The organism is Kitasatospora sp. NPDC056273 (assembly GCF_042268845.1).
GTDB lineage: Bacteria > Actinomycetota > Actinomycetes > Streptomycetales > Streptomycetaceae > Kitasatospora.
Genome location: NZ_JBHJSJ010000016.1, coordinates 92,668 through 143,556, shown reverse-complemented (window position 1 = coordinate 143,556; position 50,889 = coordinate 92,668). Strand labels below are relative to the sequence as shown.

The following is a 50,889-nucleotide window of genomic DNA, read 5'->3' as shown; positions in this document are numbered from 1 at the left end:
ACGGGGGGGGGGGGGGGGGGGGGGGGGGGGTGGGGGGGGGGGGGGGGGGCGGCCCCCCCCCCCCCCGCGGGGGGGGGGGGGGGGGGGGGGGGGGGGGGGGGCCCCCCCCTCCACGCCTCCCCCGGTCCCCAGCGCCCCCGGCTAGACCAGCGCCCCCGGCTAGACCAGCACCCTCGGCCGGACCAGCGCTCCCGGCTGGACCAGTGCCCCCGGCTAGACCAGCGCGCTCCAATACGGGCAGCGGACGTACGGCAGCGGCGGCGCACAGCGGTCGACGCTCCCGGACAGCACCGGGCCCCGCTCCGAGCGGGCCACTCCGGGCGAGCTCGCCGTCAGCCCGGCCTCGCCCGACTCGCCGAAGCGCAGCTCCAGCCGGTAGCCGTCCGGCGTGGCCGCGGCGACGCCGGGGCGGTCCCGGCCGGCGTTCAGCGAGGTGATGGTCCAGCCGCGCCGCCGCCAGTGCCGCTCCACCACGTCCGCCAGCGCCGCCCGTCGGGACAGCGAGACGACGGTGAGGAGGTCCCGGCCCCGGGTGACGTACCAGAGCAGCTCCGACTCGCGCCCCGGCAGCGGCAGCCGCGCCCCCGCCCGCGCGGGCGCCCCCTGCCAGACCGGCGCCGGACGGACGGCGTCCAGGGTGTCCTGGAGCAGCGTCTCGCAGCGTTCGGTGGCGTCGAGTTGGTCGATCGTCACCTCCGGCCCCGACTCCGCCCCCGGCTCGGACTCCGACCGCCGGACCGGCGCGACCCGCGCACCGCCGGGGCGGCCGGGGCCGCCGCCGCCCGGGCATCCGACGTTCAGTTCGGCACCACCTGACTGCACAGGGCCCTCCGTACTCCCCCGGTGTTCAACCCGGGCCGGCATTCCGTCACTGCTTGGACGGCGGGCGGGTACGGGCAGTTCCCCTCCCGGTTCCGTCCCTCACCGTTCCCACACCTTCAAAATGCACTGCACGGTGCAGTTGAATCAATAATCTGCACTGTGTAGTTTACTTCCTGGGCCGACCGGCCGGGCCGGACCGGCCCACCGGCCGCACCCGGCAGGCCTTCTGACCTGCCGTCCGACCCAGCCATCGAGAGGACCCGCCATGCCCGTCATCACCGTCGGCACCGCCCGCATCCCCTACCGCGTCGTCGGCGACGGCCCCGACACCCTCGTCCTGGTGCACGGCACCGGCCCCGGCTCCGCCATGTGGGACGGCCTGCTGGACTCCTTCACCGACCGCTGGACCGTGCTGCTGCCCGACCTCTCCGGCAGCGCGGCCGCCGAGGACGACGGCGGTCCGCTCGCCCTGGAGGCTCTGGCCGCCCAGGTCGCCGCCGTGATCGAGGACGCCGGCCGCGGCCCCGCCGACGTCCTCGGCTTCTCGCTCGGCGCCGTCGTCGCCACCGCGACCGCCGCCCTGCACCCCGGGCGGGTCCGCCGCCTGGTCGCCGCCGCCGGCTGGATCAGCGCGGAACAGGACGAGTACCTGCGGCTCTCCATGGCCACCTGGCTCTCCCTCGCCGACCACCCCGCCGCGTTCGGCGGCTACGCCACCCTCACCGCCTTCAGCCCCGGCTTCCTCGACCGGATCGGGCGCGCCGCCGTCCAGGCCAACACCGCCTACATGCGGCCGACCCCGGGCACCCTGCGGCACATCGCCCTCAACCTCGGCCTGAACCTCGGCCCGCTGCTCCCGCGCGTCCAGGCCCCCGCCCTGGTGATCGGCTGCCGCCAGGACGCCACCGTCCCGGTGGAGAACGCCCGCCGGCTGCACGCCGCCCTGCCCGGCAGCGCCTACGCCGAGTTCGACACCGGCCACATCGTGCTCGCCGAGCAGACCGGGGCGTTCACCAGCGCCGTCCGGGACTTCCTCGTCGCCGCGTGACCGCCCGCCGCACGACCGCCCGCCGCCCGCCGAGCGCCGACCACCGACCACCGACCGCCGGGAGGGAGCGAACGGCGGCGCGCGGGCGGCCCGTCCGGCGGGCGCGCACGGCCCGGGCGACCGGCGCGTGGAGCACACCGTTGCCCGCGAGGCAAGCCCTGCTCCAGAAAGGCCGATTACCGCGCATGGTGATCCTTATCGAATTGACTGAACGTCAACTTCAAAGGTGAGACTGCCTTGTCAGCAACATTCGCAAGGAGACCACCATGCGCATACTCTTCACCGGCCCCGCCGCGGCCGGTCACCTCTACCCGATGGTGCCCACCGCCCAGGCGCTGCGCGCCGTCGGGCACGAGGTCCTGTTCGCCACCGGGCAGCCCGTCGAGCTGATCCGCTCCGCGGGCTTCCCCGTCGCCCAGGTCGGCGACGGCCGGGGCCTGCGGGAGATCATCGAGGAGGGTCTCGGCGGCAAGGTCCAGTACGTCAACCGGGACAAGACCCAGGAAGAGATCCTCGACATGGCGGCCGCGATGTTCGCGCACGCCTCCCGCCCTGACGTGGACGGCCTGCTCGCGGTCGCCACCGACTGGGGCGCCGACCTGATCGTCCACGACTCCTTCGCCGCCGCCGGCCCGCTGGTCGCCGCCCAGCTCAAGATCCCGTCGGTGGTGCAGAACTTCGGTGCCAGCCCCGGCCGCCCGATGGCCGACCTGGTGGCCTCGCACGTCTCCGACCTGTACGAGGAGCGCGGCCTGACCGCTCCGGGCGTCACCGCGGTGCTCAACCTCGGCCCGCTCGGCGGCGACCCGGACGGCCTGCCGGTGCGCTACGTCCCGTACAACGGCGGCGGCATCGTCCCGGGCGAGTTCCTCCGTAAGCCCGAGCGCCCGCGGGCGGTCGTCACCCTGGGCACCGTGCTCGCCGAGATCGACGGCGTCCGCGCGGTGGTCCGCCTGGTCGAGGCGGCGGCCGAGGTCGACGCCGACTTCCTGCTCGCGGTCGGCAACGCCGACCTCGCCCCGCTCGGCACCCTGCCCGCCAACGTCCGCGGCCTGCCCTGGGTCCCGCTCAACGAGCTGCTCGGCCGCGCCGACGCGCTGATCCACCACGGCGGTTCGGGCACCATGCTGACCGCCCTCCAGGCCGGCCTGCCCCAGCTGCTGCTCCCCCAGGGCGCGGACCACTTCCTCAACGCCGACGCCATCACCGCCACCGGTGCCGCCCTGAGCTCCACCTCCGAGGCCGTCGACACCCCGCTGCTCACCCGTGTCCTCACCGACGCCGCGCTGCGCGACGCCGCCCACCGCCTCCGGGCCGACAACGCCGCCCTGCCCACCCCGGCCGCCCTGGTCCCCGCCCTGGAGGACCTCGCCGCCCGCCGCTGATCCCACCCCCGCCGCCGGTGGCCGTACCGCTCACGGCCGTACCCGCTCACAGCGGTGCGGCCACCGGCGGTACGGCCGCCGACGCGTCGGCCCGGGGCAGCAGGAGCGGCGTGGCGAGGATGAGCAGTCCCGCGACCGCGAGGGCGGTGCGCGGTCCGGTGGCGGCCGCGAGCAGCCCGCCGAGCGCGGTGCAGACGGCGATGGACGCCTGCTGGCCGATCGACCAGGCCGACAGCGTGCGGGCGACCAGGTGCTTGGGCGTGCGTTCGAGCCGGTAGGTGGCGAGCACCGGGTTGAACAGGCTCATGTTGACGATGATCGCCAGCTCGACGGCCATCACGGTGACCAGGCCGACCACGCCGGGGCGGACGAAGGCCAGGCCGATCAGCCAGACGGCGCGCAGGGTGCCGACGGTCCGGAACACCCGGTCCCGGCCGTGGCGTGCCACGACCCGCCGGGCCAGCCGGGAGCCGATCAGCCCGCCGAGGCAGGGGGCGGCGAAGGCCAGGCCGTACTGCCATGGGGCGAAGTGGAGTTGGCGGAGCAGGAGGACGGCGAGCACCGGCTCGGTGGCCATGATCAGACCGGCGACGAGCATGTTGTTGAGGTAGAGCGCCCGCAGACCGGGGTCGCCCAGGATGTGCCGCCAGCCGTCGAGCACCGCGCCCGCCCGCACCGGGTTCCCGCCGGTCCGCTGCGGCGCCTCCTCCCGGCCGCGGATCGCGGTGATGCTCAGCGCGGAGAGCAGGTAGCTGAGCGCGTCGGCCACCACGGTGGTGACCGGCCCGAACCGGCCGACCGCCGCCCCGCCCAGCGGCGGACCGATCGCGATGGAGCTCCAGTTCGTGGACTCGAACCGCGCGTTGGCCACCAGCAGGTCGTCCGGCCGGACGAGGGCCTTGAGGTAGGCGCCGCTGGCCGCGCCGAACGCGATCCTGGCCGCGGCGACCACGATCGAGACCACCAGCAGCTGGACGAAGCCCAGCCCTCCCAGGGCGTACGCGACCGGGATCGACGCCATGGCCGCGAACCGGACCAGGTCCATCGCGATCATCACCGGACGCTTGCGCCGGAACTCCACCCACGGCGCGAGCGGCACCGCGATCAGCGCGCCCACCGCCGGCCCCACGGCGGACAGCGCGGACACCTCGGCCGGTCCGGCGCGCAGCACCAGCACGGCGATCAGCGGCAACGCCCCGAACCCCAGCCCGGACCCGTACGCGCTCACCGCGTACGCCGCCCACAGCCAGCCGAACCGCCGGCCCAGCCGTTTCCCACCCGTCATGCGCGGTGCGCTCCCCTCGACGTCCCGACCCCGACCGGACAAACCGGAGTTGACCGGTGAGAGCCAACCGGGAGGCACCACGGCCGGTCAAACAACCGTTTCGCCCACCCCGCACAACCACAGGTTGTTCTCTACAGTGGATCGGCGTGGACCTCGAAGCAGTGCGCACCTTCGCCGCCATCGCGGAAGCCGGCCAGTTCCAGAAGGCCGCAGTCGACCTGTCGATCACCCAGCAGGCCGTCTCCAAACGCGTCGCCGCACTGGAGCGCGACCTCGGCGTGCGACTGTTCACCCGCACCCCGCGCGGCGCCGAACTCACCATCGACGGACAGGCGTTCCTGCCCCACGCCCGCGAACTGCTGCGTGCCGCCGAACGCGCGGTCGCGTCCGTACGGGCCGGCCGCCGCCCGCTGCGCGTCGACGTGCTCAACTCGCGCGGAGCCGTCTCGGGCCTGATGCGCGACTTCCACCGCGCCCACCCGGACATCGACCTCGACGTGCTGATGCTGCACGACATCGAGACCGCCGTGGCCGCCGTCCGCTCCGGCACGATCGACGCCACCTTCCGCGCCGTCGCCATGCCCGGCCGGCCGCTCCCCGAGGACATCGCATCCGTCCGGGTGCTCGACGAACCGCTCCATCTCCTCACCGGCCCCGCCCACGCCCTGGCGGGCGCCAGAACGCTGACCGTCGCCGACCTGGCCGGCCACCGGATCTGGATGCCCGGCATCGTCCCCGGCACCGAGTGGGGCGCCTACTACGCCGACCTCGTCGCCGAGTTCGGCCTCACCATCGAGGCCACCGGCCCCAACTTCGGCTCCGACGCCCTCCTCGACACCATCGCCGACACCCCGGCCCTCGCCACCTTCATGAGCGAGCGGACCCGCCTCGTCTGGCCCGCCGCCCACGGCCTGCGCCGCATCCCGGTGACCGACCCGACGCCCGTCTACCCCCACTCACTCCTCTGGCACCGCGACAACCCCCACCCGGCCCTCCCCGCCCTCCGGGCCCACCTCGCCACCGCCGCCCCCACCCCCGGCACCCCCGGCACCTGGACCCCCGCCTGGACCCACCCCCACTGACCGCCCCGACCGGCCCCGGACAACGCAAAAGCCCCAGGCCACTGGCCTGGGGCTTTACTGCTGGAGCGGGCGACGAGAATCGAACTCGCGCTCTAAGCTTGGGAAGCTCATGTTCTACCATTAAACTACGCCCGCCTGATGAGCCGTCAGAGACCGCTCGATCCAGTGTCACTGTACCCCATTCGCACCGGTGGTTGCACAGGGGGTCGGTGGACGTGGCGGAGCCGGGTGGGGCGGGTGTGGAGGCGTACTGTGTGGGCCGCGCGCGAGTGCTCCGGTGGGTGGGGGCCGAGGCGGCGAGCCATGGTGAGGAATGTCCGGAACATCCCCTAATGTGACGCTGTCCCGGGGCTCGGCCGTCGGGGCGAGTGCGTACGGGTGAGTACTGGGTTAGGGATGGGAAGGGGATCGATGGAGCAGCGCGCCGTCGTTCGTTGTGCCGAGGGGCACCTGTTCAGCACCACCACGTTCCCGATGCAGAACCTCGGTCCTGGCCGGCTCGGGCCCGGACGGTTGATCCGCTGCCCGCAGTGCGGACGGATGCGGAGTTCGGTGCTGGCCGACGTGCGGGAGCTGTCGGAGCCGCAACTGGCGCGGGCGATGCGGTTGGAGGCCGCGGAGTTCCTGGCCTGACGGTCGCGGAGGGACGGAACGGGCCCCGGGCGGATTCGTCCGGGGCCCTGTCGTGCACGTAACCTCGAAGCGTGCTGCTCTCTGACAAGGACATCCGGACCGAAATCGACCTGGGTCGGGTCGTCGTCGACCCGTTCGACCCGGCGATGATCCAGCCGTCGAGTATCGACGTGCGCCTCGACCGCTTCTTCCGCGTGTTCGAGAACCACAAGTACCCGCACATCGACCCCTCCGAGGAGCAGCCGGACCTGACCCGGCTGGTCGAGCCGGAGGGCGACGAGGCGTTCATCCTGCACCCCGGCGAGTTCGTGCTGGCCTCGACGTACGAGGTCATCACGCTGCCCGACGACGTCGCGTCCCGGCTGGAGGGCAAGTCGAGCCTGGGCCGGCTGGGCCTGCTCACCCACTCCACGGCCGGCTTCATCGACCCCGGTTTCAGCGGCCACGTGACCCTGGAGCTGTCGAACGTCGCGACGCTGCCGATCAAGCTCTACCCGGGCATGAAGATCGGGCAGCTGTGCCTGTTCCGGCTCTCCTCGCCCTCGGAGCACCCGTACGGCTCGGAGCGCTACGGCTCGCGCTACCAGGGCCAGCGCGGCCCGACGCCGTCCCGCTCGTACCTGAACTTCCACCGCAGCGACGTCTGAGCACAGGACCCGCAGGACCCGCGGGCCCCACGGAGCGCACGCACGACGGGCGGTCTGTCCCTCACGTGAGGGACAGACCGCCCGCGGCGTTTCTCAGGCCCGCTTCGGGCTGGTGACGGCGACCAGCTCGGTGCCGTCCTCGGACAGCCGCAGCTCGGTGCGCAGCTCGGCCAGCTCGCCGAGGTGGTGCAGGTGGGTGCCGCCGCAGAAGATCTGCGCGCCGCCCTCGGGCAGCTCGCAGTGCCACTGGCGGCGGGCGGTGAGCTCGGGGCCGGGCACCTCGATGCGGACCGGGGCGTCGGCGGCGACCCAGGCGGCCAGCCGGGCGTTGACGGCCTCGGTGAGGGCCGGCAGGGCGTCGGCGAGGGCCGGGAACTCCTCGGTGGCGTCCACCGTGAAGCCCTTCTTCTTCAGCGACTTGCCGAGCCGGTAGGTGTCGGTGCTGGCCGCGGTGTCCATCACCGAGCTCGCCATCGCGAGGCTGTCGAAGTCCGGGTGGCCGAAGGCGTCCGAGCGGCCCGGGTCCTTGCGCCAGCGCGGGGCGAGCGCGGCGTTCAGGGCGAGGGCGAGCAGGTGGCAGCCGCTGTGCGAGGCGCTGAGGGCGCCCCGGCGGTCGGCGTCGACGGCGAGCGCGGCGGTGCGGCCGACGAGGTCCCCCGGGTCGCCGTCGACGACGTGCAGGACCAGCCAGGACCACTCCTCGTCACCGCGCCGGACCGGGATGTCGGCGCCGACCAGCGGCTCCCCGCCCTCCGGGCCGACGGCGCCGGTCAGGCAGTCGACCACGGCCAGCTCGGTGCCGTCGACGGTCAGGGTGCCGAGGTCGGCCGGCTGGTCGGGCCAGGTGTGGTCGAGCGGGTGGAACGGGGTCGCCGCGGTGACGACGGCGTACCGGCCGTCGGCCAGCGGGTGCACCGCGAGCACCGGGGACTCGCCGGTCACCGCCCCGGCCGGGAAGCTGACGTGGGTGGTGGGGAGGGTCATTCCTGGCTCCGGTGAAGGTGGGACGACGAGGGTGGGGCGGGCCCGGCGCTCGGCCGCGACCCGCCCCCATTCTGCCCTTCGCCCGTCGGAGCCCTCGGCCCGGCGTCGCTCCGCCCGGTGCGGCTCAGCCCAGCGTCGGCAGCTTGATCAGCACCAGCAGCGCCACCAGCTGTATCGCCGAGGCGGCCGCGGCCTTGCCCCAGGGCAGGTCGTGCAGCCGCCGGACCATGCTGGTCAGCAGGTACGCGCAGAGCATCCAGGTGGCCCAGCCGACGACCTGGACGACGGCGCTGCCGGAGGGCAGCACCAGGTCGAGCAGCAGCCGGGGCGCGTCGGTGAGCCAGCCGATCAGCGCGGCCAGGCCGACGGTCGCCTTCCACGGGCCGTCGCCGCCCAGCTGGCGGGCCATCGCGTAGGTGACCCCGCCGAAGAGCGCGCCGGCCACGGTGAAGCCGACGGCGGCGGCGAGGATGCCGGTCAGCGCCACGGTGAAGGTCGAGTTGACGATGTCGTCGTGGGTCAGCCCGATGCCGAGCACCGCGAGCGCGCCGTACAGCAGCGAGACGGTGAGCGCGGGCAGCCAGACCTGGTGGTCGCGAGTGCGGTCGAAGACCGCGGTCGGGCTGCGGAACAGGCCGGTGAACAGTTCACGCCAGTGCGGCCGGGGCCCGGCGACGTGCGGGGCGGACTGGCCGCCGGCCCGGTAGACGGCGACGTTGTCCTGGCCGTACGGCTGCTGGTCGTAGCCCTGCTCGGCGCCGTAGCCCTGGTCGGGGCCGTAGGGCGGCTGCTGCCCGTGGCCGTCGTCGTAGTAGCCGTGCTCCTGGCCGGGGTGCCCCTGGTACGGCGGCTGTCCCTGGTACGGACCGCCGGCCGCGTACGGGTCGCCGACGGGGAAGGCCCGGGTGCTGCCGGGCCGGTCCGCCGCGTACGGGTCGTACCCGTCCCCCGCCGTCTGCCCGGGACCACCGGGCGTGCCGGGACCACCGGGCGCGCCGGGACCGCCGGGCGCGCCGCCGGGCCCGCCGGGCGTCGCCGCGTGCGGGGCCGTGAAGTACTCCGGCCCGTCCGTCCCCCCGTGCCCCCCGGGCGCGGACGGCGGCGGAGGGGCCGACCACCCGCCGCGCGGACGGTCCGCGCCCTGACCGTTGTCGTATCGATTACCAGCCACGGTCCGAAGGTACCCGTCCGGCCCGGCCCGCGGCGGCCCCGGACGAAGCCGGGGCCGGTTTGCAGCGAGGCTGAGACGAACGGGGCCGAAAACCCGCGGGGCGCGGGGTGGCTACCGCTGTGCGCCGACCGACGGCCCGTGCACCGCCGCGGCCGCGCTGGTGCCGGCCGGGCAGCCGCCCGGGCCGGCCGAGGTGCGGACGGCGCCGACCGGCAGCAGGGTGCCGCAGGCGATCCGGATGCCGTTCGGCAGCTCGTTGTCCGACTCCACGATCGCGCCGTCGCCGATCACCGCGCCGTCCAGCGCCGAGCGGTCGCCGACGGTGGCGAAGGCGCCCACGATCGAGTCCTTGACCAGGGTGTCCGGGCCGATCACCGCGCCGGGCAGGATCACGCTGCCCTCGACGATCGCGCCGGCCTCGACCACCGCGTCCTCGGCGACCACGGTGCCGCCGCTGAGCACCGCGCCCGGGTGGACGGTGGCGCCGGGCAGCAGCAGGGCGTCGCCGGTCGGGCCGGGGACGGCCGGGGAGTCGACCTTGCCGAGCACCAGGTCCGCCGAGCCGCGGACGAAGGCCGCCGGGGTACCCAGGTCCAGCCAGTACGAGGTGTCGACGACACCGCGCAGCAGCGCGCCGGTGGCCAGCAGTTCGGGGAAGGTCTCGCGCTCGACGGACACCTCGCGGCCGGTCGGGATGCGGTCGATCACGGACCGGGTGAAGACGTAGCAGCCGGCGTTGATCTGGTCGGTGACGATCTGCTCCGGGGTCTCCGGCTTCTCCAGGAACTCCAGCACCCGCCCGTCCTCGTCGGTCGGGACGAGGCCGAAGGCCCGCGGGTCCTCGACCCGGGTCAGGTGCAGGGTGACGTCGGCCCCGGCGGCCACGTGGCCGTCGCGCAGGGCGGCGATGTCGACGCCGGAGAGGATGTCGCCGTTGAAGACCAGGACCGGTTCGTCCGGGCCGCAGGTCAGGCCGGAGGCGGCGTTGCGGATCGCCCCGCCGGTGCCCAGCGGCTCGCGCTCGGTCAGGTAGACGAGCTCGATGCCGTACGGGGTGCCGTCCTGGAAGTGGTCCTCGAACACCTCGGCCAGGTACGAGGTGGCCAGCACGACGCGGGTGACGCCGGCGGCGGCCGCGCGGGCCAACTGGTGCGCGATGAACGGGACGCCTGCCACCGGCAGCATCGGCTTGGGGGTGTGGGTGGTCAGCGGACGCAGTCGCGTGCCCTTACCACCGACCAGCATGATCGCCTCGGTCATGGTCTGCGCTGTTCCCCTTGTGGTCTCTGCGGCCCGGCCCGGCGGGCCGACACCTCGTCGTCGGTCTGGACCCGGCCGTGCGGCCGGCGCGGGTCGCCACCCGCCCGGGGCTTCCGTCCGGAACGGGTCGACCGGCACGAAGCCGGTCCGGGCCTACTGTATTTGCTTCCGACCGAATGCCCGTCCGGCGCCTGTGCGATTGCCGTCACCCCCCGTACGCCCGCCGTACCGGGGCGGGCCGTCCGGAGCGACCGAAAGCCCGGCCCGGCGGGCGCGTTCGCGGCGTCCACCGGGCCGGGCAGTTGTTGCAGAACTGTCGAACAGCGGGCTCGTCGGCGCCGGTCAGGCGTCCACCGTCGCGGGCTGCTCCTCGTCCCCGGTCGGCGGGAGGGCCTTCACCGAGTCGAGCAGCAGCTGGGCCACGTCGACCACCTTCAGGTGCTCCTTGGCCGCGCCCTCGTTCTTCTTGCCGTTGACCGAGTCGGAGAGCATCACCAGGCAGAACGGGCAGGCGGTGGAGACGATGTCCGGGTCGAGCGACAGCGCCTCGTCCACGCGCTCGGTGTTGATCCGCTTGCCGATGCGCTCCTCCATCCACATCCGGGCACCGCCGGCGCCGCAGCAGAAGCCGCGCTCCTTGTGCCGGTGCATCTCCTGCTGGCGCAGACCGGGGACCTTGTCCATGATCTCGCGCGGCGGGCTGTAGACCTTGTTGTGGCGGCCCAGGTAGCAGGGGTCGTGGTAGGTGATCAGGCCCTCGACCGGGTTGACCGGGATCAGCTTGCCCTCGTCGATGAGGTGCTGCAGCAGCTGGGTGTGGTGGATGACCTCGAAGTGGCCGCCCAGCTGCGGGTACTCGTTGGCGATGGTGTTGAAGCAGTGCGGGCAGGTGGCCACGATCCGCTTGACCGGGGCGTCCTCCAGGGCCGCGTTCAGCGTCTCCACGTTCTGCGCGCCGAGCATCTGGAACAGGAACTCGTTGCCCAGGCGGCGGGCGGAGTCACCGGTGCAGGACTCCTCCTTGCCGAGGATCGCGAACTTCACGCCCGCGGTGTGCAGCAGCTCGGCGAAGGCCTTGGTGGTCTTCTTGGCGCGGTCCTCCAGGGCGCCGGCGCAGCCGACCCAGTAGAGGTACTCGACCTCGGCGGGGTCGATGTCCTCGCCGATCACCGGCACCTCGATGCCGGTCTCCTTCTTGAGCTCCTTGACCCAGTCCAGGCGGGCCTTGGTGGCCATGCCCCACGGGTTGCCCTTGTTCTCCAGGTTCTTGAGCATCGTCCCGGCCTCGGTCGGGAACGAGGACTCGATCATCACCTGGTAGCGGCGCATGTCGACGATGTGGTCGATGTGCTCGATGTCCACCGGGCACTGCTCGACGCAGGCGCCGCAGGTGGTGCAGGACCACAGCACGTCCGGGTCGATGACGCCGTTCTCCTCGGCGGTGCCGATCAGCGGGCGCTCGGCCTCGGCCAGGGCGGCCGCCGGGACATCCTTGAGCTGCTCGGAGGTGGCCCGCTCCTCGCCCTCCATGTCCTTGCCGCCACCGGCCAGCAGGTACGGCGCCTTGCCGTAGGCGTGCTCGCGCAGGCTCATGATCAGCAGCTTCGGCGAGAGCGGCTTGCCGGTGTTCCAGGCCGGGCACTGCGACTGGCAGCGGCCGCACTCGGTGCAGGTGGAGAAGTCGAGGATGCCCTTCCAGGAGAAGTGCTCGACCTGGGAGACGCCGAAGACGGCGTCCTCGGCCGGGTCCTCGAAGTCGATCGGCTGGCCGCCCGAGGTCATCGGACGGAGGGCGCCGAGCGCGGTGCCGCCGTCCTCCTCGCGCTTGAAGTAGATGTTGAAGAAGCCGAGGAAGCGGTGCCAGGCCACGCCCATCGAGGGGTTGAGGCCGATGGTGGTCGCCCACGCGAACGAGATGCAGATCTTCAGCATCGCGAACAGGTAGATCAGGTTCTCCAGCGTGCCGTGCGACAGGCCGCCCAGCGCGGAGACCAGCGGGTACGAGACCAGGTGCTCCGGCCCGTACGAGTCGACGCCGTTGAGGGCGCCCTCCAGGCCGCGCAGCATCAGGATGCACAGGCCGATGCCGAGGATCGTGTACTCGACGTAGAAGGCCTGCCAGGCGATCGAGCCGGCGAACCGGGACTTGCGGCCGGACCGGGACGGCAGGCTCATCAGCCGGATCACGATCAGGACGGCGATGCCCAGCGTGGTCAGGGTGCCGACCAGCTCGACGAAGAGCTGCCAGATCATCCAGTGGCCGATGATCGGCAGCGCGAAGTCGGCGTCGAAGAGCTGGCCGAAGGCGTTGACGATGGTCAGCACCAGGCTGAAGAAGCCGACCGCCACGAACCAGTGGGCGATGCCGACGATCCCCCAGCGGTTCATCCTGGTGTGGCCGACGAACTCGGTCGCGACGGTCTTCACCCGCTGGGCGGGCTGCCCGAAGCGGGTGGAGTCCGGCGCACCGGTGCGGACCACCTTGTAGATGTACAGCGCCGCACGGGCGGCGAGCGCGGTGCCGATCACGAATGTGACCAGCGAGATGACGATCGCTGCTAGCTGCATCGGCTCTCCGTCTCCTGCGGCTTTGCGGTTGAGCAGGCTCTGCGTTACACGGTCTTGGGAACTGAGTGTACTGGTCGGTAACTTGCCGGGCCGACGGCCCGGACATTACCGGTGACCGACCGTTGTCCAGAAGATTCCCAAGCTATGGCGGCAGTCACGTGGCCGCACCCCCGCCCCGGCGTGGCGCGCCCGCTCCGCCCCATCGCTCAGCAAAGTTGAGCGAGCGGCGCTCATAGCTGTTGACTCCGTCCATCGGGTCGTGCATCCTTGAGCCTGTAAAGCTCAACTCTTCCGTGGAGGTATCTACGATGGCACGCGCGGTCGGCATCGACCTCGGTACGACGAACTCGGTCGTCAGCGTTCTGGAGGGTGGCGAGCCCACCGTCATCACGAACGCCGAGGGCGCTCGGACCACGCCGTCCGTCGTCGCCTTCGCCAAGAACGGCGAGGTCCTCGTCGGCGAGGTGGCCAAGCGCCAGGCGGTCACCAACGTCGACCGCACCATCCGCTCGGTCAAGCGCCACATGGGCACCGGGTGGAAGATCAACATCGATGGCAAGGACTTCAACCCCCAGCAGATCTCGGCCTTCGTGCTGCAGAAGCTGAAGCGGGACGCCGAGGCGTACCTGGGCGAGACGGTCACCGACGCCGTCATCACCGTCCCGGCGTACTTCAACGACTCGGAGCGCCAGGCCACCAAGGAGGCCGGCGAGATCGCGGGCCTGAACGTCCTGCGCATCGTCAACGAGCCGACCGCGGCCGCCCTGGCGTACGGCCTGGACAAGGACGACCAGACCATCCTGGTCTTCGACCTCGGCGGCGGCACCTTCGACGTCTCCCTGCTGGAGATCGGCGACGGGGTCGTCGAGGTGAAGGCCACCAACGGTGACAACCACCTCGGTGGCGACGACTGGGACCAGCGCGTCGTCGACCACCTGGTCAAGGTCTTCCAGGGCGGCCACGGCGTCGACCTGTCCAAGGACAAGATGGCCCTCCAGCGTCTGCGCGAGGCCGCCGAGAAGGCCAAGATCGAGCTGTCCTCGTCCTCCGAGACCTCGATCAACCTGCCGTACATCACGGCCTCCGCCGAGGGCCCGCTGCACCTGGACGAGAAGCTCACCCGCGCCCAGTTCCAGCAGCTGACCGCGGACCTGCTGGAGCGCTGCAAGGTCCCGTTCCACAACGTCATCAAGGACGCCGGCATCTCGCTGTCCGAGATCGACCACGTCGTCCTCGTCGGCGGCTCGACCCGCATGCCGGCCGTCGCCGAGCTCGTCAAGGAGCTGACCGGCGGCCAGGACGCCAACAAGGGCGTCAACCCGGACGAGGTCGTCGCCATCGGCGCCGCGCTCCAGGCCGGTGTCCTGAAGGGCGAGGTCAAGGACGTCCTGCTGCTCGACGTCACCCCGCTGTCCCTCGGCATCGAGACCAAGGGCGGCATCATGACCAAGCTGATCGAGCGCAACACCACGATCCCGACCAAGCGCTCCGAGATCTTCACCACGGCCGAGGACAACCAGCCGTCCGTGCAGATCCAGGTCTACCAGGGCGAGCGCGAGATCGCGGCGTACAACAAGAAGCTCGGCATGTTCGAGCTGACCGGCCTGCCGCCGGCGCCGCGCGGCCTGCCGCAGATCGAGGTCACCTTCGACATCGACGCCAACGGCATCATGCACGTCGGCGCCAAGGACCTCGGCACCGGCAAGGAGCAGAAGATGACCGTCACCGGCGGCTCCTCGCTGCCGAAGGACGAGGTCGACCGCATGCGCCGCGAGGCCGAGCAGTACGCCGAGGACGACCACAAGCGCCGCGAGGCCGTCGAGACGCGCAACTCCGCCGAGCAGCTCGTCTACTCGACCGAGAAGTTCATCGCCGACAACGCCGACAAGCTGCCGGGCGACGTCAAGACCGAGGTCGAGACCGCCATCGGCGAGCTCAAGGAGGCCCTGAAGGGCGAGGACATCGCGAAGATCCGCGAGGCCTCGGAGAAGGTCTCCACCACCGCGCAGAAGCTCGGCCAGGCGCTGTACGCCAACGCCGACGCCACCGCCGGTGCCGCCCCCTCCGGTGACTCCGCCCAGGCCAAGGACGACGACGTCGTCGACGCCGAGATCGTGGACGACGAGAAGCCCAAGGGCGGTGCGGCATGACGGACAAGCCGCAGGGCGGCAAGCCCGGCGACGACTCCGCCGCCGAAGAGGCCGTGATCAAGGCTGCCGAGGAGGCCGCCGCGGCCGGCAGCGGGGAGTCCGGTTCGGAGGGTCTCGCCGCCGCCAAGCGCGAGCTCGCCGAGCGCACCGGTGACCTGCAGCGCCTCCAGGCCGAGTACCAGAACTACCGCAAGCGGGTCGAGCGCGACCGGCTGACCGTCCGCGAGATCGCCGTCTCCAACATCCTGGAGTCGCTGATCCCGGTCCTGGACGACATCGGCCGCGCCCGCGAGCACGGCGAGGTCACCGGCGGCTTCAAGTCCGTCGCCGAGTCGCTGGAGACGGTCGTCGCCAAGCTGGGCCTGCAGCAGTTCGGCAAGGAGGGCGAGCCCTTCGACCCGACCATGCACGAGGCGCTGATGCACAGCTACTCCTCGGACGTCACCGAGGACACCTGTGTCCAGGTCCTCCAGCCCGGCTACCGCATCGGCGAGCGGATCATCCGCCCGGCGATGGTGGCCGTCGCCGAGCCCCAGCCCGGCAGCCAGGCGTCCACGGACGCCGAGGCCAAGTCCGCCGACGCGGACAAGTCCGACGGTGGCTCGGACAGCTGACAACCTGTGACGGGTGACAACCAGTGCGCTGCGGAGTCGTACGCCGGCCAGTACGGCGGCCGGCTCCGCAGCGCGCTGTCAGCAGTCGTGCTCGCAGCCGCTGTTGACAGCTCAGTGACGATGGACATCGGGAGGTGGCGTACGCCATGAGTGGCAAGGACTTTGTCGAGAAGGACTACTACAAGGTCCTCGGCGTGCCCAAGGACGCCACCGCCACCGAGATCAAGAAGACCTACCGCAAGCTCGCGCGCGAGTTCCACCCCGACGCCAACAAGGGTGACGCCAAGGCCGAGGAGCGGTTCAAGGACATCTCCGAGGCGTACGACGTCCTCTCCGACGAGAAGCGCCGCAAGGAGTACGACGAGGCCCGCAGCCTCTTCGCCAACGGCGGCTTCCGGGCCGGCGGCGGCCCCGGCGGCACCGGCAGCTACAGCTTCGACTTCGGCGACCTCTTCAGCGGCAGCCAGGGCGGCGCCGGCAGCGGGGGCGGCATCGGCGACGTCTTCGGCGGCCTCTTCAATCGCGGCGGCACCCGACAGGCCCAGCCCCGGCGCGGCGCCGACGTCGAGACCGAGGTGACGCTCTCCTTCGAGGAGGCGGTGGACGGCGCGACCGTCCCGCTGCGGATGACCAGCCAGGCCCCCTGCCGCAGCTGCAACGGCACCGGCGCCAAGACCGGCACCACCCCGCGGGTCTGCCCGACCTGCGTCGGCGCGGGCACCGTCAGCCGCGGCCAGGGCGCCTTCGCGCTCTCCGAGCCGTGCAAGGACTGCCGCGGCCGGGGCATGATCGTCGACGACCCGTGCACCGACTGCCACGGCAGTGGCCGGGCCAGCTCGGCCCGCACCATGCAGGTCCGCATCCCGGCCGGCGTCCAGGCCGACCAGCGCATCCGGCTCAAGGGCAAGGGCGCACAGGGCGAGCGCGGCGGACAGCCCGGCGACCTCTACGTCACCGTGCACGTCGACCCCCACCCCGTCTTCGGCCGCAAGGGCGACAACCTCACCGTCACCGTGCCGGTCACCTTCCCCGAGGCCACGCTCGGCGCCACCATCGAGGTGCCCACGCTGAACGGCCCCGCCGTGAAGCTCAAGCTGCCCCCGGGCAGCGCCAACGGCCTCACCATGCGCGCCCGCGGCAAGGGCGCCACCCGCAAGGACGGCACCCGCGGCGACCTCCTCGTCACCGTCGAGGTCGTGGTGCCGCAGCACGTCACCGGCGACGCGCTGAACGCCCTCGAGCAGTACCGCGAGGCCACCGCCTCCGACGATCCGCGCGCCGCCCTCTTCCGGGCGGCGAAGGGAGCGTGACGACCAGATGTCCCCGATGAACCCGATCGACCCCGACACCCCGATCGGCCCCGGCCTCGGCGAAGGCCTGCCCGGCGCCGGCCCCCGCCGCACCCGCCGCGCCGCCGCGTCCCCGCCGCCGTACGTCCTCACCGAGGACACCCCGGTGTACGTCATCTCCGTGGCCGCCGAACTGTCCGGCCTGCACCCGCAGACCCTGCGCCAGTACGACCGCCTCGGCCTGGTCTGCCCCGACCGCACCGCCGGCCGCGGCCGCCGCTACTCCGCACGCGACATCCAGCAGCTGCGCGAGGTCCAGCGGCTCTCCCAGGACGAGGGCATCAACCTGGCGGGCATCAAGCGGATCATCGAGCTGGAGAACCAGGTCACCGCCCTCCAGTCCCGCGTCACGGAACTGGTCGACTCCCTGGAAGGCGCCGCCACCGCCCTCCAGCAGCGCGAGGCCGCCGTCCACGCCTCCTACCGCCGCGACCTCGTCCCGTACCAGCCCCCCACCCCGCAGTCCAGCGCCCTCGTCGTCTGGCGCCCCAAGCGCTGACCGGGCACCCACCGGCCGCCGGCCCCTCCTCTCGGGGGGTGCCGGCGGCTGCCGTGTGGTGAGAGAGTGCAGTCACATTTCGTCTTCATCGGACTCATCAGGTCTGGCATGCTGAAACGTGACTCAGCGGCGGCGCTGATGGGACACAGGCGTCACGGTAACGGCAAGGAGCCGCAGATGAGTGAACGAGAGCAGCCCGTTGCCGCTGGCTCACCCGTCCTGTCGGCCGAGGCCCGAGAGCTATATCTGGCCGTCATCCGAGGAGACGGTCATCTGCCGTCAGGATCCGATCCCGGGCGGGCCGATGCCGCTCGGGACGAGTTGGTCGGAATTGGCCTCCTCGTACCCGACACCGACGATCCGAGCGATTTCATAGCGGCCGATCCCACCCAGCTCTCGACAAGCCTCAGCCATTCGTGGCAACGCCAAGCACTGGATCTCCTCTCGCGGGCCGTTTCACTCCCGTCCGAACTCCAGGAACTCGCACAGGAATTCCACGCCCCGAAACAGCAGGGAGGGTCGATCGAATATGTGCGAGGGAAGGCCCTAATTCATCAGCGAGTACAGCAGTACAGGGTTTCCATGGAGGAAGCCCTGGCGCTCCAGCCTGGCGGCCCTCGGCCGCCGGACGTTCTCTCGGTCATGGTCGAGCAGGACCTGAACACCCTCCGCAGTGGCACGACGATGCGGACGATTTACCACGCCAGCACCCGGTACCATCAGCCGACCAGGGATTACGTGGCCACACTCGCACGTGCTGGTGGGCAGTACCGGACTCTCGACGAGCCCTACACGCGACTGATAGTGATGGATCGGCGCGTGGCCGTGATCCCGATCGCCGATGACATGAGCCTCGCGGCCTTCATCTACGACCCCGCAGTCGTCAGCTATCTCGTCGAAGAGGTATTCGAGCGCTGCTGGAGCCGCGCGCTGGAATTCGAGGGCGACCGCACAGTGCCACAACAGGTGGTGTCCCGCCTGCGCCAGACGATTATTGACCAGATGCTAGAGGGCACCAATCACCGGGTCATCGCACGACGCCTGGGAATCAGCGAGCGAACGCTGGCCAGACATATAGCCGAGATGCGGGACGACTACAAGGTCGACTCACTGTTCCAGCTCGGATACGTTCTCGGCCGCAAGGCACAGGGGCCGATCGACTGAATCACCGCCCACTACGGACAGACCGGAGAATGTTCCGGGATTCCGGCATGGCCGGGGCGAACAGGGCCGCACTCAGGTCCAGGCGATGTCGTCGGCAAGGGTCACAGCAGCTTCCGTAGCGCCTGTCCCATGAGAATCGACAGCGTCCGCGAGGCAGCCAACGCCAACCACAGCAGCCGCGACGGCCAACGAAAGCACAACCTTGCGGACAAATCGGCGCATGGTAGGCACGCCCCCACTCTCTCCCTCGGGAATCGCCACTGGAAGTTTCAAGCCAGGATAACGGCTCACATAGTGCCGCACGATAGAGAAGCTGTCACCTGGCCTGCCGCAGAGTGTGCGTCATCTCCCTGCCAGGCGTCCAGATGACACAGGCCAACCCTGGACGCGACGCCGCCCGGCGATGGACGATCAGTTCGCTCCCAATGGTCCGGCAAGACACCACATCTTGCCAATGTACCGTCAAATGCTAAGTCGTTCACCAGCGGCATCACCACACAGAGCAGCCCACAGCCAACGCGTCGCCGACTCTCACTCCCCCGGTCGGCCTTTCCCCGGAGTCGACATGACCGAGCCCTACCTGCGTCACCACGACAGCCAGGCCCCTGAGGGTCGGCGTGCACGTGTGTTCCTGGCCGCCCCGCTGATGCGACTGACCGGGCCGGCCGACAGCGTGGTGACCCTCGCCAGCCGGACGCGGCTGACGACGCTCCGCACCACCCTCCTCCGCAGCGGTGCCGCCGTGTACAGCGCGCACCACAGCGACGCCTGGACCATCTCCGGCCGCGCGCCGGAGCCCCGCGTCCCCTCCGACTTCCGCGCCCTCCAGTCCGCGGACCTCGTGTTCGCCTACGTCGGCGCCCCGCTCTCGGCCGGTGTGAGCCTGGAGCTCGGCTGGGCGTCCGCGCTGCGCAAGCCGATCGTCCTCCTGGTCGACGAGGCCATCACCCACAACCCGCTGATCGCCACCATCGAGCAGGTCGCCCCCGTCCTCCCGCTGGTCTTCGACGACACCTGGTCGCAGGAGGCCCTCAACCACACGGTCGAGACCGCGCTCGACTGGGCCGGCATGGCGCTCTCCCTGCGCGAGGGCTTCTGGACCGCCCCCGGCGAGCAGTTCAACGTCCCCCGACAGCAGCCCGCCGTCCCCGGCTACTGGCCGACCGGCGCCGCCACCGGCTGAGCAGCGGCTACCCACCGGGCTCCCCCGCCCGGGCTCCCCGCATCTGCCAGCCCAACTGGAACAGCGTCTCCGCGTCGTACAGCTCACGCAGCCGGGCGATGTGACCGGCGACGGTGCGTTCGCTCAGCCCCAACCGGCTGGCGATCGCCCGCTGCGTGAGGCCGCGGGCGAGCAGCCGCGCGACCTGCTCGTGGGCGGCCGGCGCCACCGAACCGGCGGCCAGTGCGGCCCAGTCCACGACATCGGCCTGCTGCCAACGCTGCTCGAAGACGTCGACCACGTACGCGACCACCGCGGGATCCTCCACCACGGCGGCGACCTTGTTGTCAGGGGTCGCCGGGATCACGGCGACGGTGCGGTCGAAGATGAGCGTCCGGCTGAAGGAGGCGTCGAGGACGCGGATCCGCGAGCCGATCCTCGTGGACTCCGCCGCGAACTCGACCTGGTCCCCGTCCAGTCGGGCCTGCGGTTGGTAGATCGTACGCACCGAGCCACCGCGCTCGATGTAGCGGAGCGTATGGGCCAGACCGTCCCCTCGCTGCGCGGGCGGCTGGAACCTGCCCGGCTGGGCGGTCAGGCATTCGTGCGGATAGTCCTTGATGAGCCGGGCGACCAGGTGCCGGATCTCCACCATGCCCGCCACCCTCCGCACCCCGCCCGCCGGTTCCGTCCGACGTGGTGCCGCGTCGTAGGCCTGGGTGAGGTCCTCCAGCAGATCCGGAATGAGAGCGGCCTTGGCGAGCAGGCGGGAACTCTCCTCCCGCAGTTCGGTACCCAGGCGTTCGCCCACGGCCCGGGGGTTGATCGAGGTGTAGAAGCCGTCCGTGGCATGGAGGAGCAGGAGTCCCAGGTCGGCGAGTTGTCTGACCGTCGGCTCGTCCTCGGGACGGATGTCGGCGACGTGGAGGCGGCCGCCGTCCCGGAGGATCTCCCGGTAGAGCTCCCGGGCAGCGGCGTCCGGCAGGTCGGCGTCAGGCATCGTGGGCTCCCCGCATCTGCCAGCCCAGCTGGAACAGCGTCTCGGCGTCGTACTGATCCCGCAGCCGGGCGATGTGGGCCGCGACCGTCCGCTCGCCCAGGCCCAGGCGGGTGGCGATCGCCCGCTGGGTGAGGCCGCGGGCGAGCAGCCGGCCGACCTGCTCGGGCACGGACGGCTCGCTGGAACCGGATGCCAGGGAGGCCCAGTTGACGCCCTCGGCGTCCTGCCAGTGCAGTTCGAAGGTCCGCACCAGGAAGTCGACCACGGCCGGGTCGTCGATGACGGCCGCGCTGGTTACCCCCGGTGCGGCGGCGACCACCGCCACGGTGCGGTCGAAGATCAGCATCTTGGGGAACGAGAACGCCGCGACCCTGATGTGGCAGCCGATCCCGGTCAGCCGGGCAGCCAGTCGGACGGTAGAGGCGTCGAGACGGGCCGCGGACTGGTAGAGGGTGCGGATCGAACCACCTGTCTCCAGGAAGCGGCGGGCGTGGTTCACGGTGTCGTCGGCGGCGTCCACCGGCCGGGCGCCGCCGGGGTGGGCGCAGAGTGCCTCGTGACGGAGCTCCTCGGAGAGTTGGGAGACCTGGTGCCGGATGTTCTCCATGCCCTCGACGACCCGGGTGCTCCCGGAGCGGTCGCGGCGGCGGGACGCCGCGTCATAGGCGACGGTGAGGTCGCCGAACACGTCCGGGAGTTCTTCGGCCCGTGTCAGCAGACGCGTGCCGGCCGCCCGCAGGTCGGCGCCGATCCGGGCCGTGACCGAGCGCGGGTCCACCGCGCTGAGCGAGCCGTCCAGGACGTACGGCTTCAGCAGCCCCAGGTCCATCAGGGTCTGGACGGTCTGCGCGTCCTCCTCCGCCACGTCCGCGATCCGGATCCGGCCGCCCTCGCGCAGGATGGCCAGGTAGAGGGCGCGGGCGGTGTCGTCGAGCAGGGCGAATCCGGTGTCGGTCACAGCCGCTCCCCCCGCATCTGCCAGCCCAGCTGGAACAGCGTCTCCGCGTCGTACTGCTCCCGCAGCCGGGCGATGTGGCCGGCCACGGTCCGCTCGCCCAGGCCCAGGCGGGTGGCGATCGCGCGCTGGGTGAGGCCCTGGGCGAGCAGTCGGGCGATCTGCTGATGGCTGGGCGAGTCGGCGGAACCGGCGGCCGGGATGACGGCCACGGTGCGGTCGAAGACCAGGAAGCGTGTGAACGGGACGGCGAGGATCCGGGTGGTGCAGCCGAGCAGGGCGACCTCGGCGGCGAAGCGGACGGTCGGCGGGTCCAGTCTGGCCGAGGCCTCGTAGAGCGAGCGCACGGTGCCACCGCGCTCGTGGACGCGGCGGGCGCGGTCGAGGGAGTCGGGTAGCAGTTCGGCGGGACGGGGGCCGCCGGGCTGGGCGGTCATCGTCTCGTCGGGGAACTCCTGGGCCAGCAGTTCCAGTTCGTGCCGGATGTCCTCCTTCGCCGTGAGGTAGCGGACCCCGGCCGTGCCGCTCCGCCGTTTCGGGGTCGCGTCGTAGGCGCGGGTCAGTTCGCCCATCAGCTCGGGCAGTTGCTCGGCCTCCACGAGCAGGCGGGCGCTCTGTCGGCGGATCTCGGTGCCGATCCGCTCCGTGGCCGCCCGCGGGTCGACCGCGCTGTACGCCGCGTCCTGCAACTGCGGCACCAGCAGCCCGAGTTCCACCAGCCGTCGGAGCGCAGGCCCGTCTTCCTCGCCGACCTCGGCCGACCGGACCCGGCCGCCTTCGCGCAGGACGGCGAGGTAGAGGGCGCGGGCGGCGGCGTCCGGGAGGGCGGCGGAGAGCGGGGTGGCGGGGGTGTCAGTCATGGTGTTCTCCGCGGAGCTGCCAGCCGAGGTGGAAGAGGCTGTGGGCGCCGTAGCGGTCGCGCAGCCGGGAGATGTGGGCGGCGACGGTGCGTTCGCTCACGCCGAGCCGGGTGGCGACGGCCCGTTGGGTGAGGCCGCGGGCGAGCAGTCGGCCGATCCGGACGGTGGTGACGGACGGCGGGTCGAGGTGGCGGTCGGCGGGGGTGGCGCGGGCCCAGTCGCGTTCGAACTGGGCGACCAGGTAGGCGACGGTGGTGGGGTCGGTGAGGAAGGCGGCCCGGTTGCGGTCCTCGTCGGCGGGGATGACGGCCACCGCGCGGTCGAAGACCAGTACCCGCTCGTACGGTTCGGCGAGGACGCGGACCTGGGCGCCGTGCCCGGTGCGCAGCGCGACCTGGCTCCGTGCGGCGGGGTCGGCGAGGGTGACCGGCTGGTAGACGGTGCGCAGCGAGCAGCCGCGGCGGAGCAGCGAGAGGTCCTGGGCGAGGGCCATCCGGAGGGCTTCGAGGGGACGCGGTCCGGGCTGGGCGGCGAGGACCTCCTCCCGGCATTCCGAGACGAGTTCGCCGACCCGCCGGCGGACTTCGGCGGCGTCGTCGACGGTGCCGGCCGCGGGATCGCCGGCACCGGGATCGCCGGCACCGGAGTGGACAGCCGGGAGGTCGACGCCCGGGTGGCGGGCGGCGTCGTAGGCGCGGGCCAGTGGCCCGAGGGTGCCCGGGAGCCGCTCGGCGTGCCGTAGCAGGCGGAGGGCGCGGGTGCGCAGTTCGAGGCCGATCCGGTCGCCGAGGGCGCGCGGGCTGGCGGCGGTCCAGCCGGTGGCGGTGGGGGTGAGCAGGCCGCGGGCGACGAGGGCGGCCAGGGTGGGGCGGTCGGCGGGGGCGAGGTCCTCGGGGCGCAGTCGGCCGCCGCCCCGGACGGCGGTGAGGTAGAGCGCCCGCTCGGCCGGGCCCGGCTCATCGGTCATCGCGGGAGCCTCGCATCAGCCAGCCGAGTTGGAAGAGGGTCTGGGCGCCGTAGCGGTCGCGCAGCCGGGAGATGTGGGCGGCGACGGTGCGTTCGCTCAGGCCCAGCCGGGTGGCGACGGCGCGCTGGGTGAGGCCGCGGGCGAGCAGCCGGCCGACCCGGTCGGGGATGGTGCGGGCGGGTGCCTGGCCGGGGGCGGCGGCGCCGGCGGTGTCGGCGCGGGCCCAGTCGCGTTCGAAGGTGCCGACCAGGTAGGTGATGGTGGCCGGGTCGGTGATGAAGGCGGCGGTGCTGTTGTCGTCGTTGGCGGAGATCACGGCGACGGTCCGGTCGAAGACGATCAGCCGCTGGAAGGGCTCGTCGAGCACCCGGATGAGCGAGCCGTGCCGGGTGACCTCCTCGGCGTAGGCGAGGGCGGGCGGGTCGGCGAGGGCGACCGGCTGGTAGATGGTGCGCAGCGAGCAGCCGCGCCGGAGCAGTTGGACGTCCTGGAGGAGGGCGACCTGGAGGGTGTCGGCGGGCCGGTGGCCGGGTTGCGCGGTGAGGACCTCGGAGCGGCAGTCGGAGACCAGTTGGGAGATCCGCTGGCGGATGTGGACGTGCCCCTCGACGTGGACGGCGCCGCCGGCCCGGTCGGTCGGCCGGGGCATCGCGTCGTAGGCCCGGGTGAGGCCGTCGAGGGCGCCCGGGAGGTTCTCCGCGCGGACCAGCAGCCGGGTGGCCTCGCTGCGCAGTTCGGCGCCGAGGCGGTCGCTGACCGAGCGCGGGCTGACGGCGGTGTAGCAGCGGTCCATCCGGTTGACCATCAACAGGCCGATGTCGATGAGCTGTTGGAGCGCGCCCCGGTCGGCGTCCGCGACCTCGCCGGTGGGGACGCGGCCGCCCTCGGCGATGATGGCCAGGTAGAGCTGCCGGGCGGCCTCGTCGGGCTCCTCGCCCACCGGTCCCTGCTGCGGTGTGACCGCCGGTTCCGCCGTCACGTCGCACTCTCCCTGCCGGACGCCTCTCCCCTGGTGCTGCCCCTGTTCCTCGCCGCGCGGGCCGCGGCACCGGTGGGCCGGGCGGGCTCACGGTGCCGGTGGGCGGTACGGCGTGATCATGGATCAGGCGGTCACGGTACCGGGTGGGACGGCGGACCCCCGGGCCCGGGTGCCGTCGCACGCCGGGTCGTCCGGGGGCCGCCATCGGTACGCCAATGCCAAGGCGCTCCCGTCGAGGCGGAGCAGCAACGCCTCGACGGGTCCGGCTGGGAGGCCATCACCACACATGGTCCCGGCCGGCGCCCTTCCCCCCCGTTCCACCGGTGCGGGTTGTCGCACCTGCGGTCAGTTTCGAAGAGCGAGTCGCCACCATCAGGCTGCGGTTGCCTGGACGACTTGGCGTGCCTCCACCCTCACAGCGTGACGGCCGGTGAACAAGTGCCGCCCGAGTGCATGTTCGCGCAATTGCAGCTATCTGCATCCGGGGGCGGCCGCGGGCGGTTCGGGCGGTGGGGCGGATTCCGGTGGGAACCCGGGCCTGGAAGGGGAGTCGGCGCCGACCGGCACTTCCGCCGGGCGGCTGTGCGCGGTCGTCCCGGCCGTGCACGTTCCTGCATCGGCGGCGTGCTCCTGAGCCGTACCGTCCGGCGCGGGGACGGGCCCCGCACCACGCGGACGGCCGCCCCGGGCGACGGGCCCCTCAGCGGGCCAGCAGCCGCCCCCGCGCGAGCCCGGCCGCGGTGCCGCCCGCGGCGAGCACCCAGGCGGACGCCAGCAGCAGGTAGAGGCCGACGGCCAGCGCGCTGAAGCCCGCGAAGCCGGTGTGCCGGGCGAGCGCGGAGGCGCCGGTGACGCAGGTGCCGACCGGGAAGGTGTACGCCCACCAGGTCATCGCGAACGGCATCCCGGCCCGCCGGGCCCGCAGGTTGGCGGCGAGCGCGACGACCAGCCAGAGCATCGCGACGCCGATCACCGCCACGCCATACAGCTCGGCGAGGTCGGTCATGGCGGGGGCCAGCGCGGGCAGTACCGGGCGGGCGGCGTCGGCGAGCTGGTGGACCGCGGTGACGGACTGGCCGAGCGGGCCGAGCACCAGGAACAGCGTGGGGGTGAGCGCCAGGGCGGGCAGCCTGCTGTGGAACAGCCCGGTGAACACCACCGGCAGCAGCACCAGGGTGGCCAGCAGGCCGACGCCGAACAGCGCCCAGCAGCCGTACAGCATGGCCTGCTGGGCCGTTCCGGCCGGCAGGTGCGGGACGAGCGCCGGGCCGCAGGCGGAGGCGACCAGCGGGGCGACCACCGGCAGCAGCCAGGTCGGGTTGGCCTCCAGGGCGGAGACCCGGTGCCGGGTGATCATCAGGTACGGGATGCCGCCGGCCACGGCCAGCGCGTACACGGTGCCGAGGCTCCACAGCACCGCGTCCAGGGCGACCGCCGGGCCGGTGCCGATGACCCGGGAGCCGAGCAGCATGGTGCCCAGTCCGACCGAGAGCAGCGCCATCGGCGGGCAGCCGTAGAAGACCGCGGTCGCCGGGTTGTCCAGCAGCTGGGCGCGGGCCGCCTCGCGGTGCCGGGTGAGGTGGACCAGCCGGGCCCCGGCCAGCACCAGCAGGGCGGCCAGCGCGAGCGCCCACAGCACCTCGCCGAAGCCGGTCAGCCCGGGCGGCCGCACCGGCAGGACGGCGGCGCCGTTCGCCAGGATCGCGGTGCCCATCACGGCGGCGTACCAGTTGGGGCCGAGCTGGGCGAGGTCGGGCCGGCGGCGGGCGGCGGGGCGGGCGAGGGGTCGGATACCGGCCAGAGTGGACATGCTCCCACCGTCGCCCGGAGGGCCCGGCGGCCGGTAGCGCCGGGGCTTCTATGGGGGCATAGCCTGGATCTATGCCCCTCTCCTCGCACGTCCCCGAACTCGGCGCCCTGGAACTGCTGCTCGCGGTGGCCCGGCTGGGCAGCGTCGGACGGGCGGCGGCCGAGCTGGGCGTCAGCCAGCCGACCGCCAGCGCCCGGATCAAGGGCATGGAGCGGCAGATCGGCGTCGCGCTGCTGGACCGCTCGCCCCGGGGCAGCCGGCCGACCGAGGCGGGCCGGCTGGTGGTCGAGTGGGCCCGGCAGGTGGTGGAGGCGGCGCAGGCGCTGGACGCCGGGATCGACGCGCTGCGCGAGCGGCGGGACGCCAAGCTGCGGGTGGTGGCCAGCCTGACCGTCGCCGAGTACCTGATGCCCGGCTGGCTGCTGGGCCTGTCCGAGGCCAGCCCGGGCACCGCGGTGACGCTGCGGACGGCGAACTCGGCGGAGGTCGCCGGGCACGTCCTGGCCGGGGACGCCGACCTCGGCTTCGTCGAGGGCCCGTCCACCCCGCCCGGGCTGGCCGGCGCGGTGGTGGCGGCGGACCGGCTGGTGGTCGTGGTGGCGCCCGGCCACCCGTGGGCGCGCCGCCGCGTCCCGCTGACCGGGGCCGAGCTGGCGGCCGTCCCGCTGGTGCTGCGCGAGCCCGGCTCGGGCACCCGGGAGGTACTGGAGGCGGCCCTGAAGCCGTACGGGGGCGCGGTGCGGCCCCGGATGGAGCTGGCCTCGTCGACCGCGCTGAAGGCGGCGGCGATGACCGGGGCGGGGCCGGTCTGCCTGAGCGAGCTGGCCGTGGTGGAGGAACTGGCCACCCGGCGGCTGGTCGAGGTGCCGCTGGTGGAGGAACTGGACCTGCGGCGGCCGCTGCGCGCGGTCTGGCCGGCCGGGCAGCGGCCGAGCGGGCCGGCCCGGGAGCTGCTGGGGCTGACCCGGCGGCCCGTCGGGCGTCCGGCGGCGCGCCGGCTTCCCCCGGCCTGAAGAAGCCCTGTCCGGGAAAGGTTGAGCGGAATAGACTCAACTTAGTGCATGCTGTACGTAGCAGTAGTGAAGGACGACCAGGGAGGACCCCCCAGCAGTGGACGCCAGCAAGTTCACCACCAAGACGCAGGACGCCCTGTCCGCCGCGATCCGGCAGGCGGGCACGGCCGGCAACCCGGACGTCAGGCCGGTGCACATCCTGATCGCCCTGCTGGAGCAGCCCGAGGGCATCGCCCGGCCCCTGCTGGAGGCGGTCGGCGCCGACGTCGCCCGGGTCGACGCCGAGGCCCGCCGCCAGGCGGCCGCGCTGCCCAGCGCGATGGGCTCGACGGTCTCCGCGCCGCAGCTCGCCCGGGACACCATCGCGGTGCTCACCGAGGCCGGCAAGCGCGCGAGCGACCTCGACGACCAGTACGTCTCCACCGAGCACCTGATGGTCGGCCTGGCCGCCGAGGGCGGGCAGGTGGCCGAGCTGCTGGTGCAGCAGGGCGCCACGCCGAAGGCGCTGCTCGCCGCGTTCAAGGACGTCCGGGGCAGCGGCCGGGTCACCTCGCCGGACCCGGAGGGCACCTACAAGGCGCTGGAGAAGTACGGCACCGACCTCACCCAGGCCGCCCGGGACGGCAAGCTCGACCCGGTGATCGGCCGCGACCACGAGATCCGCCGGGTGGTCCAGGTGCTCTCCCGCCGGACCAAGAACAACCCGGTGCTGATCGGCGAGCCCGGCGTCGGCAAGACCGCCGTGGTCGAGGGCCTGGCCCAGCGCATCGTGGCCGGCGACGTGCCGGAGTCGCTGCGCGGCAAGCGGCTGGTCTCGCTGGACCTCAGCGCGATGGTCGCGGGCGCCAAGTTCCGCGGCGAGTTCGAGGAGCGGCTGAAGGCCGTCCTGAACGACATCAAGGCCTCCGACGGCCAGGTCGTCACCTTCATCGACGAGCTGCACACCATGGTCGGCGCGGGCGCCGGCGGGGACTCCGCGATGGACGCGGGCAACATGCTCAAGCCGATGCTGGCCCGCGGCGAGCTGCGGATGGTCGGCGCCACCACACTGGACGAGTACCGCGAGCGGATCGAGAAGGACCCGGCCCTGGAGCGCCGCTTCCAGCAGGTGCTGGTCGGCGAGCCCAGCGTGGAGGACTCGATCGCCATCCTGCGCGGCCTCAAGGGCCGGTACGAGGCGCACCACAAGGTGCAGATCTCGGACGCCGCCCTGGTCGCCGCGGCCACCCTGTCCAACCGCTACATCACCTCCCGCTTCCTGCCCGACAAGGCGATCGACCTGGTCGACGAGGCGGCCTCCCGGCTGCGGATGGAGATCGACTCCTCCCCGGTCGAGATCGACGAACTCCAGCGCTCGGTCGACCGGTTGCGGATGGAGGAGCTGGCCCTGGAGAAGGAGTCGGACCCCGCCTCGGTCGACCGGCTGGCCCGGCTGCGGCGCGACCTCGCCGACCGGAACGAGCAGTTGAGCGTGCTCACGGCGCGCTGGGAGCAGGAGAAGAAGAGCCTCAACCGGGTCGGCGAGCTCAAGGGGCGGCTGGACGACCTGCACGGCGCGCTCGAACGCGCCCAGCGCGACGGGGACTTCGAGCGGGCGTCCAAGCTGATGTACGCCGAGATCCCGGCCGCCGAGAAGGAGCTCACCGACGCCCAGGAGCGGGCCGCCGACCAGGACGCCTCCGCCTCGATGGTCAAGGAGGAGGTCGGCCCGGACGACGTGGCCGACGTGGTCGCCTCCTGGACGGGCATCCCGGCCGGCCGACTGCTGGAGGGCGAGAGCGCCAAACTCCTGCGCATGGAGGAGGAGTTGGGCCGCCGCCTGATCGGCCAGAAGGAGGCCGTGCAGGCCGTCTCGGACGCGGTGCGGCGCACCCGCTCCGGCATCGCCGACCCGGACCGCCCGACCGGCTCCTTCCTCTTCCTCGGCCCGACCGGCGTCGGCAAGACCGAACTCGCCAAGGCCCTGGCCGACTTCCTGTTCGACGACGCCCGGGCCATGGTCCGGATCGACATGAGCGAGTACGGCGAGAAGCACTCGGTCTCCCGCCTGGTCGGCGCCCCGCCCGGGTACGTCGGCTACGAGGAGGGCGGCCAGCTCACCGAGGCGGTCCGCCGCCGCCCGTACAGCGTGGTGCTGCTGGACGAGGTGGAGAAGGCGCACCCGGAGGTCTTCGACGTCCTGCTCCAGGTGCTGGACGACGGGCGGCTCACCGACGGCCAGGGCCGCACGGTGGACTTCCGCAACGCCATCCTGATCCTCACCTCCAACCTGGGCTCGCAGTACCTCGTCGACCCGGCCACCCCGGAGGCCGAGAAGCGGGAGCTGGTGCTGGGCACGGTCCGGTCCGCGTTCAAGCCGGAGTTCCTCAACCGGCTGGACGACATCGTGGTCTTCGAGCCGCTGGGCACCGGCGAGCTGAGCCGGATCGTCGACCTCCAGGTGGCCCTCCTGGGCGAGCGGCTGCGGGAGCGGCGGCTCACCCTGGACGTCTCCGAGGCCGCCCGCGACTGGCTGGCGCTCACCGGCTACGACCCGGCGTACGGCGCCCGCCCGCTGCGCCGGCTGGTGCAGTCCGCGATCGGCGACCAGCTGGCCCGGGCGATCCTGTCCGGCGCGGTGCACGACGGGGACACCGTCGTGGTCGAGCGGGACGAGGAGGGCGACCGCCTCACCGTCCGCGGCCGGGGGCCGCTGGAGAAGTAGCACCGCCGGGCGTCCGGCGCACGGGCCGTTCCCTCCGCTCCGGCGGCGGGGGACGGCCCGTTCCGCGTCCCCGGGCCGTTCCGCATCCCCGGGCCGTTCCGCGTCCCCGGCCCGTTCCGCGTCCCCGGCCCGGTTCGCGCCCCGGGCCGGACGCCGTCACTCCGCCGCCTGCCGCAGCAGCCGCCGCGTCCGGTCCCGCCGGCTGCGCGCCAGCCGGTGCAGTTCGGCCACCTGGGCGTCCGGCAGCTTCCAGGTCTGGGTCAGCAGCCGCAGCGTGGACACCCGCGGGCAGGACACCTCCCGTTCCAGGTCCCGGATCGACCGCACGCTCAGCCCGGTCGCCTCGCCCAGCTGCTCCTGCGTCATCCCCCGGTCCAGCCGGATGCTCCGCAGCAGCGCCCCGAGCGATGCGCCGTCCCCCGTCGCCGCTCCACCCACTCCTGTTCCCCCCTCAATTCCGGACAGTCCGCCTCAGGACAGCTCAACTCACCCGGCTGGGCCGGGATTTGACCGAAGCGATTTCCGTCGCACGCTAACCGCATCCGGCCCGCACGGCAGCCGAACCGGCGCGCCGGGCGCGTGACGTGGCTCACGCGCGCCCTCCGGACGGCCTCCACCCCGCCCCGCGCACCCTCCGTGACGGCCGCCCGCTCCGCCCCCACCGGAACCGCCGGGGAACACCCGGAGGAAGCCCGGGAAGAACCCGGGAAGGACACCCGGAACGACACCGCGAAGAACGCCGTGAAGAACGCCGGACGAAGATCGACTCGCCCCTCGGCTGCCCCTGTGAGCGGAGCCCCGAATGAGGCAGGATGGGAGGTGGAAAGGGCGGCCTCTCATTGCCGGCCACCACGTGCACTGAGGAATGAGGACCCCCATGAGCATCGACCCGTCGTCCATCCCGTCCTTCGGCGTCCCCCAGGGCGGCCAGCCCGGCGGCCAGGGCGGGCGGCCGGCCGGCCCGCCGCCGATCATCGTCCCGGACCAGGGCCTGGTCACCCAGCTGCTGGACCAGATGCAGCTCAAGCACGTCGTGGACGAGGAGGGCGACCTCACCGCCCCCTGGGAGGGCTTCCGCGTCTACTACATGTTCCGCGGCGAGCAGAAGGAGCTCTTCGCGGTGCGCGCCTTCTACGACCGCGCGTACCCGCTGGAGAAGAAGGGCGAGATCCTCGACCTGATCGACGAGTGGAACCGCGAGACCCTCTGGCCCAAGGTCTACACCCACACCCACGAGGACGGCGTGGTCCGCCTGATCGGCGAGGCCCAGATGATCGTCGGCGCCGGCGTCAACCTGGACTACTTCGTCACCACCACCGCCAACTGGACCCAGGCCGCGGTCGGCTTCGAGCAGTGGATCGTCGAGCGCCTCGGCCTCCAGAACGAGATCGAGGGCGAGGACGGCGAGGGCGCCGAGGGCACCGACGAGGCCTGATCCCGCCCCGGCACCCCCCGCACCGCCCGTTCGGCCCGCCACCCGCCCCCGCGGCGGTGGCGGGCCGTTCTTGTCCCCGGCTCCCGGCTGACCCAGGATGGCCTGACAACGAGCCGTGAGGAGCCACCGATGGGTACCAGGCCACTGCTGAACCGCCGACTGGCCGGGATGGGCACGACGGTCTTCGCCGAGATGTCCGCCCTGGCCACGGCCACCGGTTCGATCAACCTCGGCCAGGGCTTCCCGGACACCGACGGGCCCGAGGAGGTCCGCGAGGCGGCCGTACGGGCCCTGCGCGAGGGCCGCGGCAACCAGTACCCGCCCGGCCCCGGCGTCCCCGAGCTGCGCACCGCGATCGCCGAGCACCAGCAGCGCTTCCACGGCCTCGCGTACGACCCGGACAGCGAGGTGCTGGTCACCGCCGGCGCCACCGAGGCCATCGCCGCCACCCTGCTGGCCCTCCTGGAGCCGGGCGACGAGGTGATCGCCTTCGAGCCGTTCTACGACTCGTACGCCGCCTGCATCGCGATGGCCGGCGCCACCCGGGTGCCGCTCACCCTGCGGGCCCCGTCCTTCCGCCCCGACCTGGACGAGCTGCGCTCGCTGATCACCCCGCGCACCCGGCTGCTGCTGATCAACACCCCGCACAATCCGACCGGCACCGTCCTCACCGCCGAGGAGCTCGCCGCCATCGCCGAACTCGCCGTCGAGCACGACCTGCTGGTCGCCACCGACGAGGTCTACGAGCACCTGGTGTTCGGCGCCGCCCACCACCCGATCGCCGCCCTGCCCGGCATGCGCGGACGCACCGTCAGCATCTCCTCGGCCGGCAAGACCTTCTCCTTCACCGGCTGGAAGGTCGGCTGGGTCACCGCGAGCCCGGACCTGGTGGCGGCCGTGCGCACCGCGAAGCAGTACCTCACCTACGTCAGCGCGGGCCCCTTCCAGTACGCCGTCGCCGAGGCCCTGCGGCTGCCGGACACGTACTTCGACACCCTCCGCGCCGACCTGCTGCGCAAGCGCGACCTGCTGGTCGACGGCCTCACCGCGGCCGGCTTCCGGGCCTTCACCCCCGAGGGCACGTACTTCGTCACCACCGACATCACCCCGCTCGGCGAGAAGGACGGCATCGAGTTCTGCCGTGCCCTGCCCGGCCGTTGCGGCGTCGTCGCCATCCCGAACGCGGTGTTCTACGACGACGTGGAGGCCGGCCGTAGCCTGGTCCGCTTCACTTTCTGCAAAAAGGACGAGGTCCTTCAGGAGGCCGTCGCCCGCCTGCGGCGCCTGTGAGGGGACGCACGCCCCCTTTCACGCCCTTCTCCGCACCCTTCGAACAGGACTGCCCGCAGCCCGACACCAGTTCTGATGGATCATCAACTTCCTTGATCGGCTTGCTTGTTTGCCGCCACTGAGGCACGCTGGCCGACCTTCCGGGTACTCTCCCGCCGCCCTCCACGCCCCGCGCCTGGAGGGCGGCGGTGCGTGATGCGCCCGAACAGCGCACACCCGGCGCGCACGGCGCGCAATCCGGTGATAGGGGCGCGCGCTGTGCAGACTCGTACACGGGCTCGATCAGAGCCGGGAAGCAGGTGTGCTCGAAACGGTGAATGCTTGACAAAGTTGGGTAAATCACCGGCGGGCCCGACGTATTCGTGCTTCTCTGCTGCTGAATCTCCAGCCGGAATCCTTCCTTCCACGGTCGGCCGCGCCCAGGGCCGCACAGCCACGAACAGCCTCGCCATCGCCTAGGCCTACTCGGTGCTGCTCGGCGGGCGCGCACGGAGCTGAAACGCGGAGCCGAGCATGCTCACCACACTGCAGACCTCCTACACGGACACCCGCGCCGGTGACCTCGCCTGGTGCCTCGGCGGCGACCCGCTGCCCGCTCTCGCCGTCCGCGACCTGAGACTCGACGGAGGCGGCCGCCCGGGCGCGTCCGGCACCCTCCAGCTGCGCCTGCTGGGCGCCTCCCACCAGGTGGTGATCGACGCGGGCCCCGGCCGATGTCTGGAGACCGTCGCCTGCCTGCCCGGCCGCCGCACCCCGCTGCCGGCCCGGGTGGCCAAGCAGATCGGCGGCTGGGAGTACGAGTTCGCCGCCCGCATCGAGGCGCTGCCGCCGCACGACTTCGCGGCCCGCGCCCAGGAGCTGCTGGCCCTGGTCGAGGGGCACCCCCGGGGCCTCGCCGGGGTCTTCCCGGGCGACCCGAGCGCCTTCACCGCGCTGGTCACCCAGGGCGGCCCGGACCGGCTCCTGTGGCGCACCTGGCACGCCTACCCGCAGGAGGGGCAGCTGGTGTGCACCCGCTCCTCGCTGGTGGTGTCCGGGGCATGACCGCCCCCAAGTCCGGAGCGGAACACCGGTCCGGCCGTAGGCCGCCCAAGCCGGGCCTACGAATCGTACGCAGGAACGATTCGTCAATTCGACGTCGCTCACTGTCCGTCGGATGGGCGCAGCCATCCGTCCCGCACGTCCCCTAGCGTTTGTTCGTGATCAACCATCCGGCCGGTCCGCCCGCACGCCCGCGAGTGGACCTCGACGACGGCACCCCACCCCGGCCCGGGCGAGCCCACGCCCCACTCCTGCCCGCCCGCCGTCGGCCCCGGCTGCGCTCCCGACCACGGTTCGCCCGCCTGACCGTCCTGCTGGCCGCGTTCGTCTGCGCGGCCTGCGGACTCGTCTACGAGCTCGAACTCGTGGCGCTCGGCGACTACCTGCTCGGGGACACGGTCACCCAAACCTCCGTCGTGCTCTCCGTCATGGTCTTCGCGATGGGCCTCGGCTCCCTCCTCGCCAAACGGCTCACCAGCCGGCCCGCCACCGCCTTCGCCCTGGTCGAGTGCGCGCTCGCGCTCACCGGCGGACTCTCCGTCCTCGCCCTCTACTCCTGCTGGGCCTGGATCGGCCGCTACCAGGCCGCCATGGTCGGCCTCACCTGCCTGATCGGCATCCTCATCGGCGCCGAGATCCCCCTGCTGATGACCCTCATCCAACGGATCCGGCGCGAGGACGCCGGACGGGCCGTCGCCGACCTGTTCGCCGCCGACTACGTGGGCGCCCTGATCGGCGGCCTCGCCTTCCCGTTCCTGATCCTGCCCGGCCTCGGGCCCGGCGACGGAGCACTGCTCACCGGCGCCGTCAACGCCGTCGCCGGGGCCGCCGTGGTGCTCTGGCTGTTCCGCGAGGAACCCGCCCCCCGGATACGACGGCTGCTCTGGGGCGGCTGCCTGCTGGTGCTCGCCGTGCTCGCGGCGGCCGCGGCCGGCTCCGACGCCGTCGAACGCGCCGCCCGGCACGCCCTCTACGGCGACCAGGTCCGCTACGCGACCCGCAGCCGGTACCAGGAGATCGTGCTCACCGGCCCCGCCGAAGGCCCGCTCCGGCTCTACCTCGACGGCCGGCTCGCCGTCTGCGGACCCGACGAGTACCGGGGCAGCGAGGGCCTCGTCCACCCCGCCATGGCGGCCGGCCCGGACGCCCGGGTCCTGCTGCTCGGCGGCGGCGACGGACTCGCCTTGCGGGAAGTGCTGCGGCACCGGGGCGTCCGCACCGTCCGGCTGGTCGACGCCGACCCCGCCCTCCCCCGGCTCGCCCGCACCGACCCCGGGCTCGCCGCCCTCGGCGGCCGCTCCCTGGACGACCCCCGGGTCCGCACCACCGCCGCCGACCCGATGGCCTGGCTGCGCGGCGCGGGCGCCCCCGGCGGGGACGGACCGTACGACGTGGTGCTCGCCGACCTCCCGGCACCGGCCGACGGCGGACCGGTCAAGTTCCACTCCCAGGAGTTCTACGGCCTCGCCACCCGGCTGCTCTCCCCCGGCGGCCGGATCGCCGTCCGCGCCGGGAGCGACCTGGACGGCCTCTGGCAGATCGAGTCCGGCCTGCGGACGACGGGCCTGCAGACCGCCCCGTACGCCGTCCCAGGCAGCGCCACCGCCGCCTGCCGCCCCGGCCCGCCGGACGGCGCCCAGAACTTCCTCCTCGCCGCCGCCACCCGCCCCCCGCTCACCCTCGCCCCCGACGCCCCGGCCCCCCGCGCCCTCACGCCCGACACCCTCCACGCCACCACCACCCGCCTCACCGCCCTCCGCCCCACCCACCCCCCGGCCGCCCTCACCCTCCTCGGCCCCCGCTGAGGTCGCCGCTGAGCCGCGGCCCGGCGGCCCTCCTGCGCCACCGTTGAGGCCGACAGCCGGAAACCCCGCACCCGCACCGCCGCTCCGACGGCCCCGCGGCCGCCACCGGCCGCACCCGACGCCCCGGGAAGAGCGGCCGGAGGAAGCGGCCCCCGCCGGACACGGCAGGGGCCGCCCGGCATCCGCGAAGCGGGCCGAGGCGGGCAGAAGCCCTCCGCTCCCCGGGGTCCGCCCGCAGTCGGAGCGGTGATCGACTCGCCGCCCCCATCGCCGCTGCGCGAGAAGTCGATCCAGCCGACTTCTCGCGCGGGGAGGCCCGGAAGAACGGGCTCCTCGCCCGGCAAGCCCCCACACGGGCGGGGCCGCTCGGCAGCCGGGGAGCGCGCCCAGGCAGGAGAAGGCCCATGGCCCCGGCCCACCTTGCGGGGCGGACGGCCGCCGGACGACGGGCGACGGAGCGGGTCCCATCGCGGTGCGGGGCCGATGGGGAGGGCAGCCCCCGGGCCCGGGGGCCGCTGGATAGGCGCGGGCCCAATGGGCAGGACCGTGGGCGGCCCCGGGCCTGCAGGGCCAAGTGGGCGAGGCGGGGCCGGAGGATGCGGGGCCCGTGAGCGGGGCGGCCCCGGGCCTGGGGCCGGTGGATGGGCGCGGGCCCGGTGCGCAGGGCTGTGGGCGGCCCCGGGCCTGGGGCCGGGTGGGTGGGGCAGCACCGGAGGGCGCGGGGTCGGTGGGCGTGCGCAGCCTCGGGCCTGCGGGGCCGGAGGGTGCCGGGCCGGTGGGCGGGGCGGCCCCGGGCCCGGGGTGGCGAGATGGTGCGACGGCCAAGGGAACGGGTGGGGCGGGGAAAATCTGGTGGTGGTGGGTAGGGACCGGGCGGGGACCAGTCGGTAGGCTCCGTGGCATGGAGCATGAGGTTGTCGTCCCGATGTCCGCCGAGCTGGTGCGGCAGGCCTTGCAGGATCCGGCGCTGCTGGCGCGGAGCGTGCCGGGGCTGAGCACCGAGCCGGCCGCGGCCGGGTCCGGTGCGGCCGAGGAGATCGGCGGCCGGCTGAAGCTGCGGATCGGCGGCTCCACGATCACGTACAAGGGCGTGCTGTCGCTGATCGAGGGCCGGGAGGGCGTGCTGACCGTGCTCGCCGAGGGCGAGGAGGCCCGGGGCAGCGGTGAGGCGACCGCGACCGTCCGGGTCAGCGTCGTGGACGGCGCCGAGGAGGGCACCGCGGCGATCCGCTTCACCGGCGACCTGAGCGCCACCGGCCGGCTGACCGAGTTCGACGAGGAGACCCTCGACGCCACCGGCCGCCGTCTGCTGGACAGGTTCGCCGCCGCGCTGGTCGCCCCGGAGGGCGAGCAGCCGCAGGACCAGGAGGGCTCGGAGGACCTGGAGGAGCAGGAGGACCAGGCCGCGGAGACCTCGACCGGCGCGGGTGTGGTCTTCATCGAGGAGCGCCAGGACCAGCCCGGCGACGACCTGGACGACGACCTCTCCGACCTGATCGCCTTCTCCGACGCCGACGCCGAGCGCTTCGGTCTGCCCACCGGCTCCGCCGACGACGACGAGAACGACGTCGAGGGCGAGGGCGAGGCCGCGGACGGCTCCGCCGGGCAGGACGGCGTCGCCGAGGAGCTGCCCGCCGAGCCGCTCTTCGCGTACGAGGACGAGCCGGTGCTCTCCGGCCCGGTGCGCCGCAGCATCGTCGGCCGGTCCGCCGAGGAGGTGGACCACGCCCCGCCGCGCGGCCCGTACGCCCCGGCGCTGCCCGCCCGCAGTGCGCGGGCCCGGGCGGCGTCCCGCTGGGGCGGGGAGGCCGGCGGGATCGTGGTGCCGGGCGCGGGCGGCCGCAACGCGGTGCCGTGGGTGATCGGCGGCTCGGTGGCCCTGCTGGGCGGTGCCGTGGTGCTGGTCAGGGCGCTGCGCCGCCGCTGACCTGGCGCCGGCCGGGTGCGAGCCCGGAGAGCCGCGGGGACTGCCAGGGCCTAGACTGAACGCTCATGAGCAACGACCGCGACGCCCTGCTGGCACAGATCAAGGACAAGGCCGTCGTGCACGGCAAGGTCACCCTCTCCTCCGGCAAGGAGGCCGACTACTACGTCGACCTGCGCCGGATCACGCTGGACGGCGTGGCCGCCCCGCTGGTCGGCCGGGTGATGCTGGACGCGACCTCGCACCTGGAGTACGACGCCGTCGGCGGTCTGACCCTGGGCGCCGACCCGGTGGCCGCCTCGATGCTGCACGCCGCCGCCGCGCGCGGGCAGCAGCTGGACGCCTTCGTGGTCCGCAAGACCGGCAAGGCGCACGGCCTGCAGCGCCGGATCGAGGGCCCGGAGGTCAAGGGCCGCCGGGTGCTGGCCGTCGAGGACACCTCCACCACCGGTGGCTCGGTGCTGACCGCCGTGGAGGCGCTGCGCGAGGCGGGTGCCGAGGTGGTCGGCGTCGCGGTGATCGTGGAGCGCGGCGGCGCGGCCGCCGTCGAGGCCCAGGGCCTGGAGTACGTGACCGCGTACACCCTGGACGACCTGGGTCTCTGACCCCGACCCGCCGGGACGACAACGCCGGGGCGACGAACGACCGAGGGCCGGTGCTGTTTCACGTGAAACAGCACCGGCCCTAGCCGTGTCCGGAGCGGCGGGCGCTCAGCCCCGCCGGTGCCGGCCGCCGCCGGCCTGGACCTGGCTCTCCTCGTCGACCTCGGCGCCGACGCCGGCCCGCTTCTTCTTCCGCTCGCGCATGACCTCGATCAGGATCGGCGAGATGGACAGCAGGACGATCAGCAGCACCGCCGGGATCAGGTACTTGTCGATCACCGGGGCGAGCGCGTCACCGAAGAAGTAGCCGATCAGCAGCATGGACTCGGTCCACAGCACGCCGCCGATCACGTTCCAGACGAAGAAGGTCCGGGCGGGCATCTCCAGGGTGCCGGCGACCGGGTTCAGGAAGGTGCGGATGATCGGCATGAAGCGGGCCAGCACGACGGCCTTGCCGGAGCCGAACTTGTTGAAGTACTCCTCCGCCTTCACCACGTAGTCGCGGCGGAAGATCTTCGAATCGGGCTTGTCGAACATCTTCGGCCCGACCTTGGCGCCGATCAGGTGCCCGAGCTGGGCGCCGGCGATCGCCGCGATCGGGCAGCCGATCAGCAGGACGGCGATCGGCAGCTTGGCGCCGTCACCGAGCACCGAGGAGGCTGCGTTCGAGGCGGCGACGCCCGCGAGGATCAGCAGCGAGTCACCCGGGAAGAAGAAGCCGACCAGCAGGCCGGTCTCCGCGAAGATGATCGCGATCAGCCCGATGGCGCCGAGGGACGAGATCAGGGATTTGGCGTCGAGCAGGTTGACGGCCAGCTGGTTGTAGTCCACGGGCGCAGGATAGCGGGCGCACCTTGCCGGCGACGCGGGCGTACCGTGCCGACGGCGCCCGGCCGGGACCGGTTCCGGCCCCCGCCGGGGCCGCCCGGGTGCCGCCGTGCGCCCGTACCGTGCGACGTTCCGCATGGCGGGCTCCTGCTGACCCGCGGGCACGAGTCTGGGAAGATGGCACAGGCGTCCGGTCCGCGGTGGCACACCACCCTCATGGCCGTACCGCGCAGGTCGCCGCGAACGTGCCGGAGAGCCACCACCGCAACGCCGCGCGTCGGCGGGCCGGCACGGAGTCGTCACGAAGGCGTACACAGCGTCGGACAGCACCGTCCGTACGCCGCAACCCGACAGGAGCGGATCGCATGCCCATCGCAACTCCCGAGGTCTACAACGAGATGCTCGACCGGGCCAAGGCGGGCAAGTTCGCCTACCCGGCCATCAACGTCACGTCGTCGCAGACCCTGCACGCCGCGCTGCGTGGTTTCGCCGAGGCCGAGAGCGACGGCATCATCCAGATCTCGACCGGTGGCGCGGAGTTCCTGGGCGGCCAGCACAGCAAGGACATGGTGACCGGCGCGGTCGCGCTCGCCGAGTTCGCCCACATCGTCGCCGCCAAGTACGACGTCACCGTCGCGCTGCACACCGACCACTGCCCGAAGGACAAGCTGGACGGCTACGTCCGCCCGCTGCTGGCGGTCTCCGCCGAGCGCGTGGCCAAGGGCGAGAACCCGCTGTTCCAGTCGCACATGTGGGACGGCTCGGCCGAGACCCTCGCCGACAACCTGGCCATCGCCCAGGAGCTGCTGGCCCAGGCCGCCGCCGCCAAGATCATCCTCGAGGTCGAGATCACCCCGACCGGCGGCGAGGAGGACGGCGTCACCCACGAGATCAACGACGAGCTGTACACCACCGTCAACGACGCCGTGCGCACCGCCGAGGCGCTGGGCCTGGGCGAGCAGGGCCGCTACCTGCTGGCCGCCTCCTTCGGCAACGTGCACGGCGTGTACAAGCCGGGCAACGTCGTGCTGAAGCCGGAGCTGCTGCGCGAGCTGCAGGACGCGATCGGCAAGCAGTACGGCAAGACCGACCCGTTCGACTTCGTCTTCCACGGCGGCTCGGGCTCGACCGCCGAGGAGATCGCCACCGCGCTGGAGAACGGCGTCGTGAAGATGAACCTGGACACCGACACCCAGTACGCCTTCACCCGCCCGGTGGCCGGCCACATGTTCGCCAACTACGACGGCGTGCTGAAGGTCGACGGCGAGGTCGGCAAGAAGAACACCTACGACCCGCGCACCTGGGGCAAGCTGGCCGAGGCCGGCATGGCCGCCCGCGTGCGCGAGGCCGCCGAGCAGCTGCGTTCGGCGGGCAAGCGCCTGAAGTGAGGCCCGCGCCCCGCGTAGGTCCCGCGCCCCGAGCGTGAGAAACGGGTGCCCCCGGCGGACTCCGCCGGGGGCACCCGTACGTCGGGGGTGTCTACCGCTCTACAGCTCTGCCGCTCTCTACGGCTCTACCGATCTCTACGGCTCCGCCGCTCGACCGCTCTACTGCTTGAGCTCCGCGTACGCCTCCGCGCTGCTGTCCTTCAGGAACTGCCAGCAGCGGGCCTCCTCCTCGGTCTCCTTGATCGCGCCGGCCGCCCGGGCGAGCGCCGCCAGGCAGCGCAGGAAGCCGCGGTTGCCGCGGTGCTCCCACGGCACCGGGCCGTGGCCCTTCCAGCCGTTGCGCCGCAGCGCGTCCAGACCACGGTGGTAGCCGGTACGGGCGTAGGCGTACGACTCGACGTACCGGCCGGCCGCGTAGGCGTCGTCGGCCAGCATCGCCCAGGCGAGGCAGAAGACCGGGAACTCGGCCGCCACCTGGGTCGGGGAGGCCGATTCCTCCGCCAGCATCCGGTAGGGCCGCTCCTCCTCCGGGAGCAGGGTCGGTTCGGGACCGTCGAGAAGATTCCTGTGAATCGCCATGCCCTGAAGTCTGCCACCCGAGACGCAGGGGTCAACCGCCGTCCCGGACGGGCGGCCGCCACGGGCACCGGCACCGCCCACGGGAAGGTGGACATTCACCCGTTCGCCATGCCAGTGTGAAGATCATGTCTGCAGCCCGATCCGTCGGCAGGCGCACCGCACCGCCCCGGAAGGGCGGTCGCCGACGCCGCCGGCAGCGGCGCAGACCCGGTCCTGGCATGCTCACGGCACTGGTGCTCTCCGTGCTGGTGCTGGGCGCCACGGCGGTCATGCTGAACCGCCCCTCGGCCACCCCGGCCACCACCCCGACCACCCAGGCGAGGGTCGCCCCGCCGGCCGAGCAGGCCGCCACGGCGGCACCGGCGCCGGCTCCCGCACCGGCCGACACCCCGCCGCCCCCGCCGGCCCCGACACCGACCCCGCCGCCCGCCCCCGCCGCGCCGGACCCCGGCCCCGCCAAGGGCGCGGGCACCTTCACCGTCGCCCCCGCCACCGCCAAGCCGGTCGGGCGCGGCACCGTGCGCCGCTACCGGGTCGAGGTCGAGGACGGCATCGGCATCGACGCCCCGTCCGCCGCCGCGCAGGTCCACGGCATCCTCGGCGACAAGCGCGGCTGGACCAACGACCGCAAGAACGGCTTCCAGCTGGTCGCCGACGGCCCGTACGACTTCACCGTGAAGATCGCCTCACCGGCCACCGTGGACCGGATCTGCGGCGCCTCCGGACTGGACACCCACGGCGAGGTCAACTGCAACGTCGGCAACCAGGTGCTCGTCAACTCCAAGCGCTGGAACACCGGTTCACCGCAGTTCAGCGGCCCGCTGGAGGAGTACCGGGCACTGATCGTCAACCACGAGGTGGGCCACCGGATCGGCCACGGGCACGAGGGCTGCCCGGGCGAGGGCAAGCCCGCGCCCGCGATGATGCAGCAGATCTACGGTCTCAAGGGCTGCGCGCCCAACGCCTGGCCGTACTCGGCGGAGGGCACCTACCTCAGCGGGCCGTCCGTCCCGTAGCCCGCGGGACCGGAGCCGCACCGGGGAGCCGGTCAGCCGAGCACCGGCAGGTACGCCCGCAGGTCGCTGCGCTCCCCCGAGGCGGACACCTCGGCCGCGTCCACCGCCGCCGCCCAGTCCGTCCGGCCGGTGGCCAGCCGGATCCAGGTCAGCGGGTCGGTCTCCACCACGTTGGGCGGGGTGCCCCGGGTGTGCCGGGGGCCCTCGACGGCCTGCACCACCGCGTACGGCGGGATCCGCAGCTCGACCGCGCCGCCCGGGGTGCGGTCGGCGAAGGCGTCGGCCAGCAGCCGGGTGACGGCCGCGACGGCCTGCCGGTCGTGCGGGAAGGCCGGGAGAGCCCGGGAGGCCGAGGAGGTCAGGGAAACCGAGGAGACCGGGGAGCCGGGGAAGGCGTCGGGCCCGAGCGCGGCGGCCAGGTCGTCGGCGTGCACGACCGTCTCCACCAGCCTGGTCACCAGCATGTCGGAGAGCGTCATCGAACCCAGCCGGATCTCGAACCGCCGCGCCGGGTCGGCGGCTTCGGGCCGCTCCAGCAGGGCGAGCAGCGCGTCCGCGGCCCGGCCGAAGGCGGCCGCCACCGAGGCCGCGTCCCCGGCGAACTCCGCCGCGCCCCGCTCCCGGGCCTGCTCGTCCAGCAGCGGCGCGACGGTGGCGACCCCGGCCGCCCAGCCCGACAGGTCCAGCGGTGCCCGCCCCTGCGGCCGGTCGTCCAGGTGCGCCGGGACGTAGTCGAGTTGGACGGCCAGGTGGGCGAGCAGTTCGCGGACCCGCCACCGCCCCAGCCGGGTCGGCAGGTCCAGCTGCTCCGTGCTGAGCGCGTCCACGGCGGCACGCAGCGCCCTGGTCTGGGCGGCCAGCGCGGCGCGGACCTTCTGCGGCTGGTACGTACGGGGCTTGGCAGGCATGGGGCTCAACATACGCCGAGGGGCGGACGGTTCCGGAGAACCGCCCGCCCCTCGAACAGGCCGATCAGGCCAGCAGGGCCTCGATGACGCCGGTGTGGGCGTCCTTCAGCTCCGCCAGCGAGACGCTGAACTGGCCCTGGACGTCCAGGCTGTCGCCGTCCACGACACCGATCCGGGTGGCCGGCAGGCCGCGCGCGGTGCACATGTCGTTGAAGCGGAGCTCCTCGCTGCGCGGCACCGCCACGACGGCGCGACCGGCCGACTCCGAGAACAGCAGGACGAACGGGTCCTGGCCCTCGGGCAGGACGATCCGCGCACCGTGGCCGCCCTTGAGGCAGCTCTCCACGAGCGCCTGGCCGAGGCCGCCGTCGGACAGGTCGTGCGCGGCGTCGATCATGCCGTCGCGCGAGGCGGCGATCAGGATGTCGCCGAGCAGCCGCTCGCGCTCCAGGTCCACCGCGGGCGGCAGGCCGCCGAGGTGGTCGTGGACGGCCTGCGACCAGGCCGAGCCGCCGAGCTCGTCCGCCGTGTCGCCGAGCAGGTAGAGCAGCTGCCCCTCCTCGGCGAAGGCCAGCGGGGTGCGCCGGGTGACGTCGTCGATGACGCCGAGCACCGCGACCACCGGGGTCGGGTGGATGGCGACCTCGCCGGTCTGGTTGTACAGCGAGACGTTGCCGCCGGTGACCGGGGTGCCGAGCACCAGGCAGGCGTCGGCCAGGCCGCGGGTGGCCTCGGCGAACTGCCACATCACGTCCGGGTCCTCGGGGGAGCCGAAGTTGAGGCAGTCGGAGACGGCGAGCGGCTTGGCACCGCCGGCCGCGACGTTGCGGTACGCCTCGGCCAGGGCCAGCTGGGCGCCGGTGTACGGGTCCAGCTTGGCGAAGCGGCCGTTGCCGTCGGTGGCGACCGAGACGCCGAGGTTGGTCTCCTCGTCGATCCGGATCATGCCCGAGTCCTCGCCGACCGAGAGCACGGTGTTGCCGAGCACGTAGCGGTCGTACTGGTCGGTGATCCAGGACTTGGAGGCCTGGTTCGGGTGGCTCGCGACCTTCAGCAGGTCGGCCTTGAGGCCCTCGCCGGTGGTCGGGCGGGCCAGCCGCTCGGCGGTCGGGGCGTCGGCCTGCAGCGCGTCCTGCCAGCTGGGGCGGGCGTACGGGCGCTGGTAGGTCGGGCCCTCGTGGGCGACGGTGCGCGGCGGGACGTCCACCACGAGCTCGCCGTGCCAGTAGATCTCCAGGCGCTCGCCGTCGGTCACCTCACCGATGACGTTGGCGATGACGTCCCACTTCTCGCAGATCTCCAGGAAGCGGTCGATCTTGTCGGGCTCCACGATCGCGCACATGCGCTCCTGCGACTCGCTCATGAGGATCTCCTCCGGCGAGAGCGTGTGGTCGCGCAGGTGCACGGTGTCGAGCTCGATCCGCATGCCGCCGGAGCCGGCCGAGGCCAGCTCGCTGGTGGCGCAGGACAGGCCGGCGCCGCCGAGGTCCTGGATGCCCTTGACGAGCTTCTCCCGGAAGATCTCCAGGGTGCACTCGATCAGGAGCTTCTCCTGGAACGGGTCGCCGACCTGGACCGCCGGGCGCTTGGCCGGCTTGGTGTCGTCGAAGGTCTCGGAGGCGAGCACCGAGACGCCGCCGATGCCGTCGCCACCGGTGCGGGCGCCGTACAGGACGACCTTGTTGCCGGCGCCGGAGGCCTGCGCGAGGTGGATGTCCTCGTGCTTCATGACGCCCACGCACAGCGCGTTGACCAGCGGGTTGCCCTGGTAGCAGGAGTCGAAGACGACCTCGCCGCCGATGTTCGGCAGGCCCAGGCAGTTGCCGTAGCCGCCGATGCCCGCGACGATCCCGGGCAGCACGCGCCGGGTGTCCGGGTGGTCGGCCGCACCGAAGCGCAGCGGGTCCATCACGGCGACCGGGCGGGCGCCCATCGCCAGGATGTCGCGCACGATGCCGCCGATGCCGGTGGCCGCGCCCTGGTAGGGCTCGATGTACGACGGGTGGTTGTGCGACTCGACCTTGAAGGTGACCGCGTAGCCCTGGCCGACGTCGACGACACCGGCGTTCTCGCCGATGCCGACGAGCATCGCGTCCGAATCCGGCTTCTTCTCGCCGAACTGCTTCAGGTGGACCTTGCTGCTCTTGTACGAACAGTGCTCCGACCACATGACCGAGTACATGGCGAGCTCGGCGCCGGTGGGACGGCGGCCGAGGATCTCGCGGATGCGCGCGTACTCGTCCTCCTTGAGGCCGAGGTCGGCCCAGGGCTGGGCGGCGTCCGGGGTCTGCTCGGCGTTCTTGACGGTGTCGAGGCTCATCAGGCGTTCACCAGCTGCTTCAGGACGGAAGTGAAGAAGCCCAGGCCCTCGGTGGTCGGACCGGTGAGCGGCTCCACGGCGTGCTCCGGGTGCGGCATCAGGCCGACGACATTGCCGGCGGCGTTGGTGATGCCGGCGATGTCGCGGTACGAACCGTTCGGGTTGACGTCCAGGTAACGGGCGACGACCCGGCCCTCCGCCTCCAGCTCGTCGAGCACCCGCTCCTCGGCGACGAAGCGGCCCTCGCCGTTCTTCAGCGGGACGACGATTTCCTGGCCGACGGAGTAATCCCCGGTCCAGGCGGTGCCGGCGTTCTCGATGCGCAGCTTCTGGTCGCGGCAGATGAAGTGCAGCGAGTCGTTCCGGGTGAGCGCACCGGGCAGCAGGTGCGATTCGCAGAGCACCTGGAAGCCGTTGCAGATACCGAGCACCGGCATTCCGAGCTTCGCCTGCTCGATGACGGTCTCCATCACCGGCGAGAACCGGGAGATGGCACCGCAGCGCAGATAGTCGCCGTAGCTGAATCCGCCCGGCAGGACGACGGCGTCGACCTGGTGGAGATCCTTGTCACGGTGCCAGAGGGCGACCGGCTCGGCGCCGGCGAGACGGACCGCCCGCCGGGCGTCGCGGTCGTCGAGGGAGCCGGGGAAAGTGACGACGCCGACGCGGGTGGTCACTTGCCCTCCTCCTCGACCCGGACGGTGAAGTCCTCGATCACGGTGTTGGCGAGAAAGGTCTCGGCGGCTTCGCGGATACGGGCGAGCGCCGCGTCGTCGACCGGGCCCTCCACATCCAGCTCGAAACGCTTGCCCTGGCGGACGTCGGCGATCCCGGTGAATCCGAGACGGGGCAGTGCACGCTGCACCGCCTGTCCCTGGGGGTCGAGGATCTCCGGCTTGAGCATGACGTCGACTACGACGCGTGCCACTGGCACTCCCGGTGGTGTCTTCGGTGAGGCGGGGGAACTCCAGACTACCGGTGGTTTCGGGCAGGATTGCTGGCCGGGCATAGCGACGCGCGTAGACCCCAGACCCTTACGCAGCAAGGGATCCAGCGCCCCGATCACCTGCCCGGGCCGGCCGGTTTCCCCGGATTCGGCACTCGGAACGACGCCCTCCGGAGAACACCCGAATACGGCACTTGGGGACAGAACCGCCCGACCCGCACATCGGTATCAAGGAACCCGCCGAAGAGACGTGAATATCCGGAAAAGAATGCCGGACTCTTCGATTTCGGCCCCCTTCGGGTGCAGAATAGGGCCACCTGTCGCGGCAAGTGCTGCGTATCAGGCGAGCCGCCCGGCCCGCCCGTACGCGCTTGCGCGAGTTGGTGCACATCAGGCCCCGGTACCCCCTCGGACCGGCGGCCGAATTGCCCGAGAGGATTGACACCCATGGCTCAGCGTGTAGTTGTCACGCTCTCCGACGACCTGGACGGCGGCGCCGCCGCCGAAACCGTCCACTTCGGCGTCGACGGAAAGTCGTACGAGATCGACCTGTCCGTGGACAACGCGGAAAAGCTGCGGGAGGCCCTCGCTCCGTTCGTCGCCGCCGGCCGCCGGCAGAGCCGCACCGGAAAGTCCTTCCGGCGCACCGCCCTCACCCCGGACCCGGCCGCCGTCCGCGCCTGGGCCCTGTCCCGCGGGATGGAACTGCCGGCCCGCGGCCGCATCCCCAAGCACGTGTACGAGGCGTTCGCCGAGGCGAACTGACCCCGCGGGGAGCCCGCTCCCCGGTCGCCCCGCCCGCCCGGTCCGAAAGGGTGGGGCGACCACCCCGAACGATGCTGTAGAGTATTCCTCGTCGCCGCAACGGAGAGATCCGAAGAGGCGGCGGGTGCCCCACCAGGCACCATGCGGACGTGGCTCAGTTGGTAGAGCATCACCTTGCCAAGGTGAGGGTCGCGAGTTCGAATCTCGTCGTCCGCTCGCAGTGCGCGAGCACAGCACAACTCAATAGTTTGACCTGCGGACGTGGCTCAGTTGGTAGAGCATCACCTTGCCAAGGTGAGGGTCGCGAGTTCGAATCTCGTCGTCCGCTCAGATACGAAGGGCCCCCTCAATCGAGGGGGCCCTTCGGCATTCCCTCCCGGGGCGGCCCGGCACCCCCGCACCCGGCGGCCGGCGATATCGGCCATGACATTTGTCATCGCCGACCCGTGCGTCCCCACCGCGATGTCATGACGGCGCGCACTGCCCGTACGGCCCGGCCGACGGGAGGCTTGGGGCATGGAAACGAGCCGGCCCTCCCGCCCCAGCGACGACGTGATCGAGGTCACCGACCTGCACCGCCACTACGGCGGCGGCAGCACCGGGTACCACGCCGTGCGCGGCGTCGACCTGACCGTCCGCCGCGGCGAGCTGTTCGCCCTGCTCGGCACCAACGGGGCCGGCAAGACCTCCACCATGGAGGTCATCGAGGGCCTGGCCGCGCCCACCGGCGGCACCGTCCGGGTGCTCGGCCGGGACCCCTTCACGGAGCGCGGCGCCGTCCGCCCGCGGATCGGCATCATGCTCCAGGAGGGCGGCTTCTCCGGCGAGCTCACCGCCGCCGAGACCGGCCGCACCTGGGCCGGGATGACCAGCGGCGCCCGCCCGGTCGCGGAGGCGCTGGAGCTGGTCGGCCTCGGCCACCGGGCGAACGTCCGGGTCAAGCAGCTGTCCGGCGGCGAGAAGCGCCGGCTGGACCTCGCGATGGCCCTGCTCGGCCGCCCCGAGGTGCTCTTCCTGGACGAGCCCAGCACCGGCCTCGACCCGGAGGCCCGCGCCGCCGTCTGGCGGCTGGTCCGCGAGCTGCGCGCCCAGGGCACCACGGTGCTGCTCACCACGCACTACCTGGAGGAGGCCGAGGAGCTGGCCGACCGGCTGGCCATCATGCACGGCGGCCAGGTCGTCACCTCCGGCACCGTCGCCGAGGTGATCGCCGGCCGGCCCTCCCGGATCTCCTTCGAACTGCCCGAGTTCACCGGGACCGCGCTGCCCCTGCTGCCCGGCGCCGAGCTGTCCGTCGACGGCCGCAAGGTCACCGTGCAGACCGTCGGGCTCCAGGACACCCTCACCGACCTGCTCGGCTGGGCCCGGCACCACGGCATCGCGCTCGGCGCGCTGGACGCCCGCAGCGCCTCGCTGGAGGAGGCCTTCCTCGCGATCGCCTCCGAGGCCGCCCACCAGCACCCCCCGCAGGCGCCCGCCGCCACCCGCCCCGCCCGCCGCCGCCTGATCGGATCCGCCCGATGACCACCGCCACCACCACCGCCGCCGCCACCACCACCGCCGGTCCGCAGAGCACCGCCGTCCGCCGGCTGCTCGCCCTCGGCCGGGCCGAGGCCACCCTGCTGCTGCGCAACCGCACGGCCCTGTTCACCGCCCTGGTGCTGCCGCTGTTCCTGGTCGTCGTCCTCCGGAGCACGCTGGCGCAGCAGGCCGAGTCCAACCCCGGCCTGGACGTCGACTCGCTGCTGGTCTACGGCTCGGTCGGGATGGTCCTGGCCTTCGTCGTGTACTACAACCTGACCGCCGCGTACGTCGGACGGCGCGGCGAGCTGGTCCTCAAGCGGCTGCGCACCGGCGAGGCCCGGGACATCGAGATCCTGCTCGGCACCGCCGTCCCCTCGCTCACCCTCGGCCTGCTGATGGCCGCCCTGATCGGGATCGGCGGCAGCGTCGCCCTGCACCTGACCGTGCCGGTCAACCCGCTGCTGATGCTGGTCGGCCTGCTGCTGGCGCTGGCCACCATGATCGCCCTGGCCGCGCTGTCCAGCGCCTTCACCAGGACCGTGGAGAGCGCCGGCATCACCACCCTGCCGGTCATGCTGGTCATGCAGTTCGGCTCCGGCCTGTTCGTCCCGCTGGACGTCATGCCCGAGCAGCTGGCGAACATCTGCCGCCTGCTGCCGACCACCCCGGCCTTCCAGCTGATCCGCGTCGGCTGGTTCGGCACCGACGGCTCGGCCGCCGCGACCGGTTTCGCCGGCTCCTGGGGCGCCGCCGGCTCGCACCTGGTCACCGGGGGCATCTGGCTCGCCCTCGCGGTCTGGGGCGCGGTGCGCTACTTCCGCTGGGAGCCGCGCCGCTGAGCATCCGGCAGTAATCCGAAGGAACACCCCCGGTCCGACCTCTGATATGAAGGCAGCAAGCATGATCGTGGTCGAACTGGGGGCGGAAGAAATGAGAATGCGGTCGCCGCTTCGCAGCTGGACGAGCCTGAGCAATCCCCAGCGCACCGAGCTGTACCTGCGCTGGTCGCTCTACCTGATGGCGCTGTTCATCCTGCCCGGCATCCTGCTCACCGTCGGGAGCGTCGCCGACCAGGCCGAGAACATCCCGGTGATCCGGATCTCCCTGCTGATCGGACTCGCCGTCACCCTGGTGCTGCTGCGGGCCTACCGCACCGCGCTCGACCACTACCTGGGCCGCCCCGCCGACCACCGGCTCTGGACCGCCCTCTCGGCCGGCCTCGCGGTGGCCGGCTCCTGGACGGTCCTGCTGTTCGGGCCCGCCGACGGCGGGACGCGGAACCCGGGCGGCGCGCCCTTCACCCCGTTCGTCGCCAGCGTCCTGCTGATCGCCTCCTTCGGGCCGGTGTGCGTGGCGCTGACCCCGCGCTGGGCCGCCGTCACCGGGGTGGGCATGCTGGCGGCCGTCTTCCCGGCCGGGGTGCTGTCCGGGGGCGACCCCGCCGGCGTCGCCGGGTACCTGACCGGACTGACCATCGGCATGGCCTTCATCGGCTTCAGCTGCCGCAGCTTCGCCTGGCTGACCTCGATCGTCTGGGAACTGGACACCGCCCGCGAGGCGCAGTCCCGGCTGGCCGTCGCCGAGGAGCGGCTGCGCTTCTCCCGCGACCTGCACGACGTGATGGGCCGCAACCTCACCACCATCGCGCTGAAGAGCGAGCTCGCCGTGCAGCTCGCCCGCCGGGGCCGCACCGAGGCCGCCGACCAGATGGCCGAGGTGCAGAAGATCGCCCAGGAGTCGCAGCGCGAGGTCCGGGACGTCATCCGCGGCTACCGCACCGCCGACCTGCACGCCGAGGCGATCGGCGCCCGCGCGGTGCTGCGCTCGGCCGACGTCGTCTGCGAGATCGACCTCGGCGAGCACGCGGACGAGCTGCCGGCCCCGGTCCAGTCGGTGTTCGGCTGGGTCATCCGCGAGGCCACCACCAACGTGCTGCGGCACAGCGAGGCCGACCGCTGCCTGATCCGGCTGCGGACCGAGGACGGACGGGCCGTGCTGGAGCTGGAGAATGACGGGGTGCCCGACGTCCCGTTCCCCTCCCAGGGCAGCGGCACCGGGCTGCGCGGACTGCGCGAACGGCTCGCCGCCCACGGCGGCGAGCTGGCCGTGCCGACCGCCGGGGCGGGCGTCTTCCGGATGCTCGCCACCGTCCCGCTGCCGAGCTGAGGAAGAAAGACCGCCCGATGACCGAGAACGCCGCGCCCGTCCGCGTCCTGCTCGCCGACGACGAGCACCTGATCCGGGGCGCGCTGGCCGCGCTGCTCTCGCTGGAGGACGACATCGAGGTGGTCGCCCAGGCCGGCTCCGGGACGGAGGCGCTGGCGATGGCCCAGGCGCACCGCCCGGACGTCGCGGTGCTGGACCTCCAGATGCCCGGCAAGGACGGCATCGAGGTGGCCGCCGCGCT

44 protein-coding genes, 3 tRNA genes and 1 pseudogene (1 of these 48 only partly in view) are annotated in these 50,889 nt (G+C 72.8%); 28 read left to right on the top strand and 20 right to left on the bottom strand.

The window, feature by feature from the left end; translation table 11 throughout:
* Positions 1 to 213: 213 nt before the first annotated feature.
* Positions 214 to 693, bottom strand: coding sequence for a hypothetical protein (locus tag ACFCY1_RS17335; protein ID WP_074001845.1), 480 nt, complete (start codon positions 691 to 693; stop codon positions 214 to 216).
* A 394-nt stretch (positions 694 to 1,087) separates the two neighbouring features.
* On the opposite strand from ACFCY1_RS17335, the gene ACFCY1_RS17330 reads away from it, so the two are divergent.
* Both ACFCY1_RS17330 and ACFCY1_RS17325 read left to right on the top strand, forming a co-directional pair.
* Positions 1,088 to 1,870 carry an alpha/beta fold hydrolase gene (locus ACFCY1_RS17330; RefSeq protein WP_375875075.1) on the top strand — a complete coding sequence of 261 codons (783 nt, stop codon included), beginning with the start codon at positions 1,088 to 1,090 and terminating at the stop codon, positions 1,868 to 1,870.
* Positions 1,871 to 2,136: 266 nt separating this feature from the next.
* Entirely contained in the window at positions 2,137 to 3,255 is a 1,119-nt protein-coding gene (locus ACFCY1_RS17325; RefSeq protein WP_375875074.1) for a glycosyltransferase, read from the top strand.
* A gap of 46 nt (positions 3,256 to 3,301) precedes the next feature.
* Here ACFCY1_RS17325 and ACFCY1_RS17320 read toward each other — a convergent pair whose 3' ends face one another.
* On the bottom strand, positions 3,302 to 4,540 hold the full coding sequence (locus ACFCY1_RS17320) for an MFS transporter (RefSeq protein WP_375875073.1): 1,239 nt from the start codon (positions 4,538 to 4,540) through the stop codon (positions 3,302 to 3,304).
* A 146-nt stretch (positions 4,541 to 4,686) separates the two neighbouring features.
* Between ACFCY1_RS17320 and ACFCY1_RS17315 the strand changes: the two genes are divergently transcribed.
* Positions 4,687 to 5,622 carry a LysR family transcriptional regulator gene (locus tag ACFCY1_RS17315; RefSeq protein WP_375875072.1) on the top strand — a complete coding sequence of 312 codons (936 nt, stop codon included), beginning with the start codon at positions 4,687 to 4,689 and terminating at the stop codon, positions 5,620 to 5,622.
* A gap of 61 nt (positions 5,623 to 5,683) precedes the next feature.
* Here the strand turns inward: ACFCY1_RS17315 and ACFCY1_RS17310 are convergent.
* A tRNA-Gly gene (locus ACFCY1_RS17310) sits at positions 5,684 to 5,757 on the bottom strand.
* A gap of 276 nt (positions 5,758 to 6,033) precedes the next feature.
* On the opposite strand from ACFCY1_RS17310, the gene ACFCY1_RS17305 reads away from it, so the two are divergent.
* Entirely contained in the window at positions 6,034 to 6,255 is a 222-nt protein-coding gene (locus ACFCY1_RS17305; RefSeq protein WP_074001850.1) for a hypothetical protein, read from the top strand.
* Positions 6,256 to 6,326: 71 nt separating this feature from the next.
* Positions 6,327 to 6,902, top strand: coding sequence for a dCTP deaminase (gene dcd / locus ACFCY1_RS17300; protein WP_049651628.1), 576 nt, complete (start codon positions 6,327 to 6,329; stop codon positions 6,900 to 6,902).
* Between the two features lie 93 nt (positions 6,903 to 6,995).
* Here dcd and ACFCY1_RS17295 read toward each other — a convergent pair whose 3' ends face one another.
* The 4 genes and pseudogenes from ACFCY1_RS17295 to ACFCY1_RS17280 form a co-directional block, all read right to left on the bottom strand.
* Positions 6,996 to 7,886 (bottom strand): metal-dependent hydrolase, encoded by an 891-nt coding sequence (locus ACFCY1_RS17295; RefSeq protein WP_074001851.1) that lies wholly within the window; start codon positions 7,884 to 7,886, stop codon positions 6,996 to 6,998.
* A 124-nt stretch (positions 7,887 to 8,010) separates the two neighbouring features.
* Positions 8,011 to 9,057, bottom strand: a complete 1,047-nt coding sequence (locus ACFCY1_RS17290; protein WP_375875071.1) for a Yip1 family protein — start codon at positions 9,055 to 9,057, stop codon at positions 8,011 to 8,013.
* Positions 9,058 to 9,243: 186 nt separating this feature from the next.
* Positions 9,244 to 10,317: pseudogene (locus ACFCY1_RS17285) on the bottom strand (sugar phosphate nucleotidyltransferase); the annotation flags it as partial.
* A 342-nt stretch (positions 10,318 to 10,659) separates the two neighbouring features.
* Positions 10,660 to 12,885, bottom strand: a complete 2,226-nt coding sequence (locus ACFCY1_RS17280) for a (Fe-S)-binding protein (protein ID WP_375875070.1) — start codon at positions 12,883 to 12,885, stop codon at positions 10,660 to 10,662.
* A gap of 308 nt (positions 12,886 to 13,193) precedes the next feature.
* Here ACFCY1_RS17280 and dnaK point away from each other — a divergent pair, with 308 nt between their 5' ends.
* The 6 genes from dnaK to ACFCY1_RS17250 all read left to right on the top strand — a co-directional run bounded on the left by dnaK (position 13,194) and on the right by ACFCY1_RS17250 (position 19,844).
* On the top strand, positions 13,194 to 15,035 hold the full coding sequence (dnaK, locus tag ACFCY1_RS17275; RefSeq protein WP_074001854.1) for a molecular chaperone DnaK: 1,842 nt from the start codon (positions 13,194 to 13,196) through the stop codon (positions 15,033 to 15,035).
* The gene (gene grpE / locus ACFCY1_RS17270) at positions 15,032 to 15,649 is read left to right on the top strand and encodes a nucleotide exchange factor GrpE (RefSeq protein ID WP_049650422.1); all 618 of its coding nucleotides are present in this window, start codon (positions 15,032 to 15,034) and stop codon (positions 15,647 to 15,649) included. The genes dnaK and grpE overlap by 4 nt, the downstream gene beginning before the upstream one ends.
* A 146-nt stretch (positions 15,650 to 15,795) precedes the next feature.
* A complete protein-coding gene (dnaJ, locus tag ACFCY1_RS17265) occupies positions 15,796 to 16,959 on the top strand; it encodes a molecular chaperone DnaJ (protein WP_049650429.1) in 1,164 nt (387 codons plus the stop codon).
* A 7-nt stretch (positions 16,960 to 16,966) separates the two neighbouring features.
* Complete coding sequence (locus ACFCY1_RS17260; RefSeq protein ID WP_375875069.1) at positions 16,967 to 17,497, top strand: heat shock protein transcriptional repressor HspR; 531 nt, start codon at positions 16,967 to 16,969, stop codon at positions 17,495 to 17,497.
* A gap of 177 nt (positions 17,498 to 17,674) precedes the next feature.
* Entirely contained in the window at positions 17,675 to 18,661 is a 987-nt protein-coding gene (locus tag ACFCY1_RS17255) for a helix-turn-helix domain-containing protein (RefSeq protein WP_049650421.1), read from the top strand.
* A 565-nt stretch (positions 18,662 to 19,226) separates the two neighbouring features.
* The gene (locus tag ACFCY1_RS17250) at positions 19,227 to 19,844 is read left to right on the top strand and encodes a hypothetical protein (protein ID WP_143204511.1); all 618 of its coding nucleotides are present in this window, start codon (positions 19,227 to 19,229) and stop codon (positions 19,842 to 19,844) included.
* 7 nt (positions 19,845 to 19,851) lie between these two features.
* Here the strand turns inward: ACFCY1_RS17250 and ACFCY1_RS17245 are convergent, their stop codons facing one another.
* From ACFCY1_RS17245 to ACFCY1_RS17220, 6 genes are all read right to left on the bottom strand, one after another.
* A complete protein-coding gene (locus ACFCY1_RS17245; RefSeq protein ID WP_049650420.1) occupies positions 19,852 to 20,823 on the bottom strand; it encodes a helix-turn-helix transcriptional regulator in 972 nt (323 codons plus the stop codon).
* Complete coding sequence (locus ACFCY1_RS17240) at positions 20,816 to 21,781, bottom strand: hypothetical protein (RefSeq protein ID WP_049650419.1); 966 nt, start codon at positions 21,779 to 21,781, stop codon at positions 20,816 to 20,818. Before ACFCY1_RS17240 ends, ACFCY1_RS17245 begins: the two co-directional genes overlap by 8 nt.
* On the bottom strand, positions 21,778 to 22,638 hold the full coding sequence (locus ACFCY1_RS17235) for a helix-turn-helix domain-containing protein (RefSeq protein ID WP_375875068.1): 861 nt from the start codon (positions 22,636 to 22,638) through the stop codon (positions 21,778 to 21,780). The genes ACFCY1_RS17240 and ACFCY1_RS17235 overlap by 4 nt, the downstream gene beginning before the upstream one ends.
* Positions 22,631 to 23,605, bottom strand: a complete 975-nt coding sequence (locus tag ACFCY1_RS17230) for a LuxR C-terminal-related transcriptional regulator (protein ID WP_375875067.1) — start codon at positions 23,603 to 23,605, stop codon at positions 22,631 to 22,633. Before ACFCY1_RS17230 ends, ACFCY1_RS17235 begins: the two co-directional genes overlap by 8 nt.
* Positions 23,595 to 24,584: a LuxR C-terminal-related transcriptional regulator gene (locus ACFCY1_RS17225; RefSeq protein ID WP_375875066.1), complete on the bottom strand. Its 990-nt coding sequence runs from the start codon at positions 24,582 to 24,584 to the stop codon at positions 23,595 to 23,597. Before ACFCY1_RS17225 ends, ACFCY1_RS17230 begins: the two co-directional genes overlap by 11 nt.
* Before the next feature lie 700 nt (positions 24,585 to 25,284).
* On the bottom strand, positions 25,285 to 26,394 hold the full coding sequence (locus tag ACFCY1_RS17220; protein WP_375875065.1) for a TDT family transporter: 1,110 nt from the start codon (positions 26,392 to 26,394) through the stop codon (positions 25,285 to 25,287).
* A 71-nt stretch (positions 26,395 to 26,465) separates the two neighbouring features.
* Between ACFCY1_RS17220 and ACFCY1_RS17215 the strand changes: the two genes are divergently transcribed.
* Positions 26,466 to 27,407, top strand: coding sequence for a LysR family transcriptional regulator (locus tag ACFCY1_RS17215; protein ID WP_375875064.1), 942 nt, complete (start codon positions 26,466 to 26,468; stop codon positions 27,405 to 27,407).
* 97 nt (positions 27,408 to 27,504) lie between these two features.
* The gene (gene clpB / locus ACFCY1_RS17210; RefSeq protein ID WP_049650413.1) at positions 27,505 to 30,111 is read left to right on the top strand and encodes an ATP-dependent chaperone ClpB; all 2,607 of its coding nucleotides are present in this window, start codon (positions 27,505 to 27,507) and stop codon (positions 30,109 to 30,111) included.
* A 156-nt stretch (positions 30,112 to 30,267) separates the two neighbouring features.
* Here the strand turns inward: clpB and ACFCY1_RS17205 are convergent, their stop codons facing one another.
* On the bottom strand, positions 30,268 to 30,549 hold the full coding sequence (locus tag ACFCY1_RS17205; RefSeq protein WP_375875063.1) for a helix-turn-helix domain-containing protein: 282 nt from the start codon (positions 30,547 to 30,549) through the stop codon (positions 30,268 to 30,270).
* 439 nt (positions 30,550 to 30,988) lie between these two features.
* Between ACFCY1_RS17205 and ACFCY1_RS17200 the strand changes: the two genes are divergently transcribed.
* The 6 genes from ACFCY1_RS17200 to pyrE all read left to right on the top strand — a co-directional run bounded on the left by ACFCY1_RS17200 (position 30,989) and on the right by pyrE (position 38,211).
* Positions 30,989 to 31,546, top strand: coding sequence for a YbjN domain-containing protein (locus ACFCY1_RS17200; RefSeq protein WP_049650411.1), 558 nt, complete (start codon positions 30,989 to 30,991; stop codon positions 31,544 to 31,546).
* A gap of 129 nt (positions 31,547 to 31,675) precedes the next feature.
* Entirely contained in the window at positions 31,676 to 32,836 is a 1,161-nt protein-coding gene (locus tag ACFCY1_RS17195) for a pyridoxal phosphate-dependent aminotransferase (RefSeq protein ID WP_049650410.1), read from the top strand.
* 513 nt (positions 32,837 to 33,349) lie between these two features.
* The gene (locus ACFCY1_RS17190) at positions 33,350 to 33,880 is read left to right on the top strand and encodes a DUF2617 family protein (RefSeq protein ID WP_049650409.1); all 531 of its coding nucleotides are present in this window, start codon (positions 33,350 to 33,352) and stop codon (positions 33,878 to 33,880) included.
* Positions 33,881 to 34,035: 155 nt separating this feature from the next.
* Complete coding sequence (locus ACFCY1_RS17185; protein ID WP_375875062.1) at positions 34,036 to 35,682, top strand: polyamine aminopropyltransferase; 1,647 nt, start codon at positions 34,036 to 34,038, stop codon at positions 35,680 to 35,682.
* Positions 35,683 to 36,583: 901 nt separating this feature from the next.
* Positions 36,584 to 37,609, top strand: a complete 1,026-nt coding sequence (locus ACFCY1_RS17180; protein ID WP_375875061.1) for a hypothetical protein — start codon at positions 36,584 to 36,586, stop codon at positions 37,607 to 37,609.
* Positions 37,610 to 37,674: 65 nt separating this feature from the next.
* A complete protein-coding gene (gene pyrE, locus ACFCY1_RS17175; RefSeq protein ID WP_049659651.1) occupies positions 37,675 to 38,211 on the top strand; it encodes an orotate phosphoribosyltransferase in 537 nt (178 codons plus the stop codon).
* Between the two features lie 105 nt (positions 38,212 to 38,316).
* Here the strand turns inward: pyrE and ACFCY1_RS17170 are convergent, their stop codons facing one another.
* Positions 38,317 to 39,039: a DedA family protein gene (locus ACFCY1_RS17170; protein ID WP_049659650.1), complete on the bottom strand. Its 723-nt coding sequence runs from the start codon at positions 39,037 to 39,039 to the stop codon at positions 38,317 to 38,319.
* Between the two features lie 362 nt (positions 39,040 to 39,401).
* Here ACFCY1_RS17170 and fbaA point away from each other — a divergent pair, with 362 nt between their 5' ends.
* Positions 39,402 to 40,424: a class II fructose-bisphosphate aldolase gene (gene fbaA, locus ACFCY1_RS17165; RefSeq protein ID WP_049659648.1), complete on the top strand. Its 1,023-nt coding sequence runs from the start codon at positions 39,402 to 39,404 to the stop codon at positions 40,422 to 40,424.
* 159 nt (positions 40,425 to 40,583) lie between these two features.
* Here fbaA and ACFCY1_RS17160 read toward each other — a convergent pair whose 3' ends face one another.
* Entirely contained in the window at positions 40,584 to 41,003 is a 420-nt protein-coding gene (locus ACFCY1_RS17160) for a DUF3151 domain-containing protein (RefSeq protein WP_049659647.1), read from the bottom strand.
* Between the two features lie 218 nt (positions 41,004 to 41,221).
* On the opposite strand from ACFCY1_RS17160, the gene ACFCY1_RS17155 reads away from it, so the two are divergent.
* Positions 41,222 to 42,019 (top strand): DUF3152 domain-containing protein, encoded by a 798-nt coding sequence (locus ACFCY1_RS17155; protein ID WP_375875060.1) that lies wholly within the window; start codon positions 41,222 to 41,224, stop codon positions 42,017 to 42,019.
* Positions 42,020 to 42,051: 32 nt separating this feature from the next.
* Here the strand turns inward: ACFCY1_RS17155 and ACFCY1_RS17150 are convergent, their stop codons facing one another.
* From ACFCY1_RS17150 to purS, 4 genes are all read right to left on the bottom strand, one after another.
* A complete protein-coding gene (locus ACFCY1_RS17150; RefSeq protein ID WP_375875059.1) occupies positions 42,052 to 42,927 on the bottom strand; it encodes a sterol carrier family protein in 876 nt (291 codons plus the stop codon).
* A gap of 64 nt (positions 42,928 to 42,991) precedes the next feature.
* A complete protein-coding gene (gene purL / locus ACFCY1_RS17145; RefSeq protein ID WP_074001867.1) occupies positions 42,992 to 45,247 on the bottom strand; it encodes a phosphoribosylformylglycinamidine synthase subunit PurL in 2,256 nt (751 codons plus the stop codon).
* Positions 45,247 to 45,924, bottom strand: coding sequence for a phosphoribosylformylglycinamidine synthase subunit PurQ (gene purQ / locus ACFCY1_RS17140; protein WP_049654011.1), 678 nt, complete (start codon positions 45,922 to 45,924; stop codon positions 45,247 to 45,249). Before purQ ends, purL begins: the two co-directional genes overlap by 1 nt.
* Complete coding sequence (gene purS, locus ACFCY1_RS17135) at positions 45,921 to 46,175, bottom strand: phosphoribosylformylglycinamidine synthase subunit PurS (protein ID WP_049654013.1); 255 nt, start codon at positions 46,173 to 46,175, stop codon at positions 45,921 to 45,923. The genes purQ and purS overlap by 4 nt, the downstream gene beginning before the upstream one ends.
* Before the next feature lie 465 nt (positions 46,176 to 46,640).
* Between purS and ACFCY1_RS17130 the strand changes: the two genes are divergently transcribed.
* The 7 genes from ACFCY1_RS17130 to ACFCY1_RS17100 all read left to right on the top strand — a co-directional run.
* The gene (locus tag ACFCY1_RS17130) at positions 46,641 to 46,958 is read left to right on the top strand and encodes an Lsr2 family protein (protein ID WP_030056585.1); all 318 of its coding nucleotides are present in this window, start codon (positions 46,641 to 46,643) and stop codon (positions 46,956 to 46,958) included.
* Positions 46,959 to 47,101: 143 nt separating this feature from the next.
* Positions 47,102 to 47,174, top strand: a tRNA-Gly gene (locus tag ACFCY1_RS17125).
* 39 nt (positions 47,175 to 47,213) lie between these two features.
* Positions 47,214 to 47,286 (top strand) — tRNA-Gly (locus ACFCY1_RS17120).
* A 188-nt stretch (positions 47,287 to 47,474) separates the two neighbouring features.
* Positions 47,475 to 48,482, top strand: a complete 1,008-nt coding sequence (locus ACFCY1_RS17115; RefSeq protein ID WP_074001868.1) for an ABC transporter ATP-binding protein — start codon at positions 47,475 to 47,477, stop codon at positions 48,480 to 48,482.
* Complete coding sequence (locus tag ACFCY1_RS17110) at positions 48,479 to 49,321, top strand: ABC transporter permease (protein WP_375875058.1); 843 nt, start codon at positions 48,479 to 48,481, stop codon at positions 49,319 to 49,321. The genes ACFCY1_RS17115 and ACFCY1_RS17110 overlap by 4 nt, the downstream gene beginning before the upstream one ends.
* 97 nt (positions 49,322 to 49,418) lie before the next feature.
* Complete coding sequence (locus ACFCY1_RS17105) at positions 49,419 to 50,648, top strand: sensor histidine kinase (protein ID WP_375875057.1); 1,230 nt, start codon at positions 49,419 to 49,421, stop codon at positions 50,646 to 50,648.
* 17 nt (positions 50,649 to 50,665) lie between these two features.
* Positions 50,666 to 50,889 carry the start of a response regulator transcription factor gene (locus tag ACFCY1_RS17100; RefSeq protein WP_049654019.1) on the top strand. 400 nt of this gene lie beyond the right edge of the window, so 224 of the gene's 624 nt are visible here — the first part of the coding sequence; its start codon is at positions 50,666 to 50,668; the stop codon falls past the right edge of the window.

What these genes read in the sequence shown, in the direction of transcription:
- ACFCY1_RS17330 (WP_375875075.1), top strand. Translation starts at nt 1,088, where the DNA reads ATGCCCGTCATCACCGTCGGCACCGCCCGCATCCCCTACCGCGTCGTC.
- ACFCY1_RS17325 (WP_375875074.1), top strand. Translation starts at nt 2,137, where the DNA reads ATGCGCATACTCTTCACCGGCCCCGCCGCGGCCGGTCACCTCTACCCG.
- ACFCY1_RS17320 (WP_375875073.1), bottom strand. Translation starts at nt 4,540, where the DNA reads ATGACGGGTGGGAAACGGCTGGGCCGGCGGTTCGGCTGGCTGTGGGCG.
- ACFCY1_RS17305 (WP_074001850.1), top strand. Translation starts at nt 6,034, where the DNA reads ATGGAGCAGCGCGCCGTCGTTCGTTGTGCCGAGGGGCACCTGTTCAGC.
- ACFCY1_RS17295 (WP_074001851.1), bottom strand. Translation starts at nt 7,886, where the DNA reads ATGACCCTCCCCACCACCCACGTCAGCTTCCCGGCCGGGGCGGTGACC.
- ACFCY1_RS17280 (WP_375875070.1), bottom strand. Translation starts at nt 12,885, where the DNA reads ATGCAGCTAGCAGCGATCGTCATCTCGCTGGTCACATTCGTGATCGGC.
- dnaK (WP_074001854.1), top strand. Translation starts at nt 13,194, where the DNA reads ATGGCACGCGCGGTCGGCATCGACCTCGGTACGACGAACTCGGTCGTC.
- grpE (WP_049650422.1), top strand. Translation starts at nt 15,032, where the DNA reads ATGACGGACAAGCCGCAGGGCGGCAAGCCCGGCGACGACTCCGCCGCC.
- dnaJ (WP_049650429.1), top strand. Translation starts at nt 15,796, where the DNA reads ATGAGTGGCAAGGACTTTGTCGAGAAGGACTACTACAAGGTCCTCGGC.
- ACFCY1_RS17260 (WP_375875069.1), top strand. Translation starts at nt 16,967, where the DNA reads ATGTCCCCGATGAACCCGATCGACCCCGACACCCCGATCGGCCCCGGC.
- ACFCY1_RS17255 (WP_049650421.1), top strand. Translation starts at nt 17,675, where the DNA reads ATGAGTGAACGAGAGCAGCCCGTTGCCGCTGGCTCACCCGTCCTGTCG.
- ACFCY1_RS17250 (WP_143204511.1), top strand. Translation starts at nt 19,227, where the DNA reads ATGACCGAGCCCTACCTGCGTCACCACGACAGCCAGGCCCCTGAGGGT.
- ACFCY1_RS17245 (WP_049650420.1), bottom strand. Translation starts at nt 20,823, where the DNA reads ATGCCTGACGCCGACCTGCCGGACGCCGCTGCCCGGGAGCTCTACCGG.
- ACFCY1_RS17235 (WP_375875068.1), bottom strand. Translation starts at nt 22,638, where the DNA reads ATGACTGACACCCCCGCCACCCCGCTCTCCGCCGCCCTCCCGGACGCC.
- ACFCY1_RS17230 (WP_375875067.1), bottom strand. Translation starts at nt 23,605, where the DNA reads ATGACCGATGAGCCGGGCCCGGCCGAGCGGGCGCTCTACCTCACCGCC.
- ACFCY1_RS17220 (WP_375875065.1), bottom strand. Translation starts at nt 26,394, where the DNA reads ATGTCCACTCTGGCCGGTATCCGACCCCTCGCCCGCCCCGCCGCCCGC.
- ACFCY1_RS17215 (WP_375875064.1), top strand. Translation starts at nt 26,466, where the DNA reads ATGCCCCTCTCCTCGCACGTCCCCGAACTCGGCGCCCTGGAACTGCTG.
- ACFCY1_RS17200 (WP_049650411.1), top strand. Translation starts at nt 30,989, where the DNA reads ATGAGCATCGACCCGTCGTCCATCCCGTCCTTCGGCGTCCCCCAGGGC.
- ACFCY1_RS17195 (WP_049650410.1), top strand. Translation starts at nt 31,676, where the DNA reads ATGGGTACCAGGCCACTGCTGAACCGCCGACTGGCCGGGATGGGCACG.
- ACFCY1_RS17190 (WP_049650409.1), top strand. Translation starts at nt 33,350, where the DNA reads ATGCTCACCACACTGCAGACCTCCTACACGGACACCCGCGCCGGTGAC.
- ACFCY1_RS17180 (WP_375875061.1), top strand. Translation starts at nt 36,584, where the DNA reads ATGGAGCATGAGGTTGTCGTCCCGATGTCCGCCGAGCTGGTGCGGCAG.
- pyrE (WP_049659651.1), top strand. Translation starts at nt 37,675, where the DNA reads ATGAGCAACGACCGCGACGCCCTGCTGGCACAGATCAAGGACAAGGCC.
- fbaA (WP_049659648.1), top strand. Translation starts at nt 39,402, where the DNA reads ATGCCCATCGCAACTCCCGAGGTCTACAACGAGATGCTCGACCGGGCC.
- ACFCY1_RS17160 (WP_049659647.1), bottom strand. Translation starts at nt 41,003, where the DNA reads ATGGCGATTCACAGGAATCTTCTCGACGGTCCCGAACCGACCCTGCTC.
- ACFCY1_RS17155 (WP_375875060.1), top strand. Translation starts at nt 41,222, where the DNA reads ATGCTCACGGCACTGGTGCTCTCCGTGCTGGTGCTGGGCGCCACGGCG.
- ACFCY1_RS17150 (WP_375875059.1), bottom strand. Translation starts at nt 42,927, where the DNA reads ATGCCTGCCAAGCCCCGTACGTACCAGCCGCAGAAGGTCCGCGCCGCG.
- purL (WP_074001867.1), bottom strand. Translation starts at nt 45,247, where the DNA reads ATGAGCCTCGACACCGTCAAGAACGCCGAGCAGACCCCGGACGCCGCC.
- ACFCY1_RS17130 (WP_030056585.1), top strand. Translation starts at nt 46,641, where the DNA reads ATGGCTCAGCGTGTAGTTGTCACGCTCTCCGACGACCTGGACGGCGGC.
- ACFCY1_RS17115 (WP_074001868.1), top strand. Translation starts at nt 47,475, where the DNA reads ATGGAAACGAGCCGGCCCTCCCGCCCCAGCGACGACGTGATCGAGGTC.
- ACFCY1_RS17110 (WP_375875058.1), top strand. Translation starts at nt 48,479, where the DNA reads ATGACCACCGCCACCACCACCGCCGCCGCCACCACCACCGCCGGTCCG.
- ACFCY1_RS17105 (WP_375875057.1), top strand. Translation starts at nt 49,419, where the DNA reads ATGCGGTCGCCGCTTCGCAGCTGGACGAGCCTGAGCAATCCCCAGCGC.